We start from the raw sequence: 57671 nt of genomic DNA, 5'->3' as shown, positions 1-57671 counted from the left end.
CCGGCAAGGTTTGCACAAACCCGTCCGGAACGACTTCGGTAATCGTGTGTTGCCCAGGACCAACATCCGCAAATTGATAGGCACCGCTCGCGTCGGTCGTCGTCGTTCTGTCGATCGAACCGTCACTGTTTAGGTCGAGATTGATGGTGACGTTCTCAATCCCGGTCTCATCGTCATCGCGCACCCCGTCGCCATCGACGTCGTTGAATTTCGTCCCCGACAGTGCGACTTGCGTAAAGTTGCCAATGTCTAAACCCACCAAGTTTTGATTCGCTTGATCGAGTACCAAATTGTCGAACGGATCCGTGGGTGTTGTACGCTCGGTACCCGAAGGAGTGACTTCGGTGAGCGAGTACGTCCCTTTGGGAAGATCGCTGAAAACGTAGTTACCGTCGGCATCCGTGGTTACCGAGGGAATGTCCATCGTATCGTCGGTACGAGTGATCTCGATCGTCACACCCTCCACGCCAGGTTCGCCTGCGTCGCGTGTTCCGTTTCCATTGAGGTCGTCGAATTTCGTGCCACTGATTGACCCGCCAACAATCTCGAGGCCCGCCTGAACGATATTCAACTCGTCCGATACGATCACGGTTTGATCCAATCCGATCACGTCATCGAGCACTGCCGCATCGGCAAACGACATCGCCCCATCGAGCCCAACGGTGAAGAAAGTCTCGTTCGTGTTGGCAACGGCGATGAATTGCAATTGACTGAAAATATCCTCGGAGGTTAACCCAATCGCTTGCCCCTGGCCCAGCGCCGGCAACGCTCCCCCGCGAACGTCCTGCAGATCAAATATAGGATTGTTGACGTCGAACTCGGCATCATTCACCGGCGTATCAAACTGGCCGACCGAACGTTGCAACGGAAAGTTTGCTGTGATCAACGGATCGTTTTGCGGTAGAGACGGATTGCCTGTTGAATCGAGATTGCCGTCTCCCTCAAAGGTGACCTGCTCAGCATTCCAGTCAAAATTCAGAGGCAGACCAATGATGCCTGCCGGATTGGCGTCGCGAATGTCTTGCACCTGGACTTTGACGTAGACCGTCTCGCCACGCAGCACCGGTCCGCTGATTTCGCTGGCAGGAGCGTCACCGGGCTCGGTGAAGAATCCAATATCAATGCCGAGTGTCGCCAGGACGCGGCGGTCTTCCAGCGATTCGACAATAAGACTGCGTTCGCGGCGGCGAATTGGGCGTTTTGAGTGAAACGGCATGGCTAGCATCGATAGGCGGATCGAGACGTCTACGTGATTCAGGATAGACCGATTACCCCAGATTGCCACGAAGCAGCCCCCTCAGGTCAGAAAATTCCATCCGGGTTGACTCTTTTCGCTCAAGTTTGCTACCCCCGAACCCGACACGGCCCGTTCCCCCGTTTTTTGCCGAATCGGATGCGGGCCTGACATCGCCGGCAACCGGGGTTCGGGTCCTCATTCATGCGGTATTCGCAACATGAAATGACTCGCAATCTCCCTATGCGGCGGTCGATTATTCGATGATCAATACTGGAACTCCAACGTGAATCTGTTGCCCCGAATCGCCGTTTTCGCATTCACCTGCGTGATATTCACGTCCGGTTGCTGGACAACGCTTGCATCCGCTCAAGACACGTCCGGTGCTCGCTTGACGCAGCCGCGCAAGATCCCGGTGCGTCGATTTGCCGGTTCCAACAATACTCCGTCGCGGGTGCTCAAAGACAAACCCGGCGAACAACCTGGCGTCGTCACTAGCGTTGAAATCCGAAACGAAGCGGGCGAACTGGTCGACGGCACGCTCGATGAAAACGAATATTTCCTCGGTGCCGAACCAATGCCGATTTCCGTGGGTCAACAGATTCCGTCTCAGCTAGCATCCTCACCAATGATGGAGTTTGAGCCGCAATTCGATTCCGACATGGACTATGGCGAATTCGATAATGAAGTATCGCTGGACGGCCCAATTCTCATGCATGAACTCGAATCGGAGCCATGTGACAGTTGTGGCGAAGTCGGCGTTTATGGTGCCCAAGGGGAATGCGATTCCTGCCAACACGGTCCGCACGTCTATGACCCTCGGGTCGAACGAATCGCGCATTGGCTGGCCCATCCGCTCTCAGGATTTTGGGCCCGAGCCGAATACTTGCATCTCAATATTAACGGTCAGTACGCGCCTCCATTAGTGACAACTAGCACCACCGGGACGCTCCGTGAAGACGCCGGAATTCTTGGCCTACCGAGTACCACGGTTTTGTTTGGCGGCAACGACCTCGGTGACGATGAACGTTCCGGCGGACGATTTGAAATCGGACGTTACTTTGGCAACTCCGGTCTCGGACTCTCCGCGTCGATCTTGTTCGCCGATGATGTCGATCAAAACTTCTCGGGCGATTCGGTGACGTACGGGATCTTGGCACGACCGTTTGTCGACGTTTCTCCTGGTGGACTCGGTAACGATGCGGAACTCGTCGGATTCCCCAGCGAATTGACAGGAGACATCGATGTCCGTTCGTCGACCAGCTTTCATACCGGCGACGTGTTGTTGCGTGGTATGCTGATCTGCCAACCCGATCGCGAACTCGAAGGCTTCGTCGGTTACACCTACGTCAGTCTGGATGATGACCTCTCGATCCACGACTTCAAACGAGTGGTCGGCGGAGGTGGTGGGTTGGCAATCAACACGACCCTGGATGAATCCGATCGATTCGCGACCGAGAACAATTTCAACGGCGCCGCATTTGGTGTGCGTGGACAAACTTGTTTCGGCCGTTGGTCTCTCGCAACGATGATGAAACTCGGCCTCGGTGTCACCAGCTCAACACTGACCCGCTCAGGTACCACGACCACATCCGTCCCAATCGCAGGCGGAACGGACGTCTCCACTCGCAACACCGGGCTGCTCGTTCAAGACAGCAACTCGGGTTCGCGTGATGACGATGAGTTCGCCGTTGCACCAGAAATCCGATTGGTACTCAACCGCCGGTTCAACCGCGATTGGAGTTTCTCAGTCGGATATCACATGATGTATCTCAGCCGCGTGATTCGAGCGGGCGAACAAATCGACCCGCTACTTAATCTCACGGCACTCGACCCGGGCGGTTTGCAAGGTTTCGAAGCACCACGAAATAGCGTGTTCTACAACGATCTCACCGCTCAAGCGATCACGATCGGACTCGTTGGCGAATTCTGATCTGCCCGCCCGGTGATGATCCAATCATGTTAACCAATCCGATCCGTTACCAGATTCGAATCCGATTCTCGGGTGCAACGTAGAGCGGATCGCTCTCCTTGATATCGAATGCGTCGTACCACTCGTCCATGTTGCGAACGATCCCGTTAACGCGGAATTCGCTCGGGCTATGCGGGTCCGTGATCAGCCGTTTGCGAAGTTCTTGCTCGCGATACAGCCGTCGCCAAATCTGCGACCATCCCAAGAAGAACCGTTGATCGCCGGTCATTCCATCAATCACGGGTGCCTCGTCATCTCCCAGGGACAACCGATACGCAGCATAAGAAACGCCGAGCCCACCGAGGTCGCCGATGTTCTCGCCCAACGTCAGTTCGCCGTTGACGCTCATGTCCTCAAACGGCTTGAACTCGCTGTATTGTTCGACCAGCCCAGACGCACGTGTCTCAAATTCTTCGCGATCATTCGGCGTCCACCAATTTCGAAGGTTTCCATCACCATCGTACTTGCTGCCCTTGTCATCAAACCCGTGACTGAGTTCGTGACCGATCACGGCACCAATCCCGCCGTAGTTGACCGCGTCGTCGGCTGCCATGTTGAAAAACGGAGGTTGCAAAATCGCAGCCGGAAACACGATCTCGTTCATGGTCGGGTTGTAGTACGCGTTGATCGTTTGGGGCGTCATGTGCCATTCATTGCGATCAATCGGTCCGCCTAATTTCGCCAAATCTCGATCAAATTCAAACGTCGCCGCCGCGATCATGTTGGACGCAGGTGACTGGTCCGAAATCTTCAGTGCCGAGTAGTCTTTCCATTCATCGGGATAGCCAATCTTGGTCGTGAACTTGGCGAGTTTGGCGAGAGCCTGTTTCTTCGTGCCTTCGCCCATCCATGGTCGCGACATGATCCGCTCAGCGAACGCCGCTTTGAGGTTTTCAACCAACTCGTTCATGCGAGCTTTTGCTTGCGGTGTGAAGTGCTTTTCGACATAGAGTTGTCCGACGACTTCTCCGAGCACTGACCCCGTCGCGTCGACCGCCCGTTTCCACATCGGCTGCTGTTCGTCGGTTCCGGATACCGCTTTGCCGTGAAATTCGAAATGCCGTCGCTCGAGATCTTCGCTCAAGAACGCGGCGTAGGAATCAATGACATGAAACGCCAGGTAGTCTTTCCACGCATCGATTGATCCACCCGCAATCACTCCATCAATGTCTGAAAAATAACTCGGCTGCCGAACAACAACAGCGTCCTGTCCGGCGATTTTTGCCGATTCGAACATTGCGTCGATCGGAAATTGCTTCAAAAGATCCGAGAGCTCGGCCAAATCTTTGCGATTGTAGGTTGCTTCCGGGTCACGGTTTTCAGTCTTGGTCCATTGATGTTCGGCAATTTGCTTTTCAATTGCAACGACCTCTTTCGCTGCTGCCTGAGCGTCCTCAACACCGATCGCCGTGAGCATGTCGGCAACGTATACCTCGAGCTTCTCGCGTAGTTCGACATAACGCGGTTCGTCTTCGAGATAGTAGTCGCGGTCGGGAAGGGTTAACCCCGACTGAGTCAGATAGACAATGTATTGATCACTGTTCTTCGCATCGACACTGACATAAGGGGCAAATGGCCCGTAAACACCATTTCGCACCAACTCGCCCAACGCGGACGCCAATCCAGCTTTTGATCGGATCCCATTGACGGTTGATAACAACGACTCGATCGGTGCGATTCCTTGCTCGTTACGGTTCTCAACGTCGAGAACCGATCGATACATGTCGCCCACCTTTTGCGAAGGCGTTCCCTCGGTTGCCTTTTCCTCCGCAGCCGCTTCAATCAGTGTTCGAACCTGCTCTCGCGTCGCGTCATCGAGTACGGTGAAGATGCCGTAGTTGGATTTGTCCGCCGGAATCGGCGTGTTGTCCAACCATTTTTCGTTGGCGTACAGATAGAAGTTTTCGCCCGGAGCGACCTTCTCGCTGAACAGTGCTCGGTCGATGCCCGACACCTTCGTCTCCGCCTGCTCCTGCGTGGCCGAGTCCGCGGAAACCGCCAACCCCGACATCGAAACCAGGAAGAGTGATTGGACGGAAATCCAAGAAACCGCTGCAGAGAGATTCGTCAAAATGCGTGTCATCGAAGGTCGCGGGGTTAGAGAGGAAAGGTCGATCGCGTACGCGAAATCGATCCCGGCCCGAGTCACCGAGCCCTCTTCATCAGTCCACCGACCGATTTCGCGTCTTCAAGAACGATTCTGTGCCATGAATCTTGAATTGCCCAGAGGGGCCCGCCAACGCGTTTCGCCCACTCGCCCGTTGCGCGGCAATAGTAGGTCGGCGAAAATTCGCGGTTCCAACGAATCCATCGCGATCGGACGTCTTCCCTCACAACGAGTTTCATTCGTTGTCCGATGGATCAAAACAGACCTCTATTTGTCGTATTTCGCCGCGACGAGCGAACAAAACGTCCGTTTCGCACTGCGAAAGGACCAGTTCATCGCGGGTGACGGATTCCTTTTCGGCGAAATGAATTACCATTTTCCGACTTTCGCTCTTCCGATAGACAATCGGAACCTGACACAACGTCAGCGCGAAACACGCTTCGGCAATCACCAACTGCTGCCGTTGACCATCAACGTCGAAAAAGTCGAGTACTGAGTCGGTTGTCAGAAACTCAGACGATTCGAAGAACCGCGGCTCGAAACGAAGTTGGCCGCCGTGAATTCGGATTCCGATTTCGTCCCATCGCGAGAGGATGTCTTCTTTGACCTGTCCGGTCATCCCGGGTTGTTGAACGCCGCCACCTTCGGGTGTGTGCGAATAAGGGTCTGACGGGAATGCACCGTAGTGCAGCGGTGTTTTCGTCAACCCGATTCCGTCCCGAATCTCGCGGTAGTGATCATGCAATCTTGCCAACACGGTGGGATCGCGTCGTGACGGATCTTCGTGAACCTCAACGCAGTGTTCCATCACGGCCAAAGCGAGCTTAGAGACCATGTGCCAATAGATCGATCCTAAACCTTCGTATCCGAAGAACGTTCCCGATCGACCCGTGAAATGACGATGCCCAAACGTTTCTTCAAACATGTCGTTCAAAAGTTCACGTTCACCTTCGACCAACTCGCGGTAATCCTCTCGCGTTTGCAATCGATCGAGTGCATCGTTCAAGTCCGAAACGTTGCCAAACCCACCATGAAAATGAAAATCGCCATGAATGTCTTGCTGAACCACCGACGTCTCGTTGTTGTTCGCTAACTTCTGAATCAAACGAGACCGAAGCGCGTCTTCCCGAGACAACAGGTTTTTCTCGAGGAATCGAGGCAACTGTCGGTTCGGGTACAACATGTAGCTTTGCTGATCCTCGCAGTAAATTTTACTGTGGCGTAACGCATCGAGAACCTCCACTGCTTCCACGCCAGATAGCAAACCGCTGCTGAGCACGGCGACTTGGCCTTCCAACATTTCATACAAATGAGATATCGGAGCGCTGCCTTTTTCTAAATGCATCAAGTTATAAGAGTGGTACATTCCGTCGTCCCGCTGATTGACGCGAATCGTGTGATCAATCATCACGAGCGATTGACGGAACAGATCAACGAGCCAATCCAAAGAGACCGCCGTTTTCTCTTCACCAATGCCTTCGGCGTAGAGACGCACACGATATTCCGAACCTGCCGACGCAAGTTTATCGAGAATCACGCGTCGTAAAACATCGTCGACCGGTCCGTTGAAGTCGCCGGCGTGCTCTGTCAAAACCTCTTTCAACCGTTCCGCAAACCGGAGGACGCTTCGCGATACCAACACCGAATCGGGAATGGAATCCCGACCACTCGTGAACCAATCAATCAAGAACGTGAGATATCGCCTCAAGTAACATGCCGTGACAACAGAAAGCCCACGACCCACGAGAGCATTGTTAGCGTCGTTCCATTCCGGTCTCTGAGTGTTCAACCAAATGCCGCCACCGGGCACAAAACCGCTCAATTTCGCGAGCACCGGGACGAGCAGTTTTTCGACCAGACTGACTCGCATCGGAACGCCGTCATCACCGGCGAGCAGTTTTCCGTCACTGCCGATCTGTTCAACGCGGCGATCGATCTGAGACGCACTGGTCGAATCGAAGTCGATCGTGTCTTGAGGATCACGACAAATCTCCTCGTGCGATCGAATTCGATACGGAATGTTTGCATAAACGCAACGCTCTTGCGACAAACATTCATCCAATCGTGACGGCGTCATCGATTGCCCGCGCTGCAACAACTTCAAAAGGTAAACGATCTGGTGGTCGCCCCAATATCCGATGTTCGCCCAAGGATCATCCGGATCGGGCACCTCCCAATCAAAACCATCTTTCGTTATCCGATAAGGATTGTGCCCGTCTGCCGTCGATGCGTTAACGAAACGGAATACCATGCTGGTCGTGAATTGAGGATACGCTATCGAGAGTGCTTCCCAGTTCTGAAAAATGTCACGCCAGTTCCCTTGATAACTCAAATTTTCTGACCCATCCTCGGCACGAAGATCAATCGAAAATTTGTTCCAAGGTCGAGTCGGATCACCGTGCCGCCGACTGAAACGAAGCGGCAGATATTCTGATGCAAACCGCACCAAATCAGGGTCACCATGCACGGCGACACGGTCCTGTAACTCGTCAAATGAAATGGTATCTGGAAGCGTTCCAAGAAACGTTTCGCAGCGCTGAGCGACCATGCGATTCGCTTTCGCAACATGATCGCGAAAATCATTCGAACAGATTCGATAACCATTCGCCGGTATACCGCCGCGCATCACATTGAAGAGCACATTGGATTGATGGCGTTGAGAACGAAGACGGTCTTCGCCGACCTGACGCCCATCCGCCGCCGACAAAATCTGCAACAAATTCTCTTCACTCGCTGCAATGTCTTGCTCGAGTTGAGATGCCAGGTCCGTTGAATTGGAGATCTGGTGGTGCAGTTCGACCACGTCGCTGTGGCTATAGTTGACGTCCGCCACGATGCGCCAACGCAGCGGCTCCAAAGAAGGCAGTTCGAGCGTTTTGGCTACAAAATACGCTCCCCTTCGTCCACGAACATCGCACTCACTCGCCAGAGATTCGCCGCTGCGAACGCGAGGAATCTGAGAGTCGCTGATCGCAACGTTCGCCTCGCCGAGTCCAGTCTGCCAAGCAACTGTCGCGAGCAAGCCTTCGCTCGGTTCTGCCCGGTCGGTCGGTATTGAACTGAGGTAATAAATGCCCAGGGAAGATTCGCCCAACCGTTCGGATTTTTTGTATGCATCAGCAAGATTGCTGTACCGCAACTGGAAGTCTTTTCCGAGACCACTGGGCAGCATGTTCTGAAGTCCATCGGTGATCTCTACACTCGTTGGGCTGTCATCCAAATTGAGCAATTCGCAACTGCGAATGAAGCCGAACTTTTCGCCAAATGTCCAACTGTATCGAAACGCGAGTTTTAACGAATGATGGACTGCTTCAAACAAAATTCGGTTGCCGCACCAATTCTTGTAGAGGTTCTGCGTGCACGAGTCGCAGTGCAGCGTCGCGGACGAAAACGGCTCCCATAATTGACTCGTTCCGTCTTCTCGTCGAACGCGGATTAACGTTTTTGGCCCCGTGCAGTCGGACATGTCGACGATCTTGTCGGCCGAATAGTAGGGGAACAACGCCGAATCGGGGTTCTGCCTTCCCGCCGTCAAGGCACCTTGGCTGGACACGAACATCCAATGATCGTCTGGACTGACGGCCGTCAGGAAAAACTTCGGCATACGATGGCTGTTGCCGATCTTGTACCAAACGTTGTTGTCCATCGAGACATACTGTCCGGTCACTGCGTTCGATGTGTTGAGAGCCCGATCACCGGGAGCAATGGAATCCGACACCGCGGTTAACTTATTCATAAAATATCTTCTAATCATTATGGATGGGACGAGGGCGATATGACGCCTCAGGCGTCCGTAGATTTCCGTGCTTGTAGATCGAATTCAATTTGTTCGGTAAGACGCTTATCGATGTTGTAGAAAAGCAGACAACCTGCTGATAACAATAAGAATCCAGCGGGAATCAGACTCATCATCATTCGAAGGCCCTGCAGCGTTGTGTCGGACTGAATTTGATCCACACCTTCGAGAGGTTGCGCGTATTGGTAAAAGTCCAGCGCGAATCCTGTCATCGCCGCACCGACGGCACATCCCATCTTCTGCGAGAACGTGGCTGCGGCGAACACGAGCCCCGTTGCGCGGCGACTACTTCGCCACTCTGAATAGTCCGCCGTGTCGGCGTACATCGCCCACAACAAAACGGGAATCGGACCACCGACAAACGACGCTGCCACTTGTAACGCGATCATCATGTTGATCTGGTCCGGTTCGAGGAACACGAACGCCGCTGTGAGTAACGCGACGCCTGCATTCATCCCAATCATCAACACCTTTTTGCCAAAGATGCGGGTCAATGGTTTCGTTAGCAACATGCCCGCGATTGCTGCAAAGCTGCCCGACACCCAAAACGTCGGCGCGATGCTCGCATCACCGCAGTAGTACTTGAAGTAGTACAAGATTGCACCGCCGCGGATGAATAGTCCTGACAGTTGCAACAAGCCAAAAACGAAGAGCACCATCCATGGTCGGTTGGAGAGCAGATCGTTGAAATCTAACTCGAAAGTAGACGTTTCAGTCGTTTGCGAAAAACGTTGCCGTGCGACCGCTCGAACGATTAACGAGACAATGCTCAAGACGACGTATCCGATCACGATCGGAATCAATGTCTCCACCGAAAAGGCCGTCGCCAAACACGCCAAGAGAGCAAGACCACCGAGCAAGATTTGGTGCAGCCGCAGACTGGTCAAAATGAATTTAAGGTCCGCGCGAAAGGTCGAACCTTCCTCAGATATCGGTTGCACCCGCTCTTTTGTGGTCGCAAACGTGATGAAAAACAAAACCACTGCGGCGATCGAAAAGACCACCATCGTCAAAAAGAAACCCCGCTGCTCGTTCAATACGACGTCTTGAGCGACCCCGTCGACAATTCGCGATTCCGTACCACCGAAGAACGCGACGAGGTCGAGCGTGCAGTACTGAACCACGATTCCACCACAAAACGCGGCAATGAATCGATAGGTCGAAACGCTGGTTCGCTCGATCGAATCGGATGAGATCACCCCCATCAACGCTCCATAGGGAATGTTGATCGCGGTGTAGGCCATCATCACCAACGTGTAGGTGATGTACGCGTAGATCAGCTTTCCCGTCGGTCCGAGGTCGGGTGTGTAGAACGTCAACATTCCCGTGATTGCGAACGGAATCGACATCCAAATCAAATAGGGACGAAAGCGTCCCCACGTCGTTCGCGTTCGATCGGCAACGTATCCGACCAATGGATCATTGATCGCATCCCAGATCCGGGTGACCAACATCAACGTCCCCGCTGACTTCGCCGTCAGGCCAAAGACGTCGGTGTAGAAGTAGACGAGAAAGAACTCGAATGTCTTCCAAAACAGGTTCGAAGCGGTGTCGCCTAACCCATAACCGACCTTTTCGACAACGCCGAGTTTCTGCGTTGTGGTCGGGCTGGAATCGTTTGCGGGGAGAGCCCCGGGTTCGCTGGATGCCACGAAAAACCCGTTTCATAGGAGAGAAATGGACGGAAAACGCAGGAAATGACGCAACCTGTTTCACAACTAAGGTGCTTCATTGCCCTCTAATCTGCATTAGCGTACGAGATACTGCAACCGGTTGCAACAAATGAGCATGCATTCTGCCCTTAAACGGTATTTTCGGAAATATTTACTGAAACCGGTTGCAACCAACTGGTCAGATGCATACATTTAGTTGAAAGCGGTTGCAGACGCATCCTTGTTCACTGAAAGCTCTCATGAAACTCAACGACATCACCATCAAAGACATCGCGGAACGTGCCAACGTTTCCAAGAGCACTGTCTCGAGGGTCCTCAACGACCTGGCGATCGTGAATCCCAAGACCCGCGAAACGGTTCTTGAGGCGGTGGAGTCGTTGGGCTACCAAGCAAACGTGTTTGCCCGCGGCCTCGCTAGCGGCCGATCAATGACGGTGGGTGTCGTCACTCAAAAAATCGGCAGTCCCTTCTACGACATGATGATGCAGGGAGTCATTCAGGGCTTCACGGGAACCGGTTACTCGCCAATCTTCGTCGACGGTCAGTGGGAACAGAACACTGAACTCGACGTCATCCGCACACTCATGGGCCGAAAAGTTGACGGCCTGATCCTCCTCGGAGGCGACATCTCGCAAAAAGACCTCGACGATCTGCGTGATCGAATGCCCACCATCGTCGTCGGTAAAGACGTCGCGGGCTGGGAAGACCAATGCGTTTACGTTGACAACTTTTCAGGTGCCTATGACGCGACCAATCACCTGATCGAATTCGGTCACCGGGAAATCGCGATCATACGCGGGATCATGCATCACCAGGATGCGATCCGACGTTTCCAAGGCTACGCCCAAGCACTCTCTGATGCTTCGATTGATCTCGATCCTGATTTGGTCCTCGACGGTAATTTCTCGGCCCAGTCCGGCATCTTGGCAGTCAACTCGCTGTTAATGCGTGGCAAATCATTCACTGCTGTTTTCTGTGCTAATGACATGGTCGCTTATGGGGCGAGATTGGCGTTGCAGCGCAAAGGTATCCGCGTCCCCGAAGACGTCTCGATCGTTGGCTTCGATGACCAAGCCGAATCGTCTTACGTTTCACCACCATTGACGACCGTTCGCCAACCAGGCGTGGAAATGGGAGTCGTCGCGGCAGAGGCTCTCGTCAAGCTTATGCAGGGAGGGACGTGCGAACTCCCCGTTATGAAGGCATTACTTCAACGACGCGAATCAGTATCACGAATCATTTCTCCGTAGTGAATGCATCAACCGACGGAAGAGCTGACAAGCCATTCAATTTTTGCATACACCCCACCTACCTACCTAGATACAAATGAACGAGGCGCCAATGAAATTGACCTTTTGAGAAACGTGCCTTTATGCACTCAGAATTGGCTAGCGAATTCCTTATTCTCCTTCCAATTTTTCTTAAGCCTTTCGACGTGTTTATATTCCCCATCAGTTACCTAGAGGTAAATTTACATGCAACGTTCCAATAAAACACGATCAGGTTTCACCCTGGTCGAGCTGCTCGTCGTGATTGCGATCATCGGCGTCTTGGTCGGTCTTCTTTTGCCAGCTGTTCAAGCTGCTCGTGAAGCCGCCCGCCGGATGAGCTGCAGCAACAACTTCAAACAGATCGGACTGGGAGTTCACAACTACCACTCCGCTTACAACCAGTTGCCACTTAACAAGACCGGCACAGGTATTCTCCCAGGAACTAACTGGTGGGATGATTCCACAGTCGCTAACAACCAGCAGCTAAGTTGGTTGGTCGGTTTGACACCGTTCGTCGAAGGACAAGCGTTGTGGGAGCAAATCTCCAACCCCAGCGTTCAGGGTGGCACATGGCCCGCCATGGGACCGAAGCCCGTTGACTTCCGGTACGACTACCAACCTTGGATGACGAACATCCCAACATTCCGTTGTCCTTCGGATCCTGGGTTCGGTTTGCCAGCACAAGGCCGTACGAACTACGGTGCTTGCTTCGGTGACTCGATGTACAAAATCGAAGTCGCTGCTCGCAGCGGTGGCGACCTCAACATGACCGATTCCACCGCCGCACAGGAAGCTCGTGCCGGATGCCGTGGTATGTTCGTCAACCACCAAAAAATGGCGTTCCGCGACGTTCTCGACGGCCTTGCGAACACGATCATGGCTGGTGAATTGGCAACCGACCTCGGTGATAACGACACTCGTACCAACGGAGCTCGGCAACTCAACGCGGCCGGCGCGCCTCCAATGCTCAACCCAATGGCTTGTGTCGACACGGGCTTGCCCGATCCACAACGTCCTCAGTTCTGGACCTCCGGCACGAACACCTTTGGTGGCGTCAATTCGACTCTGGGCCGGGGTTATCAGTGGGCCAACGGTGAGCACTACTACTCAGGCGTGATGACGATTCGTCCGCCAAACTCGGAAGTTTGCTACGGTGGCGATTGGCCTGGCCAGGAAGGCATTGTGCCTCCTAGCAGCCGTCACCAAGGTGGTGCACACGTCCTGATGGGCGACGGTGCTGTTAAATTCATCACAGACTCGATCGAAGCTGGTAACCAGAACAACGGTCAAGTCGGATTTGGATTCACCGGCAACCAAAGCCCCGGTTCGAAGAGCCCTTACGGCCTCTGGGGGTCATTGGGAACTCGTGCGAGCAAAGAAGTCATTCAAGAAGAACTCTAAGCTCGGCTAACTGATCTGATGAACAGCCCCGGTGCAGCACTCTGTTGCACCGGGGCATCATCAGTAGTTCGAAATCGTTTCAAACATCCTGAAAACATACGATCCAAAATGACAAAAACATTCCTACAAGTCTGCTGCGGTGCACTTCTACTAAGCACTCTCGCGTTCACCGGTTGCGAAGGTAACACAGGTGTCGTCGAACCACCTGAAATGACCGCCGAAGACAAAGCTGCTCTTGAAGCAAGGCAAGCCGAATACTCCAAATCGATGGCAGAAGCCTACGGTAAGAAGTAGCCATTCGGACCGCCACGCGTTTCAATAACCAGCCGGTCCCTCCAATGAAAAACTCCCAGCGGCGAAACAATACGATCGACCACCGTCACGCAACGCGAGATTGGTTCCTCGGTCTTCTAATCATCGTCGCTCTGGTAGGTTGTCAACAGACGGTCCAGGAGTTTCAACTAGACCGTCTCGCAGAACCCGAAGACGCACTCGCCCGATTGCGTTCGGCGATCCATCGCCAGGACTGGCAAGAGGCGAACGAAGTGTCGCCTTCAGTACTGATGCAATATCACGACGATGCCAATGCGATCGAACTCGCCGCAAAGGCGGCGCACGGCAACGGGACGCCAGACGTTGCCGCCGATCTGATGTCCGACGCCTGCCGCATCGATTCGTTCAGTGACCCGTCAAGAACCAACCGGGCGTTAGCCGCCCACTTGGCAATCGGACGGGTGTTCGATTGCATTGATTTGTTGGAATCTTCCATCAAACAACAACCCGACCAACATTCTATTCGTCGGATGCTGTACCAGATGTGTTGGGGCGTGGAAGATCGGCCACGGTCGATCCCACACGGTCAATATCTCGTTCGGAAACGACAGTTTGATCTGGATCTTCTCCTCGAAATGAGCCAGACGGAAGCGAGAGCCGAACGCTCTGATTCTCTCGTCGAAATGGCGACTCGTCATCCGCGAGACAAGCGACCGCTCGTCGCCGAAGCCAGGATTCAATTCGACCGAGGCGACTTTGATCAAGCCATTGAAATTCTTCATGAGAGTTTGCAGTATCACCCGGAATACCCACCCTCGTTGGCCATTCTCAGCCGCGCGCTCGTCGATTCGGGACGATATAATGAGTTTGCCCAATTGGTCCCCACGCTTCCGAAGACAGTCGAAAACTACTCGTTCTATTGGCTGGCCATCGGCGATTGGTGCCGAGACCGTCAACTACATACCCAGGCGGCGAGAGCCTATTGGGAGGCGGTGCAAAAGGACGCGGACATTCGTGAGTCTTGGTTCAAATTAAGCACCTCGCTGACGCAACTGAGTGACTCGCACGCAAAACTTTCACCTGAAACGATTTCTGCAGTTGAAGAGCGCGTCATCCTCCTGACACGGTTCACCCACCTGCGATCGCAGTTTTTAAAGTCAGGAAAGAAGTCTCGCGACACGCTCGTCGAAATAGCCGAAACTGCCAGAGATCTCGGTCGACTTTGGGAAGCCGAGGCCTGGACCTCAATCGCAATGACATTTCCCGATGAAGGTTCGGTCGACGTCAAACCTATTCGTGACTCAATCGTTCGACAACTTCGCAGAGACACCCCCTGGCAAATAATCGATTCGCGTGAGGAAATGAAACTTGATTTAAGCCATTTGCCTCTTCCGCGGATATCCGTTGGCTCGTTTACCGCGTCGGCACAGCCAAACCGCTCAACGATTAGAACATCATCCACCGCTCGCATTAACTTGGTTGATCAAGCCGACGCGAGCGGATTGCAATTCTTCGGCCGCACTAGCGACCATTTGGATCAACCCGGCGTCATGCACTACCAAACACTCGGATGTGGTGGTGGCGCGATTGATTTTGACCTCGACGGTTGGTCAGATCTCTACTTGGCCGCCGCCGGTGGGACACCACCCTACCGTGAATCCGACGCCAACGCACTTTGGCGTAATCTGGACGGAACGTTCGCTGACGTCACCGGCGTTACAGACACCGGAGACACCGGTTTTTCCCAAGGTGTCGCAGTCGGCGATGTTAACGAGGATGGTTTCGCCGACGTGCTCGTTCTCAACTACGGTCCTAACACACTCCTGATCAACAACGGTGACGGAACGTTTACGGACTCGAGCAGTCGTCTCGACGAAGACGCGTCAAAAACAACTTGGTCTTCCTGCGGCGCGATTGCGGATCTCAATAACGATGGACTCGCCGACCTCACCATTCTCAGCTACGGCGAAGGGATCGATGCCGTCACACGAGAATGTCGTCAGGAAACAACGAACATCGTCAGAGCCTGTTCCCCGCTAATTTTCCCCGGTGCAACGGATTGTTTTCAATCTTCTACTGGCGCGGGCGAATTCTCTGACCAGACTGAAAATTGGAAAGCCTCTCCTTCCGTCGTCGGGCGAGGATTAGGTGTCACCGTTGGGTCGTTTGACAATGAACCAGGCGTCGACATCTTCATTGCCAATGACTTGACTAGCAATCATTACTGGAGCCCATCAACGAAAAATGGATTTCAACTGCGAGAATCCGCGATCTTAAGAGGTCTCGGATCGGATGACCGTTCGCCCGGCCAAGGTTCAATGGGAATGGCCACAGCGGACTTCGATCGAGATGGAGACATTGACTTCTATATCACCAACTTTCTCGGTGAAAGCAACACGTACCATGAGCACGCCAGTGGAGGATTGTGGCGTGACCAAACCGCACCGCAAGATCTGCTCACACCAACGTTGCCATTTGTCGGATTCGGAACCGAAGCGATCGATCTCGACAATGACGGTGTTCTCGAACTCGTCGTGGCCAACGGACATATCGACATGTATCCCGGCGAAGATGCTGCACCCTACGCCCAGCAAATGCAAATTTTCCAGCGAAGCAACGAAGGTGGCTACCGATCGATCGGTCCCTCTATCGAAAGCGAATATCTGCTTACGCCACATGTCGGTCGTGCGTTATGGACAATTGATTTCAATCGTGACGGGCTCACCGATTTTGCAGTCACGCATCAGACAGAACCCGTGGCCTTGTTGGCGAATCAAACTAGCGACGCAGGAAACTGGATTGAATTCCAAATCAAAGGCCGAGATTGTTCGCGCGACGCGATCGGAGCGACACTCCAACTGCATTCGGGTGATCAAAATTGGATCGTGCCTCTGACGTCAGGCGACGGTTTTTTGTGCAGTAACGAGCGGATCATCCGAGTCGGTCTTGGGAACCTTGCCGACAACTGCAGCGCGGTCGTTGTTTGGGCCGACGGTACAAAACAGTCGTTCGAATCGTTGACGCCGAATGCGACCTGGTTGCTCGTAGAGCGTGACGAAGACGCCTTCCGATTGGCTCATCCGTGATGATCTTAAGAAAATAGCCGGCCCCTTCGCTAGAAAGGACCAGCCACAAATTGTTGACACGGAGAGCAATCGCATTGCCAACGTCCAAGGTGAGACGACGCTGAATCTGATTACGACTTATTCGTCTTCTAACTTAGCAAATTCAAGTACTTTGATCTGTTTCTTCGCCGCATCGGCTGGTTTCCAGAACCAACCCTGTGGATCCCAACACTGAGCAAACGGTACGTCTTTCAGCAATTGTTTGTAGGCCTTAATCGCTTCATCCGTTTTACCCAGTTTCTCTAACGATTGGCCCAGAATGAAGTAACAGGTTCCGACATCATTGAGAGCCCATTTGCTCAGCACGGCGTCCTTGTCGCTGCCGGCGACGGGTTCTTTCAGTTCCTTTTGCATGACGATTGCTTCCTTCGCATATCGGGTGACGCATTCCTTCGCGAACGTAACCGCATCGTCATACTTTTTAGCGTTGTAAGCATCCCAGCCTTTGGTTGTCAGTGTCGCCGAAGAGTAGTCACCAAAATCCAATTTCTTGGCAGACGCCTCATCGCCTTGTGCGACCGACGAAACCAGAAATGCAAAAACGAGTGGGAGCACGAACAGATTCTTCATCGGATTACTCGAAAGTGGGGACAGAAAGGTGTTTCATGAGTCTTCGTTCTATTCGACGTGACAGCTCACTTCAATGCAATAATGCAATTTTATGCACATTTATTTTCAGTGCGAGAAATACGATGTTTTTGTGCGTTACGTTCACCGGCAAAGTGGCGTTGTGGTTGTTGGTGAACAACGCGGAATTCGTCTCGATCGTGCCAGCCAATGGTGCTGGTTCAAACGACGGGTCCAACTGTCGTTCCTTCACGAAGGGCACAATCGAGCATCGTGTGTTGGGCCGAGCCGAATCGTTTTGATGCGAGGTCTTGAAGACGCCTGCACCCTATCTGACCGATTTCGTAGTACGGGATCGAAACCGTTGTCAGTTGCGGCGATCCGTCCGGTGGCTCAATACCATCAAAGCCTGTCACAGAAACATCCGCGGGTGTCTTAATACCATGTTCGTTGAAATAGGAAATCAATCCGTAGGCTTGATGATCGGCCGCACAAACCCAAGCCGTGACACCATAGCGAGTCCGCTCGAGAGCTCGCGCGTAGGTGTCGGCGACGCTGTATCGTTCACTCGGACGAACATTCAAAACGTTTGCCGGATCGATCACCAAACCCAGCCGAGTCATCTCTTCAACATAGGCGGAATGTCGTCGCAATGCCCAATGAGCGTCGACCCCGTAATCATGCGTGAGGAAGCCAATGCGTTGATGTGCATGTTGCGATAAATGGCCGATAATTGCGGAAATTCCGCGGTGATGGTCGACATCGACACAATTGACCGGCGTTCCACTGTACTGCTCAACGAGCGACACAACCGGGATCAGGAGATTGAGTTCGTCGACAATTGTTTTAGGAAAAGGATAAACCAGTAAGGCTCCGTCCCAAGACCGCTGGCTCAAAGCGTCGACCTTCGCATACGACGAATCAGTCAAACTGCTATGACACGGATCGGTATAATGTATTTCGAGTGTCACGTCATTGAGTTGTGCATAATCACTGACCCCGGCGATCAGATTTTCACCCGGACTTTGGTAGTCAGTATTTAAGTAGTCATCAACGTCGGTACAGATAAGAATCCCGAACCGACTCTCGGCCGATCGCTGGCGACCTTTGCCGGTGCGGGTTTCCATATGCGTGTAGCCGAGGGCTGCGGCGAGACGAAAAACTTTGCCACGCGTTTCGGGATTAATTCCTGGATGGTTGGTGAAACAACGCGAAACCGTCGCACGTGAAATTTGAAGTCGGTCTGCGATCAGTTGCTGATTGACCGTTTTTGCCATAACGAATTCTTTTTTGAGACACTTTTGGCGACTTGACTGCTACAATGCAATTTTATGCACACCATAGCCCGTGGAGAACAACACACAATGAATACTGTTAGACGATTGTCGATATTTTGTACCTGTCTGCTTTCCGTATCGCTTTTAGCGTCTGGGCCGACTTTGGCAACGGAAGTCACGGTCGACAAGAACGACCAAGGTCATTTTGTTCTCAAACGAGACGGAAAACCCTATTACATCTACGGCGCCGGCGGCTCGGACCATTTACGGGAATTGGTCGAATGTGGGGGCAACTCGATTCGAACCTGGGGCATCGAATCACTCGAGAAACAGATCGACGGAAAGCCGCTGCTCGATTATTGCCAAGAACTCGGGATCTCCGTTTCGGTGGGCATCTGGATTGAACACGAGCGGCACGGTTTTGATTACTCCGACCCGAAACAGGTGCAAAAACAACGTCAGGCGGTCCGCCAAGCGGTTCGGCAGTACAAGGATCATCCCGCAATCTTGATGTGGGGATTGGGCAACGAAATGGAGGGGCCCGAGTCCGACAGCGGTGCGGAACGCATTTGGAAAGAGCTCAACGAGTTAGCTGCGATCATTAAATCGGAAGATTCCGATCACCCGGTCATGACGGTGATCGCAGGGGCCTCGGCAGCGAAAATCCGCGGCATTCTTGAACACTATCCGAACATCGATGTTCTGGGGGTCAATTCGTATGGAGCGGCCTCGTCGGTAGCCAGCGATGTCAAAGCAGCCGGATGGAATAAACCATTCGCGTTGACCGAATTCGGACCGTCAGGGCATTGGGAAGTCCCTCAGACCTCTTGGGGCGCCGCGATCGAACCGAGCAGCCGTGCGAAGGCGGCGAGCTACTACGTGACGCAGTCAATGTTGACTGAAGACGCGGGCGATATCTGCGTCGGCAGCTACTGCTTCCTTTGGGGTCAGAAACAAGAGAAAACATCGACTTGGTACGGAATGTTTCTTCCGTCGGGCGAAAAACTCCCTCAGGTCGATGCGATGTGCCGGGCCTGGACCGGACATTGGCCCGAAAACCGATGCCCGAAAGTCACACGGGTGGAATCGGAATTGACGGAAGCTACGGTCGCCGCCGGTGCACTTTTTGAAGCGCGGGTGCAGGCAACCGACCCGGACGATGACCCGCTCGAATGGACGTGGTATGTGCAAGCCGAAACGACCGAACGCAGTGTCGGCGGAGACCGCGAATCCGTTCCTCCTCTGTTCCCAGAATGTGTTGTTCGGGCCAAAGAAGGTGAAGCCGTGATTCGAACTCCCAACAAACCTGGGAACTATCGATTGTTCATCATCGTGCGAGACGGCCAGGGCAACGCGAGCGCAGACAATATCTGTTTCCGAGTGTCCGCAAACTGACTCAATCAACAGATCCGGCCAACTCAGGCTGCGATCTCGTATATAATTGTGATGGGTGTTGTTCCCCGAAATCGATTTTTGCGTTTGAGTGGGCAATAGCATGTGACGACCCCACATGCTCAGACTCGAAGACCGATTACTTTGAGTGTGTATGACATGAAGATGATCCTCCGTTGGATTGATCCGGTGGTGGCATGTCGTTGGCCGAGTTGCTCGCGTTGGGTTCTGGCCCTCGTAATCGTTGCGAGTCTGTTCGCACTTCCCACGCATCAAACCTATGCAGAAGATTGCACAGGATGCGGTGATAAACACCGTATCCTGGTGTTGATCGGCAGCGACGAGGACGATCCATTCTGGAGTCTCTTCGCCGAATTCATGGGCGTCGCGGCCGATCAACTCGGACTCGAATTGCAGTTCCGTTTTGCCGATGGCAGCCTGAAGGCGATGTCGAGCCACATGAGAGTGGAATGTGAACGCAAAAAAAAACCCGCTTGCATCGTGATGCAAAGTTTCAAGCGAGGCGGACTGAAGTTTCTGCATACCGCGAATTCCTACCAAGTCCCCGTTTTCTTAATCAACTCTGGTCTTACCTCCGAACAGAGAGCCAAGGCTGGCGAACCGCGGAGCCAACTGAAGTACTGGGTCGGTGAGATGTTGCCCGACGATTACGGTGCAGGCTTCCAGCTCGCCAACGCGTTGATCGATGCAGCGAAAAAGGATCCTTCACGACTCGGACCGGATGGACGGGTTCACTTGATCGCTCTCGGTGGCACCGTATCGCATACCGCCTCGGTTCAACGGACCGCCGGATTAATGGACGCGGTCGAGGCGCGGCGCGATGAGGTCGTACTGAACCAATTGGTAGCGGCGGATTGGAAAAAGGGTTTTGCGAGGAACCGTTGCCGTTTTTTACATCGCCGATATCCCCAGGCGTCTGCTGTTTGGACAGCCAATGATCAGATGGCACTCGGTGCGATCGAAGGGCTCCGAGACCTCAAGTTGGTGCCCGGTAAAGACGTCGTTGTCGGCGGCGTCGACGCGACTAGGCAAGCGATGACTGCGATCAAGGAAGGAACACTCGCGGCCACGGTCGGGGGTCACTTTCAGGAAGGTGGTTGGGTGGCGGTGATCATTCATGATCTACTCAACGGTTTGGATTTGTCAAAAATCCCTATGCACTATGCGTCACCGATGAAATTGGTCACGGCCGAAAATGTGGCTGCCTATCAAGCGAGTTTGCAAAAGAGTGAATGGGATCGCATCAATTTCAAACAGTATTCTCGTTTGCATCGTCCCAAATCCGACGGCTATCAGTTTCGTTTCGAGTTAGCAGATCGTTCCGTAGACACCTCCATGCAGATTGGCAAGGAGCAGCAGTCCGTTGAAAAACCTGCGCGAAACGAATGATCTCGTCATCTGAATATGACCCTCGGACCAGTCACAACGCGGACGAGCGCAAGATCACGATGCGATACATCGTCGCGTTGGTGACGACGGTGTTGGTCACACTGGCGATTTTCGGAGGCGTCGCAGCCTATGCAACGCTCCGACAACTCGACGAACGGATCCGCGGTGAAGCCGAACGGGCGGCACTATCAATCGCGACCTCGACCGCGACCCCGTTATGGAATGTCGATGAACGAACGATCGGTGACTTGCTCGGTGCCTCGCTGACGAACCAGAGAATTGTCTACGCCGAGGTCAGTGACCGCACCGAAACGTTGGCCGTTCGCCGCAAACCGAACACCCCGCGACTCAACTTGAAGGGCTTCGCTCGATCACCACTGTATGCCGTGGCATCCGCAGATGTCTCGTTTGATGATGAAGTCATCGGTGAAGTCAGTGTGGTGTTGTCGCGACAAACCATCAGTGACGAGATTCGCCGCAACGTGTGGGTGGACATCGCTTTGGCAATGGTGTTGAGCCTCGCTGTATCAATCACCTCCGTCATCATCACACGCCAATTCGTTTACCGTCCACTCAAACAACTCAAGAACCAAGCACTCCGGGCCGAGAAGGAGGCTGAAGCGGCAAACCAAGCCAAGAGCGAATTCCTCGCGTCGATGAGCCACGAAATCCGCACTCCCATGAACGGGATCATCGGAATGACCGATCTGTTGTTGGGTACTGAGTTATCGTACGAACAGCGTGATTATCAACACATCGTGAAACAGTCCGCCGAGTCATTGATGCAGTTGCTAAATGACATTCTTGATTTTTCTAAAATTGAAGCGGGCAAACTGGAACTGGAAACGATCAGTTTCAGTATTCGTGAAACGTTAAGTGACACCTTATTGACGCTCGCCAATCGGGCGGCCGAAAAACATATCGAACTTGCCCTACGCATCGCTCCTGCGGTGCCCGACTCGGTGCGAGGTGACCCGACACGGTTGCGGCAAATCGTGATGAATCTGGCCAGCAATGCGATTAAGTTTACCGATGTCGGTGAAGTACTTGTGGACGTCAATATTCGTTCGCGAAACTCTGACTCAGTCGTGTTAGCCTGCGCGATCGTGGACACCGGGATCGGCATCCCAAAAGACAAACAGGCCGAAATTTTTAATATGTTCAGCCAAGCGGATCTCGCCACAGCCCGGCAATTCGGTGGAACGGGGTTGGGACTGACAATCTCTCGTCGGCTTACCGAATTGATGAACGGTGAGATCAGTGTGGAGAGCACGGAAGGTCACGGGAGCACGTTTCGTTTTACTGTGGAACTCGCTCTCGCGACGACCCAAGCTTCTCTGGTTCTGCCATCAACCGTGAAGGGACAAACGGTATTGATTGTCGATGACAATCACACCAATCGGCGTGTACTCGGCGAGCTACTCGAAAGCTGGGAACTCGACACGGTCGTCGCCGCCGATGGCGCCGCAGGCATTACGGCGTTAGAAACTGCGACAAGCTCCAATGAGCCGATTTCGTTAGTAATCGTCGATGAAGATATGCCCAACATGAATGGGTGGAACTTTTCTGAACGGGTCTACGATCATCCAAATCGTCGCCTTTCGGCAACCAAAATTTTGCTGATGACCTCGGCGATGGAAAGCGGAAGTCAGGCCGGGGCCGGCAAATTAAACGTTGTCCGTCGACTTCCCAAACCGGTCAAGCAGTCCGTACTGCATGACTCGATCATGATGGCACTCTCACCGACGAGTTCGTATCAACAGGAACCCGTTGCCACCGCTCCTGACCGCGAAGCCGCAACGTCAAAGCTAAACGTGTTGCTCGTCGAAGACGGATTGGTGAACCAAAAAGTCGCCGTCACCATGCTGCAACGACGCGGCCACACCGTCACAGTGGCAGCCAATGGGAAAGAAGCACTCGACGCCCTTTTCGCAAACGATGCTCCAAAATTTGACCTCGTCTTGATGGACGTGCAAATGCCAGTGATGGACGGTCTCGCGGCAACGCGAGAAATCCGGAAGCGTGAAAAGTCGCTCGGCGGACACATCCGAATCCTTGCAATGACAGCGAACGCAATGAAAGGTGATCGCGAAAAATGCATCGAAGCCGGAATGGACGGCTACCTTTCGAAACCGGTTCGATCGCACGAGTTATTTCTCAAAGTGGAACCAACCGTCCCACCGGAATCGATTCCGAGACATGCCAAAAACTGGTGAGTTCCCTGGCATCTTTTGTTCATACCAGTGCCGAGCGGTGTCTGATTCTCTGCGGTATCAAAGACCGAACCAACTGGGCCGCAAAAACCAAAGACGATGACCCTAACGGCTGTTCTTCAGCCGATTCATGGTCTCCGGTCCACCGTCTTGGACCTCGATGAGGAATCGTATCAAGTCTGAAAACTGTGAAGGGTCTCGCAATTGGTTGACGAGTCCCGTGGGCATGGCCGATACCTTCAGTGGAACAACGTCATCGATGTCATCCTGCGCAATGGTAATTTCCTTGCCGCCCGCGGGTTCACGAATGACCAACTCGTCATCGTTTTCGGAAACAGGAAAACCGGTGAGCACCAATCCGTCCGCCGTGATCACGGATACCTGTTGAAAGTCCTTGTGAATCTCTTTTGACGGATCCAATACCGCATCGACCAACGTTTGATCGGTGACCGCCTCTCGCTTAATTGCTAAATCGGGTCCCAGTCGCGGACCGGAGTCGGGGTCGTGACATTTCGCACAGGAGATCGTCGCGCCGTAGAACAGAGTCGCCCCACGCTGTGCGTCTCCGTCACGTTTCGCGTGTTCTGCCAATGCCTTTGGTTCCATCTTTGCTAACAACTCGGCCATCGAAACGGGTGGCGCGGCATCACGTGGAATCGCATGCAACGAAAGTTCGTGTACCGACCAGTAGTTCACGTTCGATTTGCCGGTCTGTGTCACCCGAAGATATCGGACCAGTCCAGGGGCATCCAATTCGATCCTCGTGACGGCTTGGTTCCCGTATCCCTTTGCAACCGGATCGTTCCAAATCGTTCCGTCTTCAGATACCTCAACCACATAACCGCGAGGGTAGTCTTTGTTCGACTTGCGGGTATTGAGTACCAACGTCATCGGTGTAACCGGTTCGGGCAACTCAATCGTGAACCAAGTGCCAGGGCTCTGGCGTGCCGCACTATCCCATCGGGTCGACGCGTCACCGTCGATCATTTTGAAGAGATTGTCCTCGTTGGCGTTTGACGCAATTTTCCATTCAGATCTGTTTTCCAACGCAGGTGGGTCGTAGTAGTCGAGGTCATTTAGCGTCCACGGTCCGATTCGCGATGCGGATTCATTCCGGATCTGGCGAATGTCCGTCGGCCGAATGATGGAAGCCTCGTTTCCCCAACTGTTACGGACGTAGTTAGCGACGTCTGCGATCCAAGTATCCGAGTTAGACGCCAGAGGCATCATCAATCCATCTGCATAGGTTTTATCCTCGATCGGACCGATCAGCCCCTGCAACAGGATGCGTCCCAAACGTGCTTTGTGTCCGCGGACGCGTGGGGAACCGGCCAGTGGCGGTGCCAAGTGCAGACCACCTCCCTTCGGTGCCGGATGCCCTTTGCCGTTTTCGCCGTGGCAGGTCGTACACAAGGTCGAGTAAATCACTCGACCGCGAACCATTGAATCGGCAAGTTCCTTATTGCGACTTTGCAACTCTGCGAACTTTTTGCGTTCAGCAACAATGGCTTCCAGGTTCGAGCGGTATTGCTGGGCGATCGAGGCGACATTCGGATTGTCCTGATTGGCAATCAAAATCCAATCAGTGATCGCATCCGCCTTAGGATGGCGACCGTGATTCACCGACAAAAGAGTTTGAATGACGACCGCAGTCGATGAATCCTTGCCAAGATCTTTGATCAAAATGTCGAATCGTTCATCGGTAGCCAAGAAAGGCTCGGCGATCCGTATCGCGGCGGCTCGAACGCGTGCATCGGAATCCTTCATTCCCTTGGCGAGTAACTCAGGCGTGACCGCGTCGAGCCCTTCAATCGTCCACAACGCGTGCAGACGTCCCAAGGGTTCGTCCGCGTTCTCGGCCATTCGGATTAGTTCCGGCAGGATGCTTCTGTCGCCGTGAAGAATGATCAGCTTTTGAGCTTCGCTGCGCCACCATCCGTTGGGATGCGATAAATGCCGCATCAACTGCGCCGGTGTCTCGTCAAGCATCCTGGGTTGAGGACCGCGACGGGTCGATTCATGGTCGACACGGTAGATGCGACCGCGGCCGATGTTCTTATCGAGTTCGTACTCTTCGACAATCTTTCGCAAATAAGAGCCTTTTCGCACCCAGTTTCCTTCCTGGATGATGCCGCGATACATATCAACCAGGTAGAGGCAACCGTCTGGTCCGGTAGCACTGTTGACGGGACGAAAATTGGGATCTCGTGCAGCAACGAACTCAGTGCCCTCGTACGCATTTGAAAGCGTGATGCGGCCTTCCTCGTCGACAACCTTGGCTCGTCGGATGAGTCGTCCGACCGGTTCGCAGATGATCAAATCACCATCGAAATCACTCGGCATCGCGTCGCCACGATAGATCGACTGACCTCCGCCTCCGGTGAATTGCGTCAGCGTGTTGTCATCGCGAACACGACCGGGTCCGCCTTGGACGTCAGGAACATTGTCGATCGGAAAGACCTCACGGAAACCATCAACTTGCTCACCGCGCAGACCAATTTGTCCGTAGATGATCGGTTGCTGAAACGCGAGCGCGGGGTTTTCGCCACCTGCGGTTGAGTAAAACATGCGACCCACATTGTCGTGAGTCAGCCCCCATTGCCCGGTATTGAATTGCAAAGGTTCAGTAACCACTTTGCCACTGGTGAATCGCAGTCGGTACCCTGTGTAAGTGGTGTAAATCCAATTATCGACGTTCCAAACCAAACCACTGGGTTGATGCTCAAGATTTCCGCCGCGGTCGCCGCCCTCGTGCCAAAGCTCAATCTCGTCGGCGATACCATCGTCGTCGGTATCGCGATAACTCTTAAGATCGAGCGTATTCGTTTCACCGATGATGACGCTATCTAATAGCGGCAGCACCATTCGTGGTAAGACAAGGTTGTCTGCAAATACAGTATGTTTGTCATACACCCCATCGCCGTCGGTATCCTCGTGACGCGATACGCGGCTCGTCGGTTTGAGTTGATTCCTACCGTCAATATCCTGCATGTAGGTCCGCATTTCGACCACATACATTCGTCCGTTGCCATCCCACACGACGACCGAGGGTTCTTCAATATCCGGTTCCCACAAGACGGGAACGACGCAGTAGCCGGGTTGCACCTGCATCGTTGCGATCGACGCTTCGGGAGACAACGGTGGCGCTTTCGAGCTGACTTCCGCCGCCAATGTCATCGTGCTCAATGCAGCAATGGAAAGAGTCGCAACAGAAACGAGGCGCAATAGATTCATCAAGGTAGGGTTCGGGGGTGGGGAGAGTCAGGGAGCGAGCAAAGCGATCGCAAATCAATATCGATTTAGTCGAGCGGATTCGACTGAGCACCGTCGATGGCTCTTCCATATCGCCTATCGCTGGTTAAAGGTTATCGCTGGTCAAATCAGACAACGGTCTGCTCAAACTCTCAAATCCAATGGATTCGCGTCGTAAGGATCGGCAAAATTGAGCGGATTGAATCTGAATGGCTCGCCTCAACGCTATCTTAACAGCGGCCGGGACAAAAAAATCCTTTTTTGATTGAACGCGCCCCCTTCTGAATCGCTGCTTCTCCTCTTTGTGGACGAAAAATAACCTCGCTCATGCTTGACGACCTTCTCCAAAACCGACTCACCTCCGCGAACGATCATCCGCTGCGTTCAGACGGCGATTATGTACTGTACTGGATGATCGCCCAACGTCGTTTCAGCTACAACATCGCGTTGCAATACGCGATTGAACGGGCGATCGAGTTCGACTGTCCTCTTCTCATTTTTGAACCACTTCGAGTTCGCTACCAATGGGCGAGCGACCGAATCCACCGGTTCGTCATCGAAGGGATGCGTGACAACGCCGCCTCGGCCAAGAAATTCGGTGTCGCGTACTATCCCTATGTCGAACCAAAACCTGGTCATGGGTCACCGCTGCTGCATCGATTGGCGGAACGGGCGTGTACGGTTGTGACGGACGAGTACCCCTGTTTTTTCCTGCCAACGATGATCGCTGCGGTGAAAGATCGATTACCTGCGCGACTCGAACTCGTCGATGGCAACAGTGTCCTACCGCTTCGCAGTGCCGAGAAAACCTACACGGTGGCTCACAGTTATCGTCGGTATATGCAAAAGAACATCCTCGAAGCGCTTCAGCGTGTGCCCAAGGAAGCTCCCCTGCCCTGCCCTGCTCTGCCCTCCCCTGCCCCAATCGACTCGAAATCGATTCGCCCATCCGATGACTTTCTCGCCTCAAACCTGATTCCGAAAAAGATCCTCAATCGATGGCCGGCCGCGGATTTTCATCAACTGCTCGAGCAAGACGGCATCTCGAAAATACCGATCGATCATGACGTCGTGCCCTCCCCTGTCTGCCCTGGCGGCAGCGTCGAAGCAGATCGTCGACTAGATGATTTCCTCGATCACAACCTCAAACGGTACGACGATGACCGCAATCATCCCGATGAACACGCAACGACCGGACTCAGCCCGCATTTGCACTTCGGACATATTTCGGCGCACGCGTTGGTTCTTCGCGTTTTAGAGAAAGAAGAATGGTCGCCTGACGACGCCTCAAAACCCAACGGGAAGAACCATGATTTTTGGAACGTCAGTGAACCGGCGGAGGGCTTTCTCGACCAAGTCCTCACATGGCGAGAGATCGGATTTAATTGGGCTTTTAAGAATCCTGATTCTTATGACAAACTCGCTTCGCTACCCAATTGGGCTCAGAAATCCTTACAGTCTACCGATGATGATGAGCGGCCTTTTCTCTATTCGCTCGAACAGTTCGAAAACGCCGAGACGCATGATGAATTATGGAACGCCGCACAGAACGAAATCGTCCGCACCGGAATGATGCATAACTACATGCGAATGTTATGGGGAAAGAAGATTTTCCATTGGACTCGTTCGGCCCAAGAAGCGCTCGACGTGATGATTCATTTGAACAACAAATATGGGCTCGACGGACGTGATCCCAATTCCTATTGCGGTATTTTGTGGGTGCTCGGCCGCACCGATCGAGCCTGGGGACCTCGCCGACCGGTGTTCGGGAGCGTCCGTTACATGACCAGTGACAGCGCGCGGAAGAAACTCCGGCTCAAAGAGTATCTCGAACGGTTTTCATGAGAGATTGCAAAAATAGCTGCTATTTCGCGCAAAAACGTTGCAAATATCCCCCCAGATAGCCAGAATCTCTGTTCCCAAATGAGGATTCCTCGAATTTTGAAACTTTGTTGACCGGTTTTGACGAGGCGTCTGCATTTGCTAGTTAACAGCAAAGTTGCTGCCATCAACCCGAGACCCTCACGCACCGGATCCCAACATGAACCGTTTCACCCGTCGTCTCCTCGGCATCGCTTTTGTCGGAGTCACCCTGTCTTGTTTCGTCACACCCGAAACCGCTGAAGCTGGTGGCTACTATCGTCAACGCTATTCATCGTGGAGTTACAAACCGACTAGCTCCTACTACTACAGTCGTTACACCTATCATCCTGTCGTGAGCACGGTGACGACCCGGTATCACTACCACTATGCGGTTCATTACCCCTCGCGTCCACGCTACGTCTACTACTACAACCCTGTCCGCCGTGTGTATTGGGGTCGTTATGACATTCAAGAAGGCGGCTACTCGATGTTGAAGCAAGAAGACCGCAAGGAAAAACTGGAAGAGATCCCTGAATCGGCGTTCCCAAAACCTGCTGAAATGCCTCCGATTCCTGAATCGTCAGATGGCGAAAAAATGGCCAAGCCTGACTTGACGGCGTTGCCGCAACACGACGATGCCCCCGACACGCCTTAATTAACCTGGTACGTCAATGTTGATAAAGGCGTTTTGATTCGCCATCGAATTATCAAGTCCCTATCAAACGATCCGCTACCGCGGTAGTGGATCGAATTCTCTCGTGCGGTCTTACTTCACGTTTTTGAGATTGTTGTCCACGTTTGACTTTGGTTCTTTCACTGTCTCGATGGATGATTCTTTATCGGTAACGTCTTCGTCTGTTGTTTCATCAATAGGCGATTGATCGATCGGGGTAACCACGAATCTCAGAACGGTCCCCTTCATTCCGTCAAATTTGATGGTCGTTGAACCGTCAGCCTTACCCGCATTCCCTTCGAGGAGTGCGTTGACGATCAACCCTTCATCCTCACTGATCCGGTTTTCCACACCCATGATCGTCACGCGTGGGTTATCGCCCAACCAAATCTCTGTTTGATCGACAATTTGATTCAACAGTTCGTCGGTGGCGATTTCAACGAATGAACTGTGCATGAGCGGTTTCAACGCCTCATAGTCTCGTTCGAGCAATTCGGTGAAGAAGATTTCCGTCCGCTCGCGATACAACTCATCACCGACCGGTCCGTCAAACCAATCGTATCCGGGTTTGTCAGGTTCGATTTTGAATTTGATCAGTTTGTCGTTTTGATAAACGAGTTCGGTCGACGTGACTCCGTTGGCGAATTTCATATCTCCGGTAGTCGTGACAACGGTCGACCCGGGAGACGCGTCAAAGTGAATATTGAAGTTGGAACCCGTTTCGTATTTGCATTCACCCATGACGGCATTGATTTCCTTCATCCATGCCAGCATCACGGGAGCATCCACTTCGGCTTGTAGCGAGGGATCGCAGAGTTCGAGGAACGCATCGGCATCTTCGGCAACGATCGTTTCGAAAACCGGTCGTTGGTACGCTTGACTAGAGCGGTTAGTGAGATAGAGCCCGGCACCGCAGAGTGCCACCAGTATCAATCCCACTCCAAATACAGCGATCACTACCCATTTAATCATTTTCTCACCTTTCTCGAGGCCGGTTCGGCTTACTCGGGTCGATTGGAATGGCCAATTTTGGGGTCTCTTTCGAACGACCCGTCAGCGACAAGAATAGCTAATTGATCTCCCCCCGGCCAAAGAAAAATCGAATCGCGTTGACGAGGGTGAAGGCGAGAGGCAATTTCCGTGAGCTGGCATCGCCGTCGAGATCGTGCGTTGGTCGTGATGACCAAAACAGTACCAGCGGAAACAGATACCCCGCACCAGCGTGATGAAAAAGCTGTGTATAACATCACAACGAACACGCGTTTCTTCTCTTTCTGCTTCTAGGTCTGATTTGCATTCTCGCTTCTCCGATTGCCTGTTACCGGTCATCGACAATCGTCGCATTCTCGAGCCGCTCGCAACAGATATGCAGCCGCGTCTTTCGCGATTGGATGGCATTCGAGTCGTCGTGCTGGATGTGTATGGCACATTGGTTATCAGTGGCAGCGGAGAGGTTGGAACGGCGGAAGACAAACGCGAAACCGAAGACGATTCGAATCCGGTGACCGATCCGATCTCGATCGCGGCATCGGCGGCCGGTGTGACGAATCTCGGTCAGTTGCCAACGATGCAACGAGTTCGTGCTCGAATCGAGCGAGTGAACCAGTCTCGATTGTTCGAAACCAACCCACGTCCCGAAATCGAAATATTGGATATCTGGCGGGCTGAGTGGGTCGAAGCTGGACGCCCCGATATTGCGTCAGACCCACCTCTGGTTTGTGAAATTGCTGCTCGGGTCGAATCCATTGCCAACCCAACCTGGCCCATGCCCGGTGCCGCGGACGCGTTGCAAACTCTGCACGCGAGAGGACTTTTGCTCGGGATCGTCAGCAACGCTCAGGTTTTTACGATCCCGTTGGTGGAAGATCTGATCGGCGGTCCGCTGGAAAGTTGTTTCGAATTGAATCTTTGTCATTTCTCAAATCGTTACCGCGCGTCGAAGCCCGGTCCGCTGATGTTTGACCGTCTTGTTCGTGAGTTGGCTCGCCGGAACATCGCTCCGGAACAGGCGGTGTACGTCGGCAACGACATGCTCAATGATGTGTTTGCAGCAAAAAATGCTGGTTTAAAAACAGCATTGTTCGCGGGCGATGCCCGCAGCCTGCGTTTACGGCAAGATCATGCCTCTTGCGCGGACTTATCATCCGACGTGGTGATGACGTCATGGAATCACCTAGTAGAGTGTCTTGGGTGAAGGTCAAAAAAACCCTCTATCGTGAGTAGTGATGGGCGTTCAAATTGGATTCGTAGGGACTCGCTTCGCCGGTACCGATGGCGTCTCTCTCGAGAGTGCGAAATGGGCTCAGGTTCTCTGGGACCATCGCCACGTCAGCCATTGGTACAGCGGTTTGAGTGATCGTGACCCGTCGGTTTCGATGGTGGTGCCTCACGCCTACTTCAATCATCCCGATATCCAGTGGATCAATCGTCGGGCATTCGGCACCCGCACTCGCACGCCCGACGTGACGCAGCGGATCTACACCCTGGCGGATTATCTCAAGGGAACGTTGTACGAATTCACTCGGCGTTATCACCTCGATCTGTTGATCGTGCAGAACGCGTTGTGCATCCCGATGAACATTCCGCTCGGCGTAGCGTTGACGAACTTCATCGCGGAGACGGGATTCCCGACGATCGCCCACCATCACGACTTCTATTGGGAGCGGGATCGGTTCAGCGTCAGTGCGGTGACGGACATGTTATGGATGGCGTTCCCCCCTGCCCTGCCCCAAATCCAAAACGTCACGATCAACTCGTTCGCTCAGGAAGACCTGTCGCATCGTCGTGGCGTTTCGTCGGTGCTCGTTCCTAACGTGTTGGATTTCGAGAACCCGCCACCCGAAGCGGACGAGTATTCTCGCTGTTTCCGCAAAGACATCGGGCTCGCCGAAGACGACATCCTGTTCCTGCAACCGACCCGTGTGGTCCCTCGAAAAGGGATCGAACACGCGATTTCGTTGGTTGCTGCGCTGAAGGACGACCGGTGCAAATTGGTGATCTCTCACGCCAGCGGTGACGAGGGGAATGAGTACCTGCAGGTACTAAAGGATTTGGCAGAGCAGAGCGGCGTGGATCTGAGACTGGTCGACGAGCAAGTCGGCGACAAACGAGGCAAAAACGCTGACGGAAACCGCATTTACACGCTCGCGGACGCCTACTCACAAGCCGATTTCATCACCTATCCGAGCATCTACGAAGGGTTCGGAAACGCCTTGCTCGAAGCCTTCTATTATCGCAAACCGCTGCTGGTCAATCGCTACTCGATCTACGTTGCCGACATCGAGCCGAAGGGTGCGAAGGTGATTTCGATGGACGGATATTTGACCAAAGACGTCGTCGCCAAGGTCAAACGCATCATCAGCGATCAGGCGTACCGCGACGAAATGGTGGATTTCAATTACGAAATCGGTCGGGCGTTTTTCTCTTACGGAGTACTGCGTCGCAAACTCCGAGCACTCGTCACTAACTTCACCGGACAGGATAACCTGTGAGCGAATCAACCGCCGAAACATTACGAAGTCGGATCAAGGATGTTTATGGACACGTTCCACTGCCCCTGTTCGACGGATTGATGCATTTGGTGGGTGATGGTTCGGCAGCCGATGACGACAAACACGCCGACGGTGAACAGTGCGACGCGAACTCTCTGGGTTTGTCTACAACGAGGCGATCTCCCGACGAGGGCAAGCTTTGGGACCACCGCGACGTCGTCTTGATCACGTACGCCGACCAGGTTCGCGAATCGACCGGCGATGGCCAGTCAACGGACCCTAGTGCCGAACCGCCGCGTTCACCGCTCGCCGCCCAGCACCGGTTTTTGGTCGATCATGGTCTCAATGACCTGATCCGATGCGTTCATTTGCTACCGTTTTGCCCCTCGACCAGCGACGATGGTTTCTCGGTCGCGGACTATTTGCGAGTCGATCCTGATTTCGGCACGTGGGACGATATCGCGAATCTCGGTCGCGATTTCGACTTGATGTACGATCTCGTGCTCAACCACTCGTCGCAACAGCACGATTGGTTTCAAAAATTCCTCGCCGGCGACCCCGAACACGCGGACTTCTACGTGACCGCGGATCCCAACGAAGATCTCTCTGCGGTGACCCGTCCACGCAGCCTACCGCTGCTGACGGAGTTTGAATCCGCGGCGGGTACGATTTCGGTTTGGACGACATTCAGCGCCGATCAGGTCGATTTGAACTACGCCAACCCCGACGTGATGTTGGCGATGATCGAAACCCTCGTCGAGTACGCTCGACGAGGTTCGAGGATCGTTCGCCTCGATGCGATTGCGTTTTTGTGGAAGGAGATCGGCACCTCGTGTTTGCATTTGCCGCAAACCCACGCAGCGGTGAAGTTGATGCGATGGGTGCTCGACCGTGCCGTCCCAGGAACATTGATCCTGACGGAAACGAATGTTCCTCACCGCGAAAACATCAGCTACTTCGGCTCGGGCGACGACGAGGCCCACATGGTCTACCAGTTCAGTTTGCCGCCCCTGCTGCTGGACGCCATTCACAGCGGCGATACCGGCGTCTTGACCGAGTGGATGGGCAGTCTGAAGCTGCCATCGGACGAAACGACCTACTTCAATTTCACCGCATCGCATGACGGCATCGGTGTGCGTCCGGCGGAGGGATTGCTGCCGCCTGAGCGGATCGATGCCCTCGCGAAAATCGTTTTGGACGCTGGCGGCAAAGTCGGTATGCGGAATCTAGGTGACGGGTCTCAGAGCCCGTACGAGCTGAACGTCACCTACCTCGATGCGGTCGCCGATCGACGCTCCGTCCCCCCCGCCGAACACTCGCGTCGGTTCCTCGCGACCCAGGCGGTGATGCTGTCGATGCGAGGCATCCCGGCGATCTATTTTCACTCGCTGGTCGGATCCCCCAGCGATTTTGCCGCCGTCGAGTCGTCTGGAATCAACCGCCGAATCAACCGACACAAATACGAACGGACGGAATTGGAAGCGGCGTTGTCGGGACCTGATTCTCTGCAGCGACGAGTGATGGACGGATACCGCAGATTGCTCGATGTGCGTCGCACCCAACCGGCATTCGACCCCGCCGCGTCGCAAACGATGTTGGACCTTCCCACCGATGGATTGATCGGTTGGGTTCGCCAGACCGCCGGTAAGCCGCCCCTGATCGTCGTCGCCAATTTGAGCGAACGGGCTCGCTCTATCGCACCGTCCTCGCTACCAGAGGGGTACGCTCGAGACGTGCTCGCCGAGGAGGATCTCGAACCATCGACCCCACTCGAAATGAGACCTTTCCAAGTGCGTTGGATGGTCTGAACGACCCCTGATTTTTTAACCTGCCGACCCGGTTTGATCGGCCACCCAAGCGGCATACCCTGGGGTCGCTTCGGTGACCGGAGTGACCAAAATTTGGGGTTCGTCGTAAGGGTGATTTTCGGTGAGCCAGTGGATCACCGAAGACGACAAAGAGGCCCTCGTTTTGATGATCAACCGGTACTCCTGATCGACGTGCAAACGGCCCTCCCAGCGGTAGTGGCTTTCGATTGGTGAATCGATCTGGACGCAAGCGGCCAACCGGTTTTCCAACATCGATGATGCGAGTCGCCGAGCTGAGTCTTGATCAGCAACAGTCGTCCAAACGATCACCAACGAGTCCGTTTTCGGATTATTTTCTGGCATTTTTTTAGTCTCATTTGAAGGCGTTTCAGCTTGCCTAGCCCGCTCGAAACCCTGTGGAAAAACTGTCTTTCGAATGTCTGATCACTGTCGATTCTTGTCTGCCTTTTGACCACCCTCCCTCAGTGACTGTCTGGAAGTGTCCAAACAACAGACAAAGATCGACAATCTTCCGACAGCGAGCGGACAAGTTATCCACATGTGAACAACGGCCGTTTGAGTAACGTTTTTACAGTAAATCATGGATCGATCCTTCAAACGTCGACACTCGAGGGCCGCACATTACGACGACGACGATAAAAGATATTAAGTTCTTTGATAGCAAAGACTCTGAGTGAGTCTCTTGGTTGCTAGCAACCTCTGAGTCAGTCCATGAGCCGCTTTGGAATTTGAGGGGGTGCGTCGCTGAGTCCGCCCCGGTAAAACATTCGCTCGACCAAAGCTCATCGTCGCACACGAAAACACTCGCTCATGAAGATCACCTGCCAACGAGATACACTCGCCAACGCGTTCGCACTGGCCGCCAGCATCGCGCCCACTCGGTCGCCCAAGGAGATTTTGCAGAACGTCAAAGTCACCGCGGCAGGTTCCAAGTTGACGCTTTCGGCGACCGACCAAGAGGTGGGAATTCGATTGGATGTGACCGAGGGTGTCGAGATCGAAACCGAGGGAACTGCATTGTTACCGGTTCAACGAACCGGGGCGATTTTTCGTGAGAGCAACGACGAAAAAATCACGATCGAAACCGATGAATCGGGCATCCGAATTTCCGGCAGCCGGAGCAAGTTCCGTTTGCCCGGAAACAACCCCGACGAGTTCCCGAGTGTGCGAGAATTCGACGAGGAGAAGTACCACCAAATTAGCACCCGGCTGTTCCGTGAAATGCTGAAACGGACGGCCTTCGCGACCGATTCGGAATCGAGCCGGTACGCTCTCGGAGGGGTACTCCTGGAGATGGAAGAAAACTCCGTCATCGCGGTTGGAACCGATGGCCGGCGACTCGCCCGGATGGAAGGCACCGGTGAACCCGTCGGCGGTCACCAGACCAACGGGATGACCACGATTGTCCCGACCCGAGCGATCGCGTTGATCGAAAAAGCGCTCAGCGACAAGGATGATACGGTCGAGGTTGCCTCACGCGGAAACGACCTTCTGATTCGCACCCCTCGAGCGGTGATCTCTAGCCGATTGGTCGAAGGCCGATATCCGAATTGGCGGCAAGTGCTGCCCAAGCGAGAGAATGCGGTGCAGATCGATGTGACCGTCGGACCGCTGTTCGCCGCCCTGCGTCAGGCTGCGATCGTGACGGATATCGACAGCCGAGGGGTCGACTTTACCTTCGCCGACGGCACGTTGAAACTTGAGGCGTCCACGGCGGATCTGGGTGAGTCACAAATCGAATTGCCGATCAGCTACGACGGAGAATCGATCACCCTGACGATGGACCATCGTTACCTAGCCGACTTCTGCAAGGTGATGGATTCGGAGGTGACGTTTGTGATGGAAATCGAAAGTTCGAAGTCCCCTGCGCTGCTCAATACCGATGACGGTTACGCCTATGTCATCATGCCGATGGCCCGCGATCGCTAAGGATAGCAATTGAAAAAGAAAGCCCCCAACCCGGACGACGAACGGGGCAAAGGTGCTCGCCGCATCGGGACCCTCGTCTCCGAATTGATGAGCCGGCGGGGTTACGCCAGCGTCGCGACGGACAACGCGATGACGGAGTCAATCGCCAAGAGCGTCGGACCGGCTCTCGCGGGCAGCATCATGGTCGGCAAACTCAGCCGCGGCGTTCTTCAGGTCTACGCGGTCGACAGCGTCGTGATGCAAGAATTGACGTTCCAAAAACGGCAAATCCTTCGTGGTCTGTCCAAGGACCATCCCCAGGCGAAGATCACCGACATCCGCTTCAAACTCGGTGCGAACAAGGCCAGCAGCTGATTGGCGGCCAAAGCGAGTGTTCCCCGTCGCGACCAGCCCAGCTACATTGATGTTTCTACGTGGGTCGGGCAATCCGTCGACGGTTCGCTTTCACAGGCAACCTCCCGCCAGTTCGGCCTTTAGGCAATCCAACTATCCTGGCAGTTCGCCGCGGATACCGATTCGATCAGCACGATGGTTCGGCCGGGCGACTCTTTCAGCACTCGATACTCAACCTGATTCCAGCCATGCTCGCTGCTCGCATTATTCCTTGTTTGGACGTTCATGGTGGCCGGGTCGTCAAAGGGACCAACTTCGTCAATCTCCGTGACGCGGGTGACCCGGTCGAAGTCGCCCGCCGTTACGAGGCAGAGGGCGCCGATGAGTTGGTGTTTCTCGACATCACCGCGAGCCACGAAGAGCGAGACATCCTGTTGGATGTCGTTCGGCGAACAGCCGAGCAGGTGTTCATGCCGTTGACCGTTGGTGGTGGCGTGCGAACGATCGAGGACGTCCGGGCACTGTTGTCGGCGGGGTGCGACAAAGTATCCATTAATTCCTCCGCGGTGACGGATCCCGATTTCGTCAGTCGTGCCGCCGATCGATTCGGTAGCCAGTGCATTGTCGTCAACATCGATCCGAAACGGGTGCAGCGGGACGGCGAAGAATTCTGGGAAGTGCACATCAACGGTGGCCGAAAACCCACTGGTCTGCAGGCGGTCGAATGGGCGAAGCGGGTCGAACAGCTCGGTGCTGGTGAGATTGTTCTGACCAGCATGGACGCTGACGGCACGTGCGACGGGTACGACATTCCGATCACGCGGGCAGTCAGCGAGGCGGTCTCAATCCCAGTCGTCGCCAGCGGTGGGGCCGGCAATCCGGACCATTTGGGAGAGGCAATCCGGGACGGGAAGGCGGACGCTGCCCTGGCCGCCAGTATTTTCCACTTCGGTACGTATTCCATCGATGAGACCAAACGCCGGATGAGAGAGATGGGAATTGCCGTCCGGCTGCCTTAACTCCTTGACCAAAACGGCTTTCGCAAGGAACATGTCGGTCAAACTTTCCCCAAGGCGTTTTCCCTCACCCGAAGTGATTGCTCGTGTCAGATGTGGTACCAGTTCGTAATGCGTTGATTAGTGTCAGTGACAAGATGGGGCTGACCGATCTGGCTGCCGGTCTGCGGGCTGCGGGAGTGACGATCTACAGCACCGGTGGAACTCGGTCTCACCTGGAAAATTCCGGGATCGATGTCGAAGACGTCGCTGATTACACGGGTTTTCCCGAAATGCTCGACGGACGTGTCAAAACGCTCCATCCGAGAATTTTCGCGGGGATTCTCGCCCGCCGCGACCGCGAAGATCATCTCGAAACCATCGCCGATCACGATATCGAGCCTTTTGATCTCGTTGTGGTCAACCTGTATCCGTTTGCCGCTACCGCCAGCCGAGCAGGCGTCAGTCGCGAGGAATGCATCGAGCAGATCGACATCGGCGGTCCCAGCCTCGTGCGGGCGGCAGCGAAAAACCAAAACGACGTGGCGATCGCGACCAGTCCTGAACAATACAGCGAAATTATCGAACAACTGCAGAGCGTTGGTGGAACGACGTCAGACCTCCGCCGACAACTCGCCGCGGAAGCTTTCGATCACACCGCAACCTACGACCGGGCGATTGCCGACTACCTGCAGGGCGAAACGATCAGTGGCGAGTTCCCACAAACGATGCACGTTTCGCTGCGACGAAAGACGCAACTCCGCTACGGCGAAAACCCTCACCAACGGGCGGCACTCTACAGCGACCACTCCGATCGATCGGCAAACCTTGTCTCGGCACGGCAAATCAGCGGGAAGGAACTTTCCTACAACAACCTGCTCGATCTCGATGCCGCTCTCGAGATAGCTCGCGGTTTTGCCGATCCGGCCGCCTCCGTCATCAAACACAACAATCCCTGTGGTGCCGCGACTGCGAAGACTTTGGTCGACGCCGTCTCCGGAGCCATGGCTGGTGACCCACTCAGTGCGTTCGGCAGCGTCATTGGCATGAACCGCACGGTTGACCTCGCCACGGCAGAACTGTTGTGCGAACCAGGTCTGTTCATCGAAGCGATTGTTGCCCCAGACTTCGAAGCCAGCGCCGTCGGGTTGCTCACCACTCGTCCGCGTTGGAAAGATAACGTGCGATTGATGCAGGTCGGCAGACTCGACGGAGAAGCGTCGAAGGTTGCTCGCCGGTTCATCAGCGGTGGCATGCTGGTTCAAGACGCCGACCGTATGTCGAGTTCGTCGTTGCAGTGGAAGACCGTCACGAAAACCCCCGTCGATGACGAACTGTGGGACGATATCTCGTTCGGCTGGGAGATGGTACGACACGTGAAGAGCAATGCCATCGTGCTCGCAAAGGATACTTCACTGATCGGCGTCGGTGCGGGCCAAATGAGCCGCGTCGACAGTGTTGAGATCGCGATCGACAAGGCGGGTGACCGCAGCGATGGGTCCGTCCTCGCCAGCGACGCGTTCTTCCCCTTCCCCGATTCGATCGAAGCGGCTGCCAAAGCTGGCGTGGTCGCAATCATTCAACCGGGCGGATCACGCCGTGACGATGAAGTGATCGCTGCGTGCGATGAATACGAGATTCCGATGGTCTTCACCGGCCGTCGCCACTTCAAACACTAGGATCGAATCGCTCGGTTCCATCGCTCTTTCGCTTGCGTCCTCCTAACTCACGCCGTGTCGTTACTCACGGCACCGAGTGCGCAATCACCAGCCGCTGTGTACAATGTGCAGCTTCTCAGCAGCAGTGATCCTTTCGCGGAAAAACAGACGATGAGTAACGCCGAAATAACACTCCATCGCAGCGGCATTCGTGCCCGCATGTCGGTCCCACTGATCAGAGCATTTTTGGTTTGCCTGATCGGGTTGTCAGTCTCGCAGGCGTGTTTTGCGGACGATGAAACGAAACCCAACATCCTGTTTCTCTTCGCCGATGACTTGGCTTACAACTGCGTAGCCAACGGTGGTAACGATCAGGTGATCACCCCCAACCTCGATGAGTTGGCACGACGAGGCACCTCTTTCACCCACTGCTACAACATGGGAGGGTGGAACGGTGCGGTTTGTCAGGCTAGCCGTGCGATGTTGAACACAGGACGTTTCCTCTGGAACGCTCACGCTCTCGAAGGCAGTATCCGCAAAACCGAATTGCCCGAAAAACGGCTTTGGGCACAACGCCTTGAATCCGCCGGATATGACACTTACTTCACCGGGAAATGGCACGTCAGCGCCAGTGCTGATTCGGTGTTTGGAACCGCACGAAACGTCCGTGGTGGGATGCCAGAACAAACACCCCAAGGATACATCCGCCCCCTCAGCCCCGAAGACAAAGTATGGCAACCTTGGGATAAAAAGTTTGGTGGGTTCTGGGAAGGAGGCAAGCACTGGAGCGAAGTCGTAGCCGACGACGCTGAGCTGTTCTTCGAGTCGGCCGGTCAATCCGACAACCCGTTCTTTATGTATATCGCGTTCAACGCGGCACACGATCCACGGCAGGCTCCCAAAGAGTTTGTCGATATGTACCCGTTCGAAGAGATCGAGATCCCGCAGCCTTTCTACGAGGAATATCCCTACCAAATCGGCAGCAACTACGTACGAGATGAAAAACTCGCTCCGTTTCCTCGGACGAAGTATTCAGTCCAAATCAATCGACAAGAATACTACGCCATCATCACGCACATGGACCGTGAGATCGGACGTGTTCTCAAGGCACTCGAAGATTCAGGCAAAGCAGACAACACTTACATCTTCTTCACTGCCGATCATGGGCTCGCCGCCGGCCATCACGGTTTGATGGGAAAGCAGAATATGCATGATCACAGTATGCGTGTTCCCTTTACTGTGGTCGGTCCCGATATTCCCGAGTCAAAGAAAATTGACTCGAGCATCTATCTTCAAGACGTCGTCCCTACGACTTTTGAAATCGCGAAAATGGAGAAACCCGATGAAGTCGATTTCAAAAGCATGTTGCCGTTGATCAACGGAGAGCGGGAACGTTCTTATGATTCGATCTATGGTGCGTACATTGACTTCCAACGGATGATTGTCGACGGAGACTACAAACTGATTGTGTACCCGAAGATCAACAAGAAACAGCTTTTCAACCTGGCCGATGATCCGCTCGAAGAAAACGATCTGATCGATGATCCTGAACAATCGGTACGGATCGCGATGTTGACTGAAAAGCTCGAAGCTCTTCAACAAGAGATGAACGACCCGCTCGCTAAGAAATAGTGCGACCGATTAGCCGGACATCGCTCAACTTTCATGTAGTTCAGCCGTTCCAAGGCTGAGAATATCACGCGATGCGACAGTGGAGTCTTCGATCGCTTCGCCATGTGAAACGGAACACCATTCGATGTCCATCAATGTGGCGACTTTGTGAAACAGTTCCGACAGATGACCGACCGCTAAAGCGCCATGGTGCGTGGGGGCCAAGGCAAACCAGTCGTTCATCATTTGACTCGGTCCGCGATCAAATCGGACGTGCGTCATCGTGTTTCCAATTTTCAGGATCGGAGCATCGATTGCGATCCCTTCGTTGCCGATAAAACGCAGGCGACCTTCACCCGTTTGCGTCAAGTTCAACAGCGTCACGGGTCCCTTCTGGACTGTCGCTTCGACACTCACACCGGTACCCCATTTTCCGTGATACAGCCCCATTCCTCGTAGAATCGGCTTTTGGTCAGAGATGGCGATATGAAACGGTCCATCGTGGCCCAAGATAATGGTGCCATGGTTGTAGTCCGATGAAACGATCTCGGTGTAGCTACCACCGGCCTCGAGAATGTCGCAAATCTTCATCGCCACGGCCGTCTTCATGTCGCCTTCACCACTGCAGGGAATCCCTTGAGCGGTCAGCAACGAGTTGCCCAGGATTAGAGACTCTTGCAATTGCTCGTAGGCGTTTCCTTCGCGTCCACGGTAATAATACGTGAGCGCATCCAGGTCGAAATCTCGCACGAGCTTCTCTTGAGCGACCGCAACGCGACACGCGATGTCAAGTTGTTCGGGCTTGGGTTTGCGTGCCAACGGGTCAGCGGGTGAGTCTTCACTGATGACGAACATCTCATGGACTTGTTCCAGCTTCTCCCTGGTTTCCGCCACCGTGACCGACTGGGCCAATCGATCCAAGTCACACATCTCCATCACCTCGATGTGCATTCCGGTACCGGCGCCCATCATTGTAAAATCGCTGTACATGTCGAGCATGCCAGGATAGGTATGACCTAAGAAACCCATCCGACCCTCGCGAAGCGTCCGTACCGCGGCGGATGCTTTCACCCAAGCATGGATTTCTTCCCACGCGGCGATTGCCTCGGGATGGTTCGATGTGCATTCATCCGCAAGTGAAATCTTGGGGGTTTCAGTCAGACCGAGCAGCCCGGAAACAATATGGAAGTCGATGCCGCTACGATTGAACGCGTTTGAAATTTCAGGGACGCAGCATCCGACGCAATGAGCCAACCACTCGCCCGTCGTTGTTTTTGCGTAATTCATCGCGGCGGTGGGTTGTAGGTTCAATACAACAACCGGACGCTGACAATGCCGCGCGATGCTGATATGCGAAGCACTCATCGCATAGGTCGCGGCGTGACAAAAGATAATGTCAACATTGGCGGCGTTGAACTTCTCCGCCGCCGCGCGGGCTCCCGATTCACTGTCGATCATCCCGGCATTGCAGACCTCACCGTGAGTACCAATCTGCTGTGCGATGAAGCGGTTGTATCCGAGCAATCGATCGAGCAATCCGTCAAACTGGTTCCAATAGTGTTCGTGGCCGACCGAATAGAGACCGACGCGTGGGGTCTTAATCGGTTTGATAGGGTCGAACAGAGACATCGTTGTATTCCATAACACAGGTGAAAATCGTTTCGTGTAGTCGGGCGTACGGAAGCCAATTTCGTTGAAAAGTGGATCCATTCACCGATGCGTTGCCAGGTGGCATTCATTCGCAAATTCAAGAACGCATTAATTCGATTCGTCGACACATAATTTGACCGGACCGAGTAAGCCGGAAGGTTCGAGTGTCCATTGATTGGTGACAGTGATGTTAGTGCGAGTCAAACGTTGGTTTTCGGGTAGATCCCGATCGCCAATCAGGCGGTTCCTCCACGAATTGACGACGGTCACCGAGAGCGAGTTCTCCCCTTCTTTGAGGGCATCGGTCACGTACACTCGGAAAGGCGGACGCCATACCACGCCGAGGTCTTTTCCGTTCAGCGACACTCGCGCGATACCGACGTCTTTCACGTCGCCCAGTTGCAATGAAATTGGTTGATTCCGTTGATGCTCATCGATCGAGAAAGTCGTCTTGTAGACTGCTTTGCCGGAGTAATGCTTAATGCCCGGTATGTCGCTTTTCGTCCAGTCCGACAGAGTCTCGAAATGAACTGGTTCGTCGGGACCGCCCCACCGAGAGTCAAACTTGACTTGCCATGGTCCTTGGATGGTTTCCTTGACTGTCCATAACGGAGAATTGGGGCCGTCGTTTCTCAAATTTTGCTCGGAGGACTGACGGAAGACGACGAACAGACTGCCAAAGGGATCCAATACCACCGGAATTTCCGTGCAATGATCGTTGACGGAAAACGTCTGGGCCTCACGGATGGAACCGTCCACGGCATCCCATAATTCGGGAAGACGTCCGGTAACGCGAAAGCCCGCCTGCAGTTTTGCTGGTTTGCCCTTTGTCTCGCAAACGAAATAGACATCGTCATCGCCGATTCGATAGTGAATCCACTGGATGTCTTCTGTCCGATCGGTTCCTTCGATGTGTACGTCCGAAGTGACTTCCATGGAATGTAGAAGTTCACGCGCGGTCATTCCCCATGCGACGTGTCCGCTTCCGACATTGTGAACTCCTGACTCGTCGACCGGTTCGTCGGACGATCCCCACAATCCATCGGCGAGTTGTTGGAACTGCATCCGGCCTCCCGCACCACCTTCCAGGCTTACGGCATGGGTTGGTTTGCTTCCGAGTACCGTTCCGCCACTACGAACGAGGGAGTTGATTTTTTGCAGAACGCCAAGTGACAGAACGCGATGATCGGGCAACACGAGGACACGGTACTTCATGCCTGATGGCAATTCGAAGCGACCTTGTTGGAAGGTTAGGCGATCGAGCAAGAGTTCTTCGCTGAGCACGTCGTAATCGAAATCCGGCAGGGCTCCGGCAGGATCTGCTTCTTTGAGGGTCGCGATGTTCGGGATGTGATCGCCGTAATAGTAGAGGACATCGGCGACAAATTGGCCGCGTTGGGCGATGTACTGACAACGACGGAAGTAGTCGATCAATGCTGTCGATTCATGCCACCAGGTGACCTGCGGATTGAAGTGCGTTCCGGCAAAGTACTCTTGCCCTGGGACACCCATTTCTTTGGGTGAGGCGGTGAAGGTGTGGTTGAACAGGAGGTTGAGGCCCGCGCAATACTCGTGATCAAAGCTCGGTTTCATCGACGACCAGGGAACATCGTTCCAATGTGGACCAATAGTGGTGAAGCCTTCGGCACCGACGAGCTTTTTGCCATAGGTGTGTGCGGCCGAGGCGGCTTGTTTGACAAAGAATCGATCCGGCGGATTGGGGCGATGAGCCGAAGGCGACCAAAACTCGCTCATCATCAATTCGCTACGTCCGTAGTTCTTTAGACCGTCGAGCGGTCCAGCATGCGGTCCCGAGCATTCCGGGTGGGTGCCCATACCGTATCGGTCGGCAATCGTAGCGAGGTGACCATAGTGGTCGGCAATGCGGTCGCCAATCGTCTTGCGAAAGTCCGCCAGGAACGCGTTGGAATCTTCCCGGCTTTCAACGACATATCCTGCCAACACGGCCAACCAAGGAATCGGATCGTATCCTCGGTTGAGCTTAAACGTTTCTTCGAATCCTGGCGTCCAATTCATACCGCCGCCTTCCCAACTATCGGTATGGATATACTTTAGCGTGGTGCCTGCCAGAGGACCGATCGCGTTCATCAGCGGCGCGATGTTTCGGTTCCAATACGCGTCGAGTGAACCGGGATTCATGTAGTCAAGGACGCGGCCGCTCCAGCCCGCGCTGTGTGTCGAAACATGCGCGTTGACGTTCGTGTGGCCAATCCGCAGTACCATCCAACGTCCCTGCGGAGCGTCCCAACACAGCGTCCCGTCGGCATCGGTTTGTTCAGTGAGATTCACGATTTCATCGAACGGCACAACGTGTTCGCCCGGGATCGCTGGTTCAGTATCCAACAAGAAACGGCAATCCGGGGCCGACATCCCCAATTCACGTGTGGAACTCTTCAATAATAGATGCTTGATCGGTTGATGCGTGCGCGATGCGGGCAAGCCGAGTTGAGAAAGTTCAATTTCAGAGACTTGAACGTTACGTGGGATACCGTCGACCGGAGCCGGGTCATACGCATCGGTGAAAAGTAATCGAACGCACGCGGTGGACTGAGGCGGGAAAGTCGCCGTGACTTTCTCTCCGTTTGGGATCGTGATCCGGCGCACGGTTTGGAATGTTTGGGCGTTGAGCGAAACTTGAACCTCACATTCACGCGGTCCATATTGCGATCGACCTTGCAATGCCACTTCGCCAATCTCCGCGGGCTCGGAGAGTTTGATCAGCAACCACTGAGGTGTCTTTTGCGTCGGTCCTTTTCCGGACACCCAGAGCGTGTCCTGTTTCGCATCCATCGCGAGGCTAGCATCGCGACCGCTCTGCGTAGAACTCGCTTCGATTTCAAATGACAATTCGCGGCCAGCTACACTTGAGGCTGCGCGAGCGGGAACAGCGATGACGGCAACATCACGGTAGAACTCACGTGCGTTTGGATGGGTGAGTTTTTGAATGACTTGAGTGCCACCCGTCACTTCCGTATTCGACCACACGAGCGTTTGTGTTGCTTCGGCGGCGGTCACCTTTGGGCCGCCCAAGTTCCAACCGCTTTGGATATTGAGACTGAGTTCCAATCCCAAGCGATCGGCTTCTTTGCAAGCGTGCACAAACAACTCCGTCCAGGCAGGGCTGCCAAAGGTTGGACCGGCAGGAATTTTTTGATTGCCCCGTTGATTGCTGCCGTCGGCGTCGAAGATCAAGGCACCGCTGAAGCCCTTGTCCTTCATCTCTTCCAATTCATGAATGATCGACGCTTTGGTCACGTTTCCGTTTAGCCACCACCAAAAGGCACGAATGCCAGCGTCCTGCGGCGGCGATTGAAATCGTTTGGCTAGCGAATCGTCCGCACCAGCGACCGAGCTGAAAAAGATGAGTGCGATGACAGCGATTATCTGCGTGCTTCCGTGCACGCGGCGATTGGTGCAAAGGTGACCAGTCATATGGCGATCAAGATGCGAGACGATGATGGAAGGAATACCAAAGGTTTTGTTGCTTCGAGGGTTTGTGGATCAATCCGACAAATAGTTGCCATAGCCGATCACGATGGTTGAACCGATCAACGTCAACAGTCCCACCCACACGGTCGCTTTTGTCTTGCGGCTCGTGCCCCGCCATTCATCAAAGACGATACCCCAGAGGTTGCTGAACACGATGATGAAAGCCATGTGAATCGACCAACTCGAGAACTCGTATTGCTCACCTAGTTTGGTTGTCCCCATTCCGTAGAAAAAGAACTGCCCGTACCAAACTAGTCCGGCCATGGCCGACAAGGCGTAGTTGCGTAAGAGAGGTTGTCCCGCTTTTCCGATGTAGTCACCAAACGTGCCGTTGCGGCGGTTCAGCGCCAAACACCACAACAAGTTGCTGGTCAAACCGCCTACCAGGATCACGACCAAGACGGCATTGTTTGAATACAAAGGTGCAGTGCCGGCTGCAATTGAGAGCTCAGCAATCGGCTTGCCAGCCGACAGCCCGAAAGCGAAGCATGCGCTCAAGATTCCTGCGACCGCTGCCAGTAAAAAACCTTTGCTGATTGAGAATTCAGGGGCAGTTTGTTCGGACTCGAGGTCGCTACATTCGGCCTCTTTTCTCATACCCGCCCATCCGCAGATTCCGATCCCAAACAAGCAGGTTGTGATGCCTAGCAGGATCATGGCACCGCTTCGGGAATTGAGAATTTCTCCGAATTGACCAGCAACAATGGGGGGCATCAGCGTGCCAAACAGCATGCAGAAGCCTAGCGCCGCGGCGTAGCCCAGTGCCATGCCCAGATAGCGAACGGAAAGTCCGAATGTCAAATTTCCCAAGCCCCAAAACATTCCATAACACACACACCACGCGATGACGGTTAACGGAGTCGCATGCAACACGCGAACTAAATCGGGAGTGGTGATCCAAGCCACCGCCCACGGAGCGACCAGCCAAGCAGCGATCCCCATCACCAACCAAAACGACTCCCACGCCCATCGATCTACCTTTCGCAGCGGTGCATAGAAGCTGCCCGCAGCAAATCCGCCGATAGCGTGCAGCAGGACTCCGAGCAGGGGACCGGATAGCATTGAGCATTGTCTTCATTAAGGGACATAGTGATTGTGTCGAGCGACCAGTATAACGTTCTCGAATAGCGTAGATAACAAAAAACACCCCTTGTTATGCGGCACACGGTTTGGAAATGGATTATGGTATTGGCGACATTTTCATCTGCTGGCCAGGTGAATGACAATCGCAAAGCGATTCCACGAGAGATACGAAATTGAACCAATACGAAGGCTACTACCACTATCTCCCCGTCGATGACATGGCGATGTCGTGGGGTGTCTACTTGACCGGTTTAGGCAGCGGACGGGCGCCTGCTGGTGAAACTTATCCACCCAAAGGGCATCCGGGTCTGTACAGTTTTCGATGGCCGCGCGGTCGAGTTCTGCCCGAATTTCAAATGATTTTGATTACCAAAGGCAGCGGTGTTTTTGAGTCTGAGCTGACAGGAAGTGTGCCGATCGCGCCTGGGTCGATCATCACATTGTTTCCCGGAGTTTGGCATCGCTATCGTCCGGATTTTGACGTGGGTTGGACGGAACGTTGGATATCGTTCCATGGGACAATGACTCATCGATTGCTTGAGTTGGGATTGATTTTCCCAGAAATGGCGGTTCGAAAAGCAAAGCGGCCCGCATCGCTTTCTAAGGCTTTTGATCGGATCCTGAAGAGTGTTTCGGACCATTCGAACCAGAATTCAATTTTGCTTTCTTTCCAAGCGATGGCTTTGATTGGTAGCGTTATTGAGAGCACTTCTGACGTCGAGGAAGTTCCCGAAGGACATCACAGCATCCGCAGCAAAGGGGTACGTGACCCGCTGGTCGCGAGAGCTCTCGACTTGATTTGGACGCACAGTCACCAGGCGTTTACGGTTCAACGGTTTGCTGACCAATTGTCCGTCAGCCGGCGGGTACTTGAACGCCGTTTTCGCGACGAAATTGGACACAGCGTCTTAACCGAAATCACAGCATGCCGACTCAGTCGTGCCAAACGACTACTCGTCGAAACGGATTTGGGTGTCAAAATGGTAGCGTTTCTCGCTGGATTTCCTAGTGACGAACGGATGCGAGTCACGTTCCTTGAAAAGGTACAACGATCACCCTCGCAATATCGCAGCGAAAACCTCGAGCAACGCAAACCGAAGGTCGGTCGTCCATCGAGATCTTAAAGAGAATAACGTTAAATCCTGTGCGAACGAGAACTTCCATCAGTGGAATACTCAGAGGTTTTGCCTGACGTTTGCTTCTACAGTACCGGCGGTTTTCGCGCTTCCAAGGCGGAGGGATTTGCCATGAACGCCTCAACAAGGCGGTGCTCCCGGGCGTGGCGGCACCGAGCGATTGCCGCAAAACAAGGGCCGTATTTGTTAGGAAGTCGACGGTGAGTTCGATAACATCGAAGACTCGCGTGCGACAAATCGCCGCCTTAGGTATTCCAAATCCCGCCCTCAAAAAACGGTTTCTGTCATGGTTCAACGGTTGCGATTCGCATCTGTGTTGTTTTTTCTTTGCTGCGTTATTGTCGGCTGCGGTAACACGAATGGGGTCGTCGCGACCGACGAGGAAATGAAAGCGTACACCGAAAAAAATGGTGACCTCTCGTTGGATCCGACCGCACAGACCGAAATTGCGGAGTAGCAAATAGCTAAGTCGACAGAGATCGCAGACGTCTCTTTAGTTTCTCTTTTTATAATTTAGGAGTATCCGTTATGCGTTATACGCAACGAAGCCGCCATGGCTTCACGCTCGTTGAACTTTTGGTCGTGATCGCGATCATCGGTGTGTTGGTTGGCTTACTGTTGCCAGCGGTTCAAGCTGCGCGAGAAGCAGCCCGCCGGATGAGCTGCAGTAATAATTTCAAACAAATTGGACTCGCCATCCACAACTATCATTCGGCCTACAATCAAATGCCCGAGCAAGGAACAGGGACTGGGTCAGCCACAGGAGGCGGAGGGACCAATTACGCTACCCCAGGAACCGTCGCCAGCCCCGGTGGCAATAGCTACAACCGGCTTTCTTTCCTCGTTGGGATCACGCCATTTATCGAACAGCAGGCACTTTGGGAACAGATTAGTAATCCTTACGTGACCACCGGCGGAGCGGTTTATCAGGCGATGGGGCCGCTGCCGAGTGGTTCGGTAGCGAACATGGATGCCAATCCCTACACGCCCTGGATGACTGACATCGCCTCATACCGATGCCCAAGCGATCCTGGGCGTGGTTTGCCGAGTCTCGGGCGGTCGAACTATGCGGCCTGCATGGGCGACGCCACCCACTCGTGTTCACGAGAGAACGACGCGTACGAAGACTCCAATGGCGATACGAATTCGACTCGGGCGTCCTATTCGAGTGCGGCCGCACGGGGTGCGTTTATCTATCGCAAGTCGACGCGTTTCCGCGATATCCTCGACGGTTTGGCGAATACGATTATGTGTGGCGAGATTATCAGTGATTTAGGCGACAACGACATTCGTTCTCAAATTTGGACACGCGGTACGCGGACGGCGAGCCAGTGGGATACGGGTGGCGCATTGCGTTGCCGTGGCGCGATCGATCCTGATCGACCGAAATTCTGGAATCCTTCTGCAACGGGCGTCGGGAATCTATTTGCCAACTCCGAAGAAGTTCGCGGGAATAAGTGGATGTGCGGAATCGTGCTTTACACCGGTTTTCACACGATTCTCGGTCCGAATACCGAGTTGTGCATTCATGGCAACCAGCATGAAGAAGCCATCGTTTCGACGAGTAGCCGTCACCAGGGTGGCGCGCATGTCTTGATGGGCGATGGAGCGGTCAAGTTCATTACGGATTCCATCGATGCCGGAGACTCCAATTCCGCTCAGGTGACTGTGCACAACTACCTTCCTCCAGGCTCAGGCAGTCCGTTTGGACTCTGGGGCGAGTTGGGTACACGCGCTGCCAAAGAAGTGCTCAGCGGAGAGTTTTGAGTAAGAGGTTGCTCAATAACGAAACGTCACGCAGCCTCTGTTACTGAACATGCTGCTGCGTTTCGAATGCACCCAGTCCGATATTGTCGCGTTGGTTTCGCTGTTTCTGTCGACCATAGCACGCAGCGGTCCGCTATTCGTGCTTGGTCGTTTTGGAAGACGACTACAGGTAGTAAACCAACAGCGATGCGGCGAGCAGTACCGACGCCCAAAACGTCATCGTGTTGGTCGACCAAGTCCGACCGAGCAAACCGGTTTCGTTGAACCCCTCACGAACCGTGTTTAACGCACCACCGAGACCGCGTAAGAAAACGCTTCTCAGCCCGCTGTCGACTTTCTCATATCCGACTCGCAGTCCCGAGACTGCTTTGGGAAGTGCCATTCGGTAAATCCAATCGGTGTCGAGCACCGTGGCTCGTTTCTCCTCGGGATACAATCCCATTTTGATCAGCGCGACGAACGCCAGGCACGCAAACATGAGTAGCTGCAACTGCGTGACGACGTGGGTAATCGTGTACGGGTGATAATCCGATTCGAAGGGAAGCAACGCATAAAGAAGTGGATACGCGATACCTAACGTGATGCAACCAGTGGCGGCCAAACCCATCGCCAGCAACATGTTCCATGGGGCTTCTTTGGGACGTTTGCCACTGTCATGGGCAAAGAAGGCGAAGAACGGAATTTTGATTCCCGAGTGTTCCATCACCCCCGCAGACGCGATCAGAAGCACAATCCAAACACCGAACAAGTGATGCTCAGCGGCGGCCGAAATGATCATTGACTTGCTCACAAAGCCGCTCAGCAATGGGAATCCTGAGATGGCTCCGGCGCCGATCATGCAGAACGTCGTTGTCCACGGCATCGATTTGTGCAATCCGCCTAGCTCCGTCGCTTTCGTTGTTCCGACGCGATAGAGCACCGCACCCATCGACATGAACAACAGCGATTTGTAGATGATGTGGCAGAACGCGTGGGCAACCGTCCCGTTGATCGCCAATTCGGTTCCGATCCCAATTCCGACGACCATGAATCCGAGTTGGTTGTTGAGACTGTAGGCGAGCACTCTCCGCAGATCGTTTTCAATCACCGCAAACACGATCGGGAACAACGTCATCGTGCATCCGACCCAGATCAACGGCTCGAAACCTGCGAAACCTCGGCATAGCGAATACACCGCGAGTTTCGTCGTGAAGGCGCTCAGGAACACGGTGCCGGTCACGGTCGCTTTCGGATACGAGTCCTGCAGCCAATTGTGCAACAGCGGGAAAGCACACTTGATACCGAACGCGGTTAGCACCAATTTGCCCGCGGTGGTAAGTCCATCGCCGGCGCCGTCGAGTCCGACGAACGATTCAAACGCGAGGGAACCCGTTTCGACATATTGCACAATCGCACCGGACAACAACAACACACCCGAGGTCACCTGGATGATGAGATATCGCATCCCGGCACGGTAAGAGGTCTCCGTATCGCTCGCCCAAACCAGGAACACACTCGAGATGGCGGTCAATTCCCAGAACACAAAAAGCGTAATCAGATCGCCCGCGCACGCAGCACCGATGGCGGCGCCGGCATAAAACACGCCGGCAACGTGTTGGCGGGTATCGCGAACGTGCAACGCATAAATCGCTGACACGATCGCGGCGAGATGGAAGACGATCCCGAACGGACGCGACAACTTATCGATGCGGACAACGTTGAGTTCATCACCGAACAGTTCGATGATTCCGTAGTCGCCTGCTGGCGTCAGCAGAAACAGGATCAGGCTGATCGTCGAAAGGGCGAGTACCACCCACGGCTGAATCCGTCGGGCGAGCAGCGGCAGGAACAAGGCACCCACCATCATGATCAACCCAGGGGGCAAACTAGCGATCGCCGTCATGATAATAATCCTCTGGACGTGAAACGATCAGGCGTAGCAAGCGACCTAGAAAAACGATGACAACAAACGTGACGAAGCCAAACCAAGCTTGAAAGGCAAAACTACTTTCGATGCCGAAGTGCGGATGAGGGTTGGTATAGAACAAATCCGCGAGCGCCAGCCCCGCACAGATCACGACAAGTGCGATGATCATCATGCGGACGTTTTGAGAGCGTTCGAACCAACTCGGATCGGTGGGTTCAGTAGGGTGATTCATGTTCGTCCTTGCGGCACACTAAGAAGGCATCATTGTGATGGGCAACAAAGCCTGATAAATCCATTCGGCGGCGAAAAACAACGCGACGCTGCCGATCGCGGTTACACACAGGGGAACGACGCACAATGCGGGTGCCTCTTGCAGATTGGCAAACCAACCGCCGGTTTCTTGGACGGGTTCGTCGGGCGATCCCGATTTAGGTTTCATGAATGCTCGTATCGGGATCGGAACGAGGTAAGCGATATTCAACAGTGAACTGACCATCAACGCGGCGGTTAACAGGTATTGGTGAGTTTCCACCGTTCCAACGGCCAAGAACCATTTGCTCCATGCACCACCACCAGGCGGCAATCCGATGATGCTGACTGAGGCGATTAGGAATGCCGCGAACGTGAATGGCATTTTGCGACCGAGTCCTTCCATGTCACTGATATTCTTCTTGTGTGCGGCCACGTAGATCGCCCCCGCACAGAAGAACAATGTGATTTTGCCTACCGCGTGCATTGCGATATGCATCCCGCCACCGATCACACTGTTTGGCGTTGCTAACATCGCACCGAGAGTGATGTAGGCGAGCTGTCCGATCGTTGAGTAAGCCAACCGGGCCTTCAAATTGTCTTTGGTCATCGCAACCAACGAAGCCACCACCAACGTGAACCCGGCGACGTAGGCGAGATACAGACTCACACCGGTCTCACGTAGCAATTCCAATCCGAAGATATAAACACATACCTTCATCACCGAAAACACGCCGACCTTGACGACCGCCACCGCGTGCAACAACGCACTGACAGGCGTAGGTGCCACCATCGCGGCCGGCAACCACCGGTGAAACGGCATCAGTGCCGCTTTGCCGATGCCGAATGCGAAGAGTCCGATCAGAACGCCCAAACCGGTTTGCGAAATCCTGTCTTCGGCTACAGCATCGGAGAGAATTCCACCCAATTTGAAGTCGAGCGTCCCGGCGAGGGACCACGTCCAAACGATCGCCAACATGAAAAACGCGATCGAAGTCGATAACAGGATCCCAAGATAGATACGACCTCCCCGTTTCGCTTCTTCGGTCCCGTGATGGGTGACCAACGGGTAGGTCGAAATGGTCATCACCTCGTAGGCGACAAACAAAGTAAAAAGGTTCGCCGAGAAGGCGGCCGCGAGTGCAGCAAAAATCGCGATCGCAAAACACGCGAAAAACCGCGTTTGATGAAGCTCGTGATGACCTCGCATGTAACCGACGGCGTACGCGGTTGTCAGAATCCATAATCCTGATGCCACCAATGCGAACAACATCCCGAGCGGTTCAACTCGAAATGCAATTTCGAATCCCGGCAACATTTCACCGAGATGCAATTCAGGTCGCTCGCCCGAGAACACGCCGATCGAAAGCGAGGCGGTGACGATAAACAACAATCCCGCAATGGTGCCCGAAGCACCGTCACGAAGATCGGGAGTCTTTCCGAAGAAGGCAATCAGTCCGACCGCGAGAAGCGGCAACGCTAACGAAATCCATATCATGTGATCGGGAGACATCTTACGGGGTTCCTCCCAAAAGCGCGATCGCAGCCTGGCGAGCGATGCCCGCGGAATAAGGCGTCCAAACCCCGAACAACAACGTTGCCCCGATTAAAACGTAAGTCGGCACCAGCATCCGGAGCGGTGCTTCCGTCGCATTCGCTGCAGCTTCGCTCGGTTCGGAGAAGAATAACGTCTCGACCACCCGCCAAACGTACACGACGGCGAGCAACGAACTGAGCAACATCAATACAGCAATCGGCCATCGACCGGTTTCGAACGCACTGGTCAGCAGCAACCATTTGCTAATGAAACCAGCCGTCAAAGGCACTCCAATCAATGCCAATCCACCGATTGCCCATGCCAACGCGGTAAACGGCATTGTGCGTCCAGCACCCTTCCAATCCGACAGTTGCACACTTCCCAATCGAAGTGCAAAACAACCGGCGACCATGAACAATCCGCCCTTGATCAAGGCGTGGTTGAACATATGAACGATTCCCCCGGACAAACCTGTCGGTGTTGCCATCGAGATGCCTAACAACATGTAACCGATCTGGGCGACACTCGAATACGCGAGCAGTCGCTTTACGTTGTCTTGGTAAATTGCCGCCGTCGATGCTATGAAAATCCCGACCAGCGAGAACAGCATCAACTCGGTATCGAGCGGCAACACATCGAACGCGAATCCGGGTGTGATGATTCCAAAAATGATTCGGACGAACGCGTAGACTGAAACTTTTGTGGCAGTCGCCGCGATAAAACAGGTCACCACGGAAGGGGCGTAGGTGTACGCGTTGGGCAACCAAGTGTGCAGCGGAAAGACTGCCATTTTCACGCACAGTCCGACCGTCAAAAACGCAAACGCGACCAGTACCGTGCGGGGCCCGTGTTCATGCGGTACACGAGCGGCAATGTCCGCCATGTTGAGCGTTCCGGTCATCTGATACAGCAACCCGATACCGATCAGGATGAACGTCGCTCCGATGCTGCCGAGAATCAAATACTGAAACGCCGCCAAGGGTGCCCGCCGCGTTCGACCGAGACTTATCAACGCGTACGACGACAGCGATGAAATCTCTAGGAACACGAACACATTGAACAAGTCGCCCGTCACGCACATGCCGAGCAAACCCGTCATGCACAACAGATACGTCGCGTAAAAGAGATAGTGTTTCGATGCCGGGATTTCGTCGCGAACGCTCAACGGGGCATACACGAGAACGATCGCACCGATCCCGGATACGAATGCCATTACGAATCCGGAGAAGATATCGACCCGGTATTCAATCCCGTACGGTGGACTCCAATTGCCTAGCTCGTACCGAATCACATCGTGATCGAGCGCTTCGCCGAGCAACACGATGCTGCATGCGAACGTCAAAAAAGACACAACGAGGGCGAGTAGGTACGCCGCTCTGCCGTTTCCGACGAGCACGCAGCACGGTGCCGCGACCAGTGGTAATACGATCAATAGGATCGGTAGATGGGCATAGATCGCATCAATCATGTGATCTCTCCCAATGTAAAGTGCCTCATTCGCCGCGATCCAATTCTAAAATTCGTTCTTCATCCACCGTGCCGTAATCTTCTCGGATCCGGACGACCAGCGCGAGTGCCAATGCCGTTGTCGCGATACCGACCACGATCGCCGTCAGCATCAAAACGCTCGGCAGTGGGTTGGAGTAAATGATTTCCGTCGAAGCATGAGCTAACTCACTACCATGGCTGATCGCATCGTCGGCGAGGTTATGAGCCACGTCGTGAGCCAAGCCTTGGGCCGTCTCGGCGTGTTCTAGTGCCGCATGCCCCACGGCGGCATGTCCTGCTTCCGTCGTGCCGTGTGCCGCGTGTGCTTGCTCGGCCGCAATGGCCGGTGGGACGATCGGGGCGGTCCCGTGATCGACCTTGCCCATCGTGATGTAGAGCAGGAACACAGACGTTTGGAAGATGTTCAAACCGATGACTGACTTGATCAGATTCTTTCGTGCCAACACGATGTAGAACCCGGTCATCATCAAAAAGATCACGACCCAGTAGTTGTAGAGTCCCGCGATGGATTCGAGCGTCATTGGACTTGCTTCCTTCCCGCGAACGCGTAGAAAATCATCGTCATCACGGCGGTCACCGTGATTCCGACACCGAGTTCAACGAGAAAAATGCCCAAGTGCTGCCCACTCGGTACGTGCCACTGAGGCAACACATGATGTTCGAGCACGTTGTAGTCGAGGAATTTTCCACCGAGAGCCATCGTCAGCGCGCCGGTACCTGCGTAAACCAACACGCCGAGTGCCATGCATTTCTCAATCACAATCGGCGGCGCGACCTTCTTAATCGCATCGAGGCCGAACACCAAACCATAAAGAATCAACGCTGACGCGAAGATCACTCCCGCTTGGAATCCACCACCGGGACCATAGTCGCCGTGAAATTGGACGTAAAATGCAAATAACAAGATATAAGGGATCAACAGTTTGGTGATGATCCGGATGATCGGAAACGCACTCATGAGGTCTTATTCCCCGCGAGTTGGGCCGATTCGTCTTTTTCTTCATCGTCACGACGTAGGATCAGCAATACCGCGATACCTGCCGTCAAAACCACGGTGGTTTCCCCGAGCGTGTCATAACCCCGGTAGCTCGCTAGAAGCGCCGTCACGACGTTAGGTAATCCGTGCATGTCGGCTTCGGATCGTTCGACAAACGACGGATCCGGATACACCTGAACCGGAGCATTCGGTGAGCCGAAATGAGGCATATCGAGCGTCCCGTAAACCAGCGTCGCACCGGTAACGAGGACAACGAATAAGGGGACAAGCGACTTCTTGCGAGGAATCTCTTCCGCTTTGCCCGTCAACGCCATCGTGCTGAGCATCAACACCGTCGAGATTCCTGCACCCACGGCGGCCTCGGTGAACGCGACATCAGGTGCGTCGAGGATCATCATCCAACTCGCACTGAGAAAACTGTAGATGCCGGTGAACATGATCACCGCCCACAGTTCTCGCAGCTTTGCGATCGCAACCGCCGTAATGGCGAGCAACGCGAGTAATGCGAAAACAATCAGATTCATTCTGGTTTCCTCCCGCCGATCGTCGGCAATTCGATATCAGTTTCGATATCGAGCTGTGGCTTGAGTCCGTTTAAGAGTGCTGATTTCGCCAACGCGTGGCAGGAACTCGGACTCGTGACGGTGAGAAAAAACAGAATCACGAACAATTTGAATGCCGCGAGGGTCGGACCGGCCAATAGGATCAACCCGATGACCACCAATCCGGCACCCATCGTGTCGGTGATCCCGCCGCCGTGCATCCGTGAATAGAACTCGGGCAGTCGGACCAACCCGATGCCGCCGATGACCGAGAACACGGCCCCGCCGATCAGAAAAAAGTAGCTGGCGATTTCCAATGCAATCATGGCTCGTTGGATTCTCCCGTTATCACGGCGCTATCACTGAAGCTGTTGTACTGGGTGAATCGCAGCAGCGCGACCATGCCGATGAAATTCATCAGGCTGTAGAGAAGAGCGAGG

General features: G+C 54.1%; 42 protein-coding genes (2 of these 42 cut by a window edge). 21 read left to right on the top strand and 21 right to left on the bottom strand.

The genetic code is table 11. From position 1 onward, the window contains the following. On the bottom strand, positions 1–1216 hold the 5' portion of the coding sequence (locus tag FHS27_RS12805; protein ID WP_184305331.1) for an MSCRAMM family protein. It extends 1631 nt beyond the left edge of the window; 1216 of the gene's 2847 nt are visible here — the first part of the coding sequence; its start codon is at positions 1214–1216; its stop codon lies beyond the left edge, outside the window. A 304-nt stretch (positions 1217–1520) separates the two neighbouring features. Between FHS27_RS12805 and FHS27_RS12800 the strand changes: the two genes are divergently transcribed. Beyond that, a complete protein-coding gene (locus FHS27_RS12800) occupies positions 1521–3167 on the top strand; it encodes a BBP7 family outer membrane beta-barrel protein (RefSeq protein WP_184305330.1) in 1647 nt (548 codons plus the stop codon). Between the two features lie 46 nt (positions 3168–3213). On the opposite strand, the gene FHS27_RS12795 is transcribed toward FHS27_RS12800, so the two are convergent. The 3 genes from FHS27_RS12795 to FHS27_RS31545 all read right to left on the bottom strand — a co-directional run bounded on the left by FHS27_RS12795 (position 3214) and on the right by FHS27_RS31545 (position 10761). Beyond that, positions 3214–5289, bottom strand: coding sequence for a M13 family metallopeptidase (locus tag FHS27_RS12795; protein WP_221225064.1), 2076 nt, complete (start codon positions 5287–5289; stop codon positions 3214–3216). A 259-nt stretch (positions 5290–5548) separates the two neighbouring features. Next, on the bottom strand, positions 5549–9049 hold the full coding sequence (locus tag FHS27_RS12790; RefSeq protein ID WP_184305328.1) for a hypothetical protein: 3501 nt from the start codon (positions 9047–9049) through the stop codon (positions 5549–5551). Positions 9050–9096: 47 nt separating this feature from the next. Then, the gene (locus FHS27_RS31545) at positions 9097–10761 is read right to left on the bottom strand and encodes an MFS transporter (RefSeq protein WP_184305327.1); all 1665 of its coding nucleotides are present in this window, start codon (positions 10759–10761) and stop codon (positions 9097–9099) included. A 260-nt stretch (positions 10762–11021) separates the two neighbouring features. Between FHS27_RS31545 and FHS27_RS12780 the strand changes: the two genes are divergently transcribed. The 4 genes from FHS27_RS12780 (at position 11022) to FHS27_RS12765 (ending at position 16813) form a co-directional block, all read left to right on the top strand. Continuing rightward, positions 11022–12032, top strand: coding sequence for a LacI family DNA-binding transcriptional regulator (locus tag FHS27_RS12780; protein ID WP_184305326.1), 1011 nt, complete (start codon positions 11022–11024; stop codon positions 12030–12032). A gap of 225 nt (positions 12033–12257) precedes the next feature. Then, complete coding sequence (locus FHS27_RS12775; RefSeq protein ID WP_184305325.1) at positions 12258–13454, top strand: DUF1559 domain-containing protein; 1197 nt, start codon at positions 12258–12260, stop codon at positions 13452–13454. A 108-nt stretch (positions 13455–13562) separates the two neighbouring features. Next, a complete protein-coding gene (locus FHS27_RS12770) occupies positions 13563–13748 on the top strand; it encodes a hypothetical protein (protein ID WP_184305324.1) in 186 nt (61 codons plus the stop codon). Positions 13749–13792: 44 nt separating this feature from the next. Further along, on the top strand, positions 13793–16813 hold the full coding sequence (locus tag FHS27_RS12765) for an FG-GAP-like repeat-containing protein (protein ID WP_184305323.1): 3021 nt from the start codon (positions 13793–13795) through the stop codon (positions 16811–16813). A 117-nt stretch (positions 16814–16930) separates the two neighbouring features. On the opposite strand, the gene FHS27_RS12760 is transcribed toward FHS27_RS12765, so the two are convergent. Next, on the bottom strand, positions 16931–17422 hold the full coding sequence (locus FHS27_RS12760; protein ID WP_184305322.1) for a tetratricopeptide repeat protein: 492 nt from the start codon (positions 17420–17422) through the stop codon (positions 16931–16933). Positions 17423–17640: 218 nt separating this feature from the next. After that, positions 17641–18696 carry a LacI family DNA-binding transcriptional regulator gene (locus FHS27_RS12755; RefSeq protein ID WP_184305321.1) on the bottom strand — a complete coding sequence of 352 codons (1056 nt, stop codon included), beginning with the start codon at positions 18694–18696 and terminating at the stop codon, positions 17641–17643. Between the two features lie 87 nt (positions 18697–18783). Between FHS27_RS12755 and FHS27_RS12750 the strand changes: the two genes are divergently transcribed. The 3 genes from FHS27_RS12750 to FHS27_RS12740 all read left to right on the top strand — a co-directional run bounded on the left by FHS27_RS12750 (position 18784) and on the right by FHS27_RS12740 (position 23714). Beyond that, entirely contained in the window at positions 18784–20091 is a 1308-nt protein-coding gene (locus tag FHS27_RS12750) for a glycoside hydrolase family 2 TIM barrel-domain containing protein (protein ID WP_184305320.1), read from the top strand. Positions 20092–20247: 156 nt separating this feature from the next. Further along, on the top strand, positions 20248–21498 hold the full coding sequence (locus FHS27_RS12745) for an ABC transporter substrate-binding protein (protein WP_246419703.1): 1251 nt from the start codon (positions 20248–20250) through the stop codon (positions 21496–21498). Continuing rightward, positions 21495–23714 (top strand): response regulator, encoded by a 2220-nt coding sequence (locus tag FHS27_RS12740; RefSeq protein WP_246419701.1) that lies wholly within the window; start codon positions 21495–21497, stop codon positions 23712–23714. Before FHS27_RS12745 ends, FHS27_RS12740 begins: the two co-directional genes overlap by 4 nt. Before the next feature lie 102 nt (positions 23715–23816). On the opposite strand, the gene FHS27_RS12735 is transcribed toward FHS27_RS12740, so the two are convergent. Then, entirely contained in the window at positions 23817–26945 is a 3129-nt protein-coding gene (locus FHS27_RS12735; RefSeq protein WP_184305319.1) for a DUF7133 domain-containing protein, read from the bottom strand. Between the two features lie 345 nt (positions 26946–27290). Between FHS27_RS12735 and FHS27_RS12730 the strand changes: the two genes are divergently transcribed. Then, complete coding sequence (locus FHS27_RS12730) at positions 27291–28808, top strand: deoxyribodipyrimidine photolyase (RefSeq protein WP_184305318.1); 1518 nt, start codon at positions 27291–27293, stop codon at positions 28806–28808. A 196-nt stretch (positions 28809–29004) separates the two neighbouring features. Next, positions 29005–29481, top strand: coding sequence for a hypothetical protein (locus tag FHS27_RS12725; protein WP_184305317.1), 477 nt, complete (start codon positions 29005–29007; stop codon positions 29479–29481). A gap of 111 nt (positions 29482–29592) precedes the next feature. Here the strand turns inward: FHS27_RS12725 and FHS27_RS12720 are convergent, their stop codons facing one another. Beyond that, complete coding sequence (locus tag FHS27_RS12720) at positions 29593–30471, bottom strand: hypothetical protein (protein ID WP_184305316.1); 879 nt, start codon at positions 30469–30471, stop codon at positions 29593–29595. Between the two features lie 319 nt (positions 30472–30790). On the opposite strand from FHS27_RS12720, the gene FHS27_RS12715 reads away from it, so the two are divergent. The 3 genes from FHS27_RS12715 to FHS27_RS12705 are packed head-to-tail and all read left to right on the top strand — an operon-like array spanning position 30791 to position 34798. Then, entirely contained in the window at positions 30791–31693 is a 903-nt protein-coding gene (locus FHS27_RS12715; protein WP_184305315.1) for an HAD family hydrolase, read from the top strand. 31 nt (positions 31694–31724) lie between these two features. Then, positions 31725–32990 carry a glycosyltransferase family 4 protein gene (locus tag FHS27_RS12710; RefSeq protein WP_009100902.1) on the top strand — a complete coding sequence of 422 codons (1266 nt, stop codon included), beginning with the start codon at positions 31725–31727 and terminating at the stop codon, positions 32988–32990. Further along, entirely contained in the window at positions 32987–34798 is a 1812-nt protein-coding gene (locus FHS27_RS12705; RefSeq protein ID WP_184305314.1) for a sugar phosphorylase, read from the top strand. Before FHS27_RS12710 ends, FHS27_RS12705 begins: the two co-directional genes overlap by 4 nt. Before the next feature lie 15 nt (positions 34799–34813). On the opposite strand, the gene cutA is transcribed toward FHS27_RS12705, so the two are convergent. Then, the gene (gene cutA, locus FHS27_RS12700) at positions 34814–35161 is read right to left on the bottom strand and encodes a divalent-cation tolerance protein CutA (protein ID WP_184305313.1); all 348 of its coding nucleotides are present in this window, start codon (positions 35159–35161) and stop codon (positions 34814–34816) included. 468 nt (positions 35162–35629) lie between these two features. On the opposite strand from cutA, the gene dnaN reads away from it, so the two are divergent. From dnaN to FHS27_RS12675, 5 genes are all read left to right on the top strand, one after another. Further along, entirely contained in the window at positions 35630–36748 is a 1119-nt protein-coding gene (dnaN, locus tag FHS27_RS12695; RefSeq protein WP_009100905.1) for a DNA polymerase III subunit beta, read from the top strand. A gap of 9 nt (positions 36749–36757) precedes the next feature. Next, entirely contained in the window at positions 36758–37102 is a 345-nt protein-coding gene (locus tag FHS27_RS12690) for a DUF721 domain-containing protein (RefSeq protein ID WP_184305312.1), read from the top strand. 227 nt (positions 37103–37329) lie between these two features. Then, entirely contained in the window at positions 37330–38100 is a 771-nt protein-coding gene (hisF, locus tag FHS27_RS12685) for an imidazole glycerol phosphate synthase subunit HisF (RefSeq protein WP_184305311.1), read from the top strand. Between the two features lie 92 nt (positions 38101–38192). Continuing rightward, entirely contained in the window at positions 38193–39755 is a 1563-nt protein-coding gene (gene purH / locus FHS27_RS12680; protein WP_184305430.1) for a bifunctional phosphoribosylaminoimidazolecarboxamide formyltransferase/IMP cyclohydrolase, read from the top strand. A 150-nt stretch (positions 39756–39905) separates the two neighbouring features. Continuing rightward, positions 39906–41366, top strand: coding sequence for a sulfatase-like hydrolase/transferase (locus FHS27_RS12675; RefSeq protein WP_221225063.1), 1461 nt, complete (start codon positions 39906–39908; stop codon positions 41364–41366). A 24-nt stretch (positions 41367–41390) separates the two neighbouring features. Here FHS27_RS12675 and FHS27_RS12670 read toward each other — a convergent pair whose 3' ends face one another. The 3 genes from FHS27_RS12670 to FHS27_RS12660 form a co-directional block, all read right to left on the bottom strand. Then, a complete protein-coding gene (locus tag FHS27_RS12670) occupies positions 41391–42974 on the bottom strand; it encodes an L-fucose/L-arabinose isomerase family protein (RefSeq protein WP_184305310.1) in 1584 nt (527 codons plus the stop codon). A 129-nt stretch (positions 42975–43103) separates the two neighbouring features. Further along, positions 43104–46448 (bottom strand): glycosyl hydrolase, encoded by a 3345-nt coding sequence (locus FHS27_RS12665; protein ID WP_221225062.1) that lies wholly within the window; start codon positions 46446–46448, stop codon positions 43104–43106. Positions 46449–46517: 69 nt separating this feature from the next. Further along, on the bottom strand, positions 46518–47567 hold the full coding sequence (locus FHS27_RS12660; RefSeq protein ID WP_184305309.1) for an L-rhamnose/proton symporter RhaT: 1050 nt from the start codon (positions 47565–47567) through the stop codon (positions 46518–46520). A 194-nt stretch (positions 47568–47761) separates the two neighbouring features. On the opposite strand from FHS27_RS12660, the gene FHS27_RS12655 reads away from it, so the two are divergent. From FHS27_RS12655 to FHS27_RS12645, 3 genes are all read left to right on the top strand, one after another. Further along, positions 47762–48712 carry an AraC family transcriptional regulator gene (locus tag FHS27_RS12655; protein ID WP_184305308.1) on the top strand — a complete coding sequence of 317 codons (951 nt, stop codon included), beginning with the start codon at positions 47762–47764 and terminating at the stop codon, positions 48710–48712. Positions 48713–49010: 298 nt separating this feature from the next. Next, entirely contained in the window at positions 49011–49181 is a 171-nt protein-coding gene (locus FHS27_RS12650; RefSeq protein WP_184305307.1) for a hypothetical protein, read from the top strand. 71 nt (positions 49182–49252) lie between these two features. After that, on the top strand, positions 49253–50491 hold the full coding sequence (locus tag FHS27_RS12645) for a DUF1559 domain-containing protein (protein ID WP_184305306.1): 1239 nt from the start codon (positions 49253–49255) through the stop codon (positions 50489–50491). Positions 50492–50654: 163 nt separating this feature from the next. Here FHS27_RS12645 and FHS27_RS12640 read toward each other — a convergent pair whose 3' ends face one another. The 9 genes in view from FHS27_RS12640 to FHS27_RS12600 are tightly spaced (at most 25 nt apart) and all read right to left on the bottom strand, a layout consistent with a single transcriptional unit that may run on beyond the window. After that, positions 50655–52373 carry a Na(+)/H(+) antiporter subunit D gene (locus FHS27_RS12640; protein ID WP_184305305.1) on the bottom strand — a complete coding sequence of 573 codons (1719 nt, stop codon included), beginning with the start codon at positions 52371–52373 and terminating at the stop codon, positions 50655–50657. After that, positions 52357–52629: a hypothetical protein gene (locus tag FHS27_RS12635; protein ID WP_184305304.1), complete on the bottom strand. Its 273-nt coding sequence runs from the start codon at positions 52627–52629 to the stop codon at positions 52357–52359. The genes FHS27_RS12640 and FHS27_RS12635 overlap by 17 nt, the downstream gene beginning before the upstream one ends. Before the next feature lie 18 nt (positions 52630–52647). Beyond that, the gene (locus FHS27_RS12630; RefSeq protein ID WP_184305303.1) at positions 52648–54159 is read right to left on the bottom strand and encodes a proton-conducting transporter transmembrane domain-containing protein; all 1512 of its coding nucleotides are present in this window, start codon (positions 54157–54159) and stop codon (positions 52648–52650) included. 1 nt (position 54160) lies between these two features. Continuing rightward, complete coding sequence (locus tag FHS27_RS12625) at positions 54161–55651, bottom strand: monovalent cation/H+ antiporter subunit D family protein (RefSeq protein ID WP_221225061.1); 1491 nt, start codon at positions 55649–55651, stop codon at positions 54161–54163. A 25-nt stretch (positions 55652–55676) separates the two neighbouring features. Further along, complete coding sequence (locus FHS27_RS12620) at positions 55677–56213, bottom strand: sodium:proton antiporter (RefSeq protein ID WP_184305302.1); 537 nt, start codon at positions 56211–56213, stop codon at positions 55677–55679. Next, positions 56210–56650: a Na(+)/H(+) antiporter subunit B gene (locus tag FHS27_RS12615; protein ID WP_184305301.1), complete on the bottom strand. Its 441-nt coding sequence runs from the start codon at positions 56648–56650 to the stop codon at positions 56210–56212. The genes FHS27_RS12620 and FHS27_RS12615 overlap by 4 nt, the downstream gene beginning before the upstream one ends. Beyond that, positions 56647–57213, bottom strand: a complete 567-nt coding sequence (locus FHS27_RS12610) for a DUF4040 domain-containing protein (RefSeq protein WP_184305300.1) — start codon at positions 57211–57213, stop codon at positions 56647–56649. The genes FHS27_RS12615 and FHS27_RS12610 overlap by 4 nt, the downstream gene beginning before the upstream one ends. Then, on the bottom strand, positions 57210–57557 hold the full coding sequence (mnhG, locus tag FHS27_RS12605) for a monovalent cation/H(+) antiporter subunit G (protein WP_184305299.1): 348 nt from the start codon (positions 57555–57557) through the stop codon (positions 57210–57212). The genes FHS27_RS12610 and mnhG overlap by 4 nt, the downstream gene beginning before the upstream one ends. Continuing rightward, a protein-coding gene (locus FHS27_RS12600; protein WP_009100933.1) for a monovalent cation/H+ antiporter complex subunit F crosses the window boundary here: on the bottom strand, positions 57554–57671 show its end. 212 nt of this gene lie beyond the right edge of the window; only the last 118 of its 330 coding nucleotides appear in the window; its start codon lies beyond the right edge, outside the window; the stop codon is at positions 57554–57556. The genes mnhG and FHS27_RS12600 overlap by 4 nt, the downstream gene beginning before the upstream one ends.

Origin of the sequence: Aporhodopirellula rubra, assembly GCF_014192335.1 — a bacterium.
Taxonomy (GTDB): domain Bacteria; phylum Planctomycetota; class Planctomycetia; order Pirellulales; family Pirellulaceae; genus Rhodopirellula; species Rhodopirellula rubra.
The sequence above is the reverse complement of the archived record's forward strand: the minus strand, read 5'-3'. Positions and strand labels throughout refer to the sequence as shown.

Coding starts and splice junctions, on each gene's coding strand:
- FHS27_RS12765 (WP_184305323.1), top strand. CDS start 13,793: ATGAAAAACTCCCAGCGGCGAAACAATACGATCGACCACCGTCACGCA.
- FHS27_RS12615 (WP_184305301.1), bottom strand. CDS start 56,650: ATGAGTGCGTTTCCGATCATCCGGATCATCACCAAACTGTTGATCCCT.
- FHS27_RS12665 (WP_221225062.1), bottom strand. CDS start 46,448: ATGACTGGTCACCTTTGCACCAATCGCCGCGTGCACGGAAGCACGCAG.
- FHS27_RS12745 (WP_246419703.1), top strand. CDS start 20,248: ATGAAGATGATCCTCCGTTGGATTGATCCGGTGGTGGCATGTCGTTGG.
- FHS27_RS12750 (WP_184305320.1), top strand. CDS start 18,784: ATGAATACTGTTAGACGATTGTCGATATTTTGTACCTGTCTGCTTTCC.
- cutA (WP_184305313.1), bottom strand. CDS start 35,161: ATGCCAGAAAATAATCCGAAAACGGACTCGTTGGTGATCGTTTGGACG.
- FHS27_RS12675 (WP_221225063.1), top strand. CDS start 39,906: ATGAGTAACGCCGAAATAACACTCCATCGCAGCGGCATTCGTGCCCGC.
- FHS27_RS12735 (WP_184305319.1), bottom strand. CDS start 26,945: ATGAATCTATTGCGCCTCGTTTCTGTTGCGACTCTTTCCATTGCTGCA.
- FHS27_RS12635 (WP_184305304.1), bottom strand. CDS start 52,629: ATGAATCACCCTACTGAACCCACCGATCCGAGTTGGTTCGAACGCTCT.
- FHS27_RS12620 (WP_184305302.1), bottom strand. CDS start 56,213: ATGACGCTCGAATCCATCGCGGGACTCTACAACTACTGGGTCGTGATC.
- dnaN (WP_009100905.1), top strand. CDS start 35,630: ATGAAGATCACCTGCCAACGAGATACACTCGCCAACGCGTTCGCACTG.
- FHS27_RS12625 (WP_221225061.1), bottom strand. CDS start 55,651: ATGATTGATGCGATCTATGCCCATCTACCGATCCTATTGATCGTATTA.
- FHS27_RS12795 (WP_221225064.1), bottom strand. CDS start 5,289: ATGACACGCATTTTGACGAATCTCTCTGCAGCGGTTTCTTGGATTTCC.
- FHS27_RS12640 (WP_184305305.1), bottom strand. CDS start 52,373: ATGACGGCGATCGCTAGTTTGCCCCCTGGGTTGATCATGATGGTGGGT.
- FHS27_RS12720 (WP_184305316.1), bottom strand. CDS start 30,471: ATGATTAAATGGGTAGTGATCGCTGTATTTGGAGTGGGATTGATACTG.
- FHS27_RS12770 (WP_184305324.1), top strand. CDS start 13,563: ATGACAAAAACATTCCTACAAGTCTGCTGCGGTGCACTTCTACTAAGC.
- FHS27_RS12755 (WP_184305321.1), bottom strand. CDS start 18,696: ATGGCAAAAACGGTCAATCAGCAACTGATCGCAGACCGACTTCAAATT.
- FHS27_RS12610 (WP_184305300.1), bottom strand. CDS start 57,213: ATGAATCTGATTGTTTTCGCATTACTCGCGTTGCTCGCCATTACGGCG.
- FHS27_RS12710 (WP_009100902.1), top strand. CDS start 31,725: ATGGGCGTTCAAATTGGATTCGTAGGGACTCGCTTCGCCGGTACCGAT.
- FHS27_RS12630 (WP_184305303.1), bottom strand. CDS start 54,159: ATGTCTCCCGATCACATGATATGGATTTCGTTAGCGTTGCCGCTTCTC.
- FHS27_RS12650 (WP_184305307.1), top strand. CDS start 49,011: ATGGTTCAACGGTTGCGATTCGCATCTGTGTTGTTTTTTCTTTGCTGC.
- FHS27_RS12740 (WP_246419701.1), top strand. CDS start 21,495: ATGATCTCGTCATCTGAATATGACCCTCGGACCAGTCACAACGCGGAC.
- FHS27_RS12725 (WP_184305317.1), top strand. CDS start 29,005: ATGAACCGTTTCACCCGTCGTCTCCTCGGCATCGCTTTTGTCGGAGTC.
- mnhG (WP_184305299.1), bottom strand. CDS start 57,557: ATGATTGCATTGGAAATCGCCAGCTACTTTTTTCTGATCGGCGGGGCC.
- FHS27_RS12780 (WP_184305326.1), top strand. CDS start 11,022: ATGAAACTCAACGACATCACCATCAAAGACATCGCGGAACGTGCCAAC.
- FHS27_RS12670 (WP_184305310.1), bottom strand. CDS start 42,974: ATGTCTCTGTTCGACCCTATCAAACCGATTAAGACCCCACGCGTCGGT.
- FHS27_RS12760 (WP_184305322.1), bottom strand. CDS start 17,422: ATGAAGAATCTGTTCGTGCTCCCACTCGTTTTTGCATTTCTGGTTTCG.
- FHS27_RS12790 (WP_184305328.1), bottom strand. CDS start 9,049: ATGAATAAGTTAACCGCGGTGTCGGATTCCATTGCTCCCGGTGATCGG.
- FHS27_RS12645 (WP_184305306.1), top strand. CDS start 49,253: ATGCGTTATACGCAACGAAGCCGCCATGGCTTCACGCTCGTTGAACTT.
- FHS27_RS12775 (WP_184305325.1), top strand. CDS start 12,258: ATGCAACGTTCCAATAAAACACGATCAGGTTTCACCCTGGTCGAGCTG.
- hisF (WP_184305311.1), top strand. CDS start 37,330: ATGCTCGCTGCTCGCATTATTCCTTGTTTGGACGTTCATGGTGGCCGG.
- FHS27_RS12660 (WP_184305309.1), bottom strand. CDS start 47,567: ATGCTATCCGGTCCCCTGCTCGGAGTCCTGCTGCACGCTATCGGCGGA.
- FHS27_RS12730 (WP_184305318.1), top strand. CDS start 27,291: ATGCTTGACGACCTTCTCCAAAACCGACTCACCTCCGCGAACGATCAT.